The organism is Rhizobium sp. N731, assembly GCF_001664145.1.
Lineage (GTDB): Bacteria > Pseudomonadota > Alphaproteobacteria > Rhizobiales > Rhizobiaceae > Rhizobium > Rhizobium esperanzae.
Genome location: NZ_CP013601.1, coordinates 2988524 through 3043690, shown reverse-complemented (window position 1 = coordinate 3043690; position 55167 = coordinate 2988524). Strand labels below are relative to the sequence as shown.

Sequence of the window (55167 nt, the reverse complement as noted above, 5' to 3'; positions counted from 1 at the left end):
CACGACGGTCACCTTGCAGTCGAGGCCCGCAAACAGGCGCAGAATGTTGCGCTTGACGCCGTAATCGAGGCAGACGACGTGATATTTCGCATCCGCCGCGCCGAGTTCGCCGTAACCCTCGTTCCAGACCCACGGCGTCTGCGCCCAGTGTGAGGACTGGCCGGAGGAGGCGATCTTGGCAAGATCGAGACCTTCCAGGCCGCTCCAAGCCTTGGCTTCGGCCTTCAGCGCCTCGATGTCGAAGAGGCCGTTGGGGTCGTGGGCGATCACCGCGTTCGGAGCGCCGTTCTCGCGGATCCAGGCGGTCAGGGCGCGGGTGTCGATGCCGCAGAGACCGATGATGCCGCGTGCTTTCAGCCACTGGTCGAGATGTTTGGCGGCGCGGTAGTTCGACGGGTCGGTGATGTCGGCCTTGAAGATGACGCCGACCGCGCCGTGGCGGGCGGCAGGCGTCAGGTCCTCGATATCCTCGTCGTTGGTGCCGATATTGCCGATGTGGGGAAAGGTGAAGGTGACGATCTGGCCGAGATAGGAGGGGTCGGTCATGATCTCTTCATAGCCGGTCAGCGCCGTGTTGAAGACGACTTCGGCCTGGACCTTGCCGGTGGCGCCGATGCCCCTGCCTTCGATCACCGTGCCGTCGGCAAGAACGAGCAGGGCGGTCGGCTTTTCGGTTGTCCAGGGTGCTGTTGCGGTCATCTTCATCCCGTTTCCGGCGGCCGATGCGCTTAGCCGCGCTGGTCGCCATTTGATCTCGCAGACGTGTGGGCACGGCAATGCCGCGCGCTTCAGGCCTGATCACGAATTTTGGTGCAGGTGGCGGTAAATAGCCACGCAATCGCTTAGCGTCAATCTTTGTAGCCGGGATTGCGGCCGTTTTCTTGCGCTTTATCGCGACGATCGCGCAATTTATTTGATCCGTCGCATCCGCGTGGTTTATGAAGCGGCATCAAAAAAGGAGTGAACACATGCTGCGCGATCAACTCGCCACCCAGCTGAAAGAGGCGATGAAGGCCAAGGATACGGGGCGGCTGTCGACCGTCCGGCTGATTCAGGCGGCGATCAAGGACCGCGACATTGCCAATCGCGGTGCCGGCAAGGAGCAGGCGAGCGACGACGAGATCCTGCAGATTCTCGCCAAGATGGTGAAGCAGCGTGACGAATCGGCAAAGATCTATGAGGAGAATTCCCGGCCGGAGCTTGCTGCCAAGGAGCGTGCGGAAATCGCCGTCATTCAGGACTTCATGCCGAAGCAGCTTTCGGACGGCGAAGTGCGCGCCAACATCTCGGCGATCATCACCGAGACGGGTGCTGCCGGCGTCAAGGACATGGGCAAGGTGATGGCGGCGCTCAAGGAGCGTTATGCCGGGCAAATGGATTTCGCCAAGGCATCGGCAACCGTCAAGGAGCTTTTGAACGGATAAGCCTCAGATGGCCCGTCTCGCCTGCGGTTCTTGATGGACCGCAGGTCCGAGCACGGCCTCGGCGGCGGCATCGACGATGGCGAACTTCGCCGCCTGATAGTTCCAATATTCGAGGATGAAGCGGCGGGACAGCCAGAAGTCGCCCTTGCGCGAAGGTTCTGTCCAGCCGACGCTTTCCATGGTCGCGGCCTGGGTCAGAAGCCGCTTCAGGTGGGTATTGGAAATCATGAATTGTTCGCGGAGCTCCCGGAGCGACAGGGGACCGATAACGACGCGCTCGGCCGCCCGAGGAAATTGCGGAAGGCGGGAGATCAGGTAATCCATCACCAGACCGCCCGAATTCGCCCAGTTGAAGAGGTTGAAGGTGGGGCCTGGATTGCGCACGGACTCACTGCCGATGATCGCCCTTGCGATCCGCGGCTGAATCGCAGCCATTGTTGCGGAGGGGGCGGCGATGATCTGGTCGGCGCGTTCGCCGCCGTCGAGGCTGTCGAGGATCATCATATGGGTGACGAGCCATCGCGTGAAATGCTGTTCGGCAATTTCGGTCGGTTCCAGATAGCGTGTGCGCTTGTCAGGTCCGGGCACCACACGCAGGAAACGATAGGCCAGCATTTCCTGCATGAAGGCCGCGGCCGTGTTGCGGCTGGCGATGTCGTTCTTGACTGCGAAATCGACAAAGCGGCCGGAATAGAGGCCACCGCTTTGGCCGTCGTCGGGATGACCGTAATGAAGTGCGAAGCCGGCATGGGCCATCAGCCAGCGCTGCTGCGCGGCGAAAATCGATGCGATGCGCGGGCTCTCGCGATAGATCGCAAGCAGTTGATTGGCGCAATGTAGGATCGCAGCGAGAAAGCGATCGTCTGCTGCAAGATTTTCCGCGGTGAAAGCCATTGGGAAGGGTCCAGGAGTTCGGCGCATACATTTTTCATGCCCGCGCCGTCTGTCAACGGTTTTGTCGATAAGCGGTTAATTTCAAAGGGAGAGTTGGCAATAGAGCCTGAAATTTAAGAAGGCAGGAGCTGGGGGCGCTCCTGCCTTCTTGCTCTTTGCTTCCGCCGGCAACGCAGGGCTGAGGCCCAAGCCGGCGGGTATTTGCAAAGGCACCCTTGCGAAGCGGCGCCGGGGGTAGGGATGGTGCTTCGCTCGGGGATCGCTTTGTTGAGATCAAACCTATTGCGGTGCGGACGTCTGTTCAAATTACAAAAAAATAATGATTGCCGGAAACGGCGCTTTGAGGGGCTTCGAAGCGAAGTTTCGGCAGGCGCCGCGAGGATCACGACGCGCGAGTGATCGTGGCGATAAGGGGCTGTTTTGAAACGTTTTAATTCGGTTTCGTGTTACGCCGCCGCTCGTGCCGAACCCCTTGCCGTGGGCGACCCCAGGCCTTTCGACGACAATAATGTCGCACCCCTGTCGCAGGGGTGGTCACGTGTTGTTGATTGGATAACCGACGCGACCACCGTTGGATGCACTTGCCTGTGAATAGCGGGTTTTCCCGACGAGTTTCGTGGCATGGTGCGGCAAAGCGGCTTATATGGAGCTTGGCCAAGAGGGATAAATGCGCTTTTCCAACACCTTTCTCGATGAGATCCGCGACCGCGTTCCGATTTCGAACGTGATCGCGCGCCGCGTCAGCTGGGACAAGCGTAAGACCAATGTCTCGCGTGGCGACTACTGGGCCTGCTGCCCGTTCCATGGCGAGAAATCGCCGAGCTTCCACTGCGAGGACCGAAAGGGGCGGTATCACTGCTTCGGCTGTGGCGTCACCGGCGATCACTTCCGTTTCCTGACCGAGCTGGAGGGCTTGAGTTTTCCCGAGGCCGTGCAGCAGATCGCCGACATGGCCGGCGTGCCGATGCCGCTTGCCGATCCCGTGATGGAGAAACGCGAGAAAGAGCGCGGCTCGCTGATCGACGTCATGGAGATGGCGACCAGCTTCTTCCAGGACCAGCTGCAGACGGCAAATGGCGCAAAGGCGCGCGCCTATCTGCGCGATCGCGGACTGACGGGGCGTACCATCGAGACCTTCCGTCTCGGTTATGCGCCTGACAGCCGCAATGCGCTGAAGGAATTCCTGGCCGGCAAGGGCGTCTCCAAGGAGCAGATCGAGGCCTGCGGCCTGGTCGTTCATGAAAACGTGCCGGTCTCCTACGACCGTTTCCGCGACCGAATCATGTTCCCGATCCTTTCGTCGCGGGAAAAGGTGATCGCCTTCGGCGGACGCGCCATGTCATCAGATGCGCCGGCGAAATATCTGAACTCCAACGAGACTGAGCTCTTCCACAAGGGCAATGTGCTCTACAATTTCGCCCGCGCGCGCCGCGCAATCCAGGGGCCGGGCCGCGGCGATCAGCAGGACGATAATGCGAGCGGCACCATCATCGCCGTCGAAGGTTATATGGACGTGATCGCGCTCTATCAGGCCGGCATCGAAAACGCCGTTGCGCCGCTCGGCACGGCGCTCACCGAAAACCAGCTCGAGCTGCTCTGGAAGATGGTGCCGCAGCCGGTACTCTGCTTCGATGGCGACGGCGCCGGCATTCGCGCCGCCAATCGCGCCGCCGAACTGGCGCTGCCGCATCTGAAGCCCGGCCGCTCCGTCCGCTTCGCGCTTCTGCCTGACGGTAAGGACCCGGATGATCTCGTGCGTGACGAGGGGCGCGCGCCTTTCGACAAGGTGATGAGCCAGGCGAAGCCGCTTTCGGAGATGCTGTGGAGCCGGGAAATCAACACCGGCAAGTTCGATACGCCCGAGGCGCGCGCCGAGCTCGAAGCACGGCTGAAGCAGCTCGTCGCCGTCATCGCCGATGAGAATGTGCGCCGCCATTACCAGCAGGATATTCGCGACCGGCTGAACGCCTTCTTCCAGCCGCAGTTCCAGAACCGCAACAATGGCGAGCGGCGCGGTTTTAGCGGCAATTCCCGGAACGGCCGCGACAATGCGTCCAAGGCAGGACCGAAAAGCCCCAGCCTGATTTCCGACCGGCTCGCCCGCTCAGGCCCCGTGCGCGGACACCGGGACAATACGGCGCTGCGCGAAAGCGTGCTGGCGCTCACCATCGTCAATCATCCGGCCCTGATGATCGACGATTATGATGAAATCGCCGCGATCGAATATGACAGCCGCGAGCTGCAGCGGCTCTGGTCGGCGATGCTCGGCGCAGCCGCTGCCGTCGCAGGGCCGCATCTGACGCGCGAATATCTGACTGAACGATTGGAATTCGAAGGCTTCGGTCCGCTTATCAAGAGCCTCGACCAGCAGGTGCGCAATGCGAGGCTTTGGACGGCGACCGAGGAGGCGGCGATGGAGGATGCCCGTGAGGGCTATCGTCAGGCGCTCGCCTTCCACAAACGTGCGAAGGCTTTGCGCCGACAGAAGATGGAACTCGAACGCGAGATTGCGCTGGCGACCGAAGCCGGCGACGGCGAGGCGATCGTTCAGCTGATACGGGCGCAGCAGGAAGTGCATCTCGAAGGCGTACGCCTCGAGAACCAGGAGGCGATCATCGACGGCTTCGGCGTACTTTCTGGCCGTGTTAAAGGGGCGGCGAACCACTGATGCCGTTCAGCGGACGCAATGAACCAGGCTTTTCCGCTTCCGATGCGCTGTTTTCGGCCGGCCGTTCGCCGCTCGACGTCTTGAAACAGGTCTATGGTTATTCCTCCTTCCGCGGCAAACAGCAGAAGGTGGTGGAGCATATTGTTTCCGGCGGCGATGCCGTGGTGCTTTTTCCGACAGGCGCGGGCAAATCGCTGTGCTTCCAGATCCCGGCACTTTGCCGCGACGGCGTCGGCATCGTCGTCTCGCCGCTGATTGCGTTGATGCGCGATCAGGTGGAGGCGATGAAGCAGCTCGGCATCCGCGCCGCGGCATTGAATTCGTCGCTGTCGCGCGAGGAGTTCGTCCAGGTTCGTCGCGCGCTTTCGGCGGGAAAGCTCGATCTTCTCTACGTGACGCCCGAGCGCATCCTGACGGACGGTTTTCGCGAGCTGATCGCCAGTGAGAAGATCGCGCTGTTTGCGATCGACGAGGCCCACTGCGTCTCGCAATGGGGCCATGATTTCCGCCCGGAATATCGCGAGCTCGGCCGGCTCGGCGAACAGTATCCCGGCGTGCCCCGCGTGGCGCTGACGGCAACGGCCGACCCGCATACGCGTGACGATATCATCGAGCGGCTGGGGCTCGGCAATGCCGAAATCTTCACCACCAGCTTCGACAGGCCGAATATTGCCTATGAAATCGTCGAGCGCGACCAGCCGCGCCAGCAGCTTCTGCGCTTCCTGTCCGGCCACAAGGGCGACAGCGGCATCGTCTACTGCCTGTCGCGCGCCAAGGTCGAGGACACGGCCGACTGGCTGAACGGGCAGGGCATCCGCGCGCTGCCCTATCACGCCGGCATGGACCGGGCACTGCGCGACAGCAATCAGGATGCTTTCCTGAAAGAAGAGAACCTCTGCCTGGTCGCGACCGTCGCCTTCGGCATGGGCATCGACAAGCCGAATGTGCGCTATGTCGCCCATCTCGACCTGCCGGGTTCGGTGGAAGCCTATTACCAGGAGACCGGGCGCGCCGGCCGCGACGGCCTGCCGTCCGAGGTCTGGATGGCCTACGGCATGGCCGACGTCATCCAGCGCCGCCGCATGATCGATGAGGGCAACGCCGCAGACGAAATCAAGCGGGTGGAACGCGCCAAGCTCAATGCCTTGCTGGCGATCTGCGAGACCGCCTCCTGCCGCCGGCAGGCGATCCTGGCTCATTTCGGTGAAGCGCATGCCGGCCAGTGCGGCAATTGCGACACCTGCCTGAAGCCGGTCGAGACGTGGGAAGGCACGGAAGCGGCGATCAAGGCGCTCGCCGCCGTCTACCGCACCGGCGAGCGGTTCGGCGCCGGTCATGTCATCGATGTGCTGGTCGGTAACATCAACGAAAAGACCGAGCGTTTCGGCCATGTGAATATGCCGGTCTTCGGCGCCGGCAAGGACATTCCGGCGCGCACATGGCAATCCGTCTACCGCCAGCTGCTCGCCATGGGGCTGATCCGTATCGATCATGAGGCCTATGGGGCGCTGAAGCTGGAGTCGGAGGCGCGCGCCGTTTTCAAGCAGGAACGGCAGGTCTTCTTCCGCAAGGACCGGCCGGCCTCCGAACGGCGTACGAAGAAGGCCGAGCGCAGCGAGCGCAAGTCGGGCTTGTCGGGCGCCGACGGCACGCTTTTCGAGGCGCTGAGAGCCGAGCGCATGTCGATCGCCAAATCGCTCGGCGTACCGCCCTATGTCGTCTTCCCCGATACGACGCTCATTGCCTTTGCGACGGAACGGCCGCGCAGCCGTAAGGAATTGCTCGGCATATCGGGCGTCGGGCAATCGAAGCTCGAGCGTTATGGCGACGCTTTCCTGGAGATCATTCTCTCGCACGATAAGGATTGAACGGGCCCGCTGATTTTGGTGCGGCGAGAAGACAAGCAAGCAGCGATATGCTAACCCGATTGCTATAAAAAACGTCAGGAAGGGCCGCCCATGACCTCGCCATTTCTTTCCCATCTCCGGGCCGAGATTTCGGCGCTCAGGGATGCCGGCCTCTACAAGTCGGAGAGGGTCATCAGTTCCAAGCAGGCGGGCGAGATTGCGATTTCCACCGGCGAGCGGGTGCTGAATTTCTGCGCCAACAACTATCTCGGCCTTGCTGACAACGAAGAGCTGGCCGAGGCCGGCAAGAAGGCACTCGACCGCTATGGCTACGGCATGGCCTCGGTGCGTTTCATCTGCGGCACGCAGGAAGAGCACAAGCAGCTCGAGGCCCGCATTTCTGCCTTTCTCGGCATGGAGGACACGATCCTCTATTCCTCCTGCTTCGATGCCAATGGCGGTCTGTTCGAGACGCTGCTCAGCGAAGAGGATGCGATCATTTCCGACGCACTGAACCATGCCTCGATCATCGATGGCGTGCGTCTCTCCAAGGCCAAACGCTTCCGCTACGCCAACAACGACATGGCGGCGCTGGAAGAGGAGCTGAAAAAGGCCGAAGGCAGCCGCTTCAAGCTGATTGCCACCGACGGCGTCTTCTCCATGGACGGCATCATCGCCAATCTCGGCGGCGTCTGCGACCTCGCCGAGAAATACGGCGCCATGGTCATGGTCGACGACAGCCACGCCGTCGGCTTCGTCGGCAGAAATGGCCGCGGCTCGCCGGAATATTGCGGCGTCGAGGACCGCATCGACATAATCACCGGCACGCTCGGCAAGGCGCTCGGCGGCGCGTCCGGCGGTTACACTTCGGCGAGAGCCGAAGTCGTCGAATGGCTGCGGCAGCGTTCGCGGCCCTATCTGTTCTCGAACACCCTGGCGCCGGTCATCGCCGCCGCCTCGCTGAAAGTGTTCGACCTGATCGAAAACGGCGATGCCTTGCGCAAGCGCCTGTCCGACAATGCCGATCTCTTCCGAACCGAGATGACCAAGCTCGGCTTCACACTCGCCGGCGAGGGCCATCCGATCATCCCGGTCATGCTCGGCGACGCCAAGCTTGCCCAGGACATGGCGGGGCTGATGCTGAAGAAGGGCATCTATGTGATCGGCTTCTCCTTCCCGGTGGTGCCGAAGGGCCAGGCCCGTATCCGCACGCAGATGTCGGCGGCGCATTCCAGGGCGGATGTGGAGCGGGCGATTGCCGCTTTTGCGGAAGCTGGGCGGGAGCTGGGTGTGATTTGAGCGAGGCTTGCTCCCTCTTCTCCCCAGCGGGGAGACGTGGCCCGAAGGGTCGGATGAGGGGGCAGAGAAAAGCGACGTTTCGAGCGGTAAGCGAGAAACAATAAGGTTTCTATGGCGTGCCGTGTGGCCCCCTCATCCGCCCTACGGGCACCTTCTCCCCATTGGGGAGAAGAGGGAGTCGCAAGGTCCGGCACCAGAACAAGGGCGGGATATTGTCGATGTCGAACATGATGAAGGCGCTGGTCAAATCGAAGCCCGAGGTCGGGCTCTGGATGGAGAATGTGCCGGTGCCCGAGGTCGGGCCGAACGATGTGCTGATCCGGGTGAAGAAATCGGCGATCTGCGGCACCGACGTGCATATCTGGAACTGGGACCAGTGGGCGCAGAAGACCATTCCGGTGCCGATGGTCGTCGGCCATGAATTCTCCGGCGAGATTGCCGAGATCGGATCGGCGGTCACCCGCTATCATGTCGGCGAGCGGGTCTCCGGCGAGGGGCATATCGTCTGCGGCAAGTGCCGCAACTGCCGGGCGGGCAGGGGGCATCTTTGCCGCAACACGCTCGGCGTCGGCGTCAACCGGCCGGGCTCGTTCGGCGAGTTCGTCTGTATCCCCGAAAGCAATGTCGTGCCGATCCCGGACGATATAACAGACGAGATCGCCGCGATCTTCGATCCGTTCGGCAATGCCGTGCATACCGCGCTCTCCTTCGATCTCGTCGGCGAGGACGTGCTCGTCACCGGCGCCGGGCCGATCGGCATCATGGGAGCGCTCGTCGCCAAGCGTTCCGGCGCCCGCAAGGTTGTTATCACCGACATCAATCCGCACCGTCTGGACCTGGCGCGCAAGCTCGGCATCGACCATGTCGTCGATGCATCGAAGGAAAACCTCGCCGACGTGATGAAGGCGATCGGCATGACGGAGGGTTTCGACGTCGGGCTCGAAATGTCGGGCGCAGCACCCGCCTTCCGCGACATGATCGACAAGATGAACAATGGCGGCAAGATCGCCATTCTCGGCATTGCGCCGGCCGGATTCGAGATCGACTGGAACAAGGTGATTTTCAAGATGCTCAATCTCAAGGGCATCTATGGTCGCGAGATGTTCGAAACCTGGTACAAGATGATCGCCTTCGTGCAAGGCGGCCTCGACCTTTCGCCCATCATCACGCATCGCATCAAGATCGACGATTTCCGCGATGGTTTCGAGGCGATGCGGTCGGGCAATTCAGGCAAGGTCGTGATGGACTGGATGTGAGGGAGGACAACATGTTCTACGAAGGAAGCTGCCATTGAGGCAATGTTGCTTTTGCGGTCGAAGGCGAATTCACCGAGGCGCTGGACTGCAACTGTTCGCTCTGCCGCAGGCGGGGAGGGCTTCTCGCTTTCGTGCCGCGCGAGAAACTGGTGCTGAAGACACCGGAAGACGATCTTTCGACCTATACTTTCAACCGGCATGTCATCAAGCATCATTTCTGCGCCAATTGCGGCATCGCCCCCTTCGGCGAGGGCGTGGCGCCGAACGGTGCGGCGATGGCTTCGATCAATCTGCGCTGCATTCCCGCGGTCGATCTCGGCGCGCTGAAGGTGACGCCTTACGACGGCCAGGCACGTTAGCCAATATTTACCCGGAGAGGGCGAATATACCGTCGGCACAATTGCAGGAAATGGCCGGAACAACTGGGGCGGCGGGCAAAATTCCGGCCGCCCTTGTCTTTTGTTTGCTGCTTCTTAAATAAGGTTCGCAATCGCAGCCGCGGTTCAAAGCCTGTGGATAAGGCTTTTTCCGAGTTTTCGCGGGCTTTTTTGCTGGAAAAGCTTGACGAGAACAAAAAATGTGGGAATCACCGTTCGACTTGTTGAAACGGTGAACAGGGTCAAGGCGGATCGCGCAACCATGGCCGGAAATCCAAAGGCAAGAAAGCTTTGCTGTCCGGTACCGGCGATCGTGGTTAATCAGACTTTAAATGTCATCCCGTTAGGTGGGCCTAGGTGATTCAAGGGCGACGCGAGCGGCGCGTCAGGCCCTGAGACGGCCCATTCACCGTAGCGAGATTGGATAGCGTCAGGAAGGCGACGATATAAATGGCAACCAAGGTCAAAGAGAACGAAGACGCGGAAGTCGAACGCGACGGCGCAAGCGACGGCCCTCTTCTCGATCTTTCCGACGATGCGGTCAAGAAGATGATCAAGGCCGCCAAGAAGCGCGGTTATGTGACGATGGACGAGCTGAACGCCGTCCTGCCGTCCGAAGAAGTGACCTCCGAGCAGATCGAAGACACGATGTCGATGCTGTCGGACATGGGCATCAACGTCATCGAGGACGAGGAAGCCGAAGAGGCTGGTGCTTCCGGCGGTGGCGATGACGACGACGCCGGCGGTGATGAGGACAGCGAAGGCGGCGAGCTCGCGCCTTCGGCCGGCACCGCGCTTGCGACCGCCAAGAAGAAAGAGCCGACCGACCGTACCGACGATCCGGTACGCATGTATCTGCGCGAGATGGGCTCGGTGGAGCTTCTGTCGCGCGAAGGCGAAATCGCGATCGCCAAGCGCATCGAAGCCGGCCGCGAGACGATGATCGCGGGCCTCTGTGAGAGCCCGCTGACCTTCCAGGCCCTGATCATCTGGCGCGACGAACTCAACGAAGGCACGACGCTGCTGCGCGAGATCATCGATCTCGAGACGACCTATTCCGGTCCGGAAGCCAAGGCCGCGCCGCAGTTCCAGAGCCCCGAGAAGATCGAGGCCGACCGCAAGGCGGCGGAAGAGAAGGAAAAGACCCGGCGCGCCCGCTCCGGCGACGACGACATCACCGATGTCGGCGGTGAAGGCCTGCCTCCCGAAGAGGAGGAAGAGGACGAGGACGAATCCAACCTCTCTCTCGCCGCGATGGAAGCCGAGCTGCGTCCGCAGGTCATGGAAACGCTCGACATCATTGCCGAGACCTACAAGAAGCTGCGCAAGCTGCAGGACCAGCAGGTCGAGCAGCGCCTTGCCGCCACCGGCACGCTGTCGTCCGCCCAGGAGCGCCGCTACAAGGAGCTCAAGGACGAGCTGATCAAGGCGGTCAAGTCGCTGTCGCTCAACCAGAACCGCATCGATGCACTGGTCGAGCAGCTCTACGACATCAACAAGCGCCTCGTGCAGAACGAAGGCCGCCTGCTGCGCCTTGCCGAATCCTACGGCGTCAAGCGCGACTCGTTCCTGGAGCAGTATCAGGGCGCCGAGCTTGATCCGAACTGGATGAAGTCGATCGGCAATCTGGCCGCTCGCGGCTGGAAGGAATTCGCCAAGGCCGAGAATACGACGATCCGCGACATCCGCCAGGAGATCCAGAATCTCGCGACGGAAACCGGCATCTCGATCTCGGAATTCCGCCGCATCGTGCACATGGTGCAGAAGGGCGAGCGCGAAGCCCGCATCGCCAAGAAGGAAATGGTCGAAGCGAACCTTCGCCTCGTCATCTCGATCGCCAAGAAGTACACGAACCGCGGCCTGCAGTTCCTCGATCTCATCCAGGAAGGCAATATCGGTCTGATGAAGGCGGTCGACAAGTTCGAATACCGCCGCGGTTACAAGTTCTCGACCTATGCGACGTGGTGGATCCGTCAGGCGATCACCCGTTCTATCGCCGACCAGGCCCGCACGATCCGCATTCCGGTGCACATGATCGAGACGATCAACAAGATCGTCCGGACCTCGCGCCAGATGCTGCACGAGATCGGTCGCGAGCCGACGCCGGAAGAACTGGCCGAAAAGCTCGCCATGCCGCTCGAAAAGGTCCGTAAGGTCCTGAAGATCGCGAAGGAGCCGATCTCGCTCGAAACCCCGGTGGGCGACGAAGAGGATTCGCATCTCGGCGATTTCATCGAGGACAAGAACGCGCTGCTGCCGATCGACGCCGCCATCCAGGCGAACCTGCGCGAGACGACGACCCGCGTTCTCGCCTCGCTGACGCCGCGCGAGGAACGCGTGCTGCGCATGCGCTTCGGCATCGGCATGAACACCGACCACACGCTCGAAGAGGTCGGCCAGCAGTTCTCGGTCACCCGCGAACGTATCCGCCAGATCGAGGCGAAGGCGCTGCGCAAGCTCAAGCATCCGAGCCGCTCGAGAAAGCTGCGCTCCTTCCTCGACAGCTGACGCTTCGACGCCATTCCGATTGGGAAAGCCGGGCCTCGTGCCCGGCTTTTGCTTTGTGATTAACACCAATGATCAAAGCGGCTTTCTTGTCGCTGCCTGGTGACAAGGCTATAATCGCGGCCCACGGGGGAAGGGATCGATCGCGACGCGCGAGCGAGGTCGATGTGTACCTGTCGGCCAATCCTCCGTTAGGAGGTGCGACATGACCACTTACATTCTCTTGATCGATTGGACTGACCAAGGCATCCGTACTGTTCGCGACTCGACAAAACGGCTGGACGCGGCGAAAAAACTGCTCGCCGGCGTCGGCGGCTCCTTCAACCAATTCTATCTGACGATGGGCGGACACGACATGGTCGCGGTCTGCGAGGCGCCCGATGATGCGGTGATGGCGCATTTTACGCTGTCGCTCGCCATGGCGGGGAATGTCCGCACCGAGACGCTGAAGGCGTTCCCGGAGGCTGCCTATCGGGATCTCATCGGCTCGCTCGGCTGACTCTGCTCAAGCCGGTTCGGATATTAGCTAAGGCGCGGCTCTTCGGAAATCGCGTGGCAGCGATCACGCGGTTTTTTGCTTTTGTGGCTTGATGCTGCCGGCTTTAAAGGCCACATCGCTGCTGTGGCAGAAGAAGACGTCGAACCGGCAGAAGCACATGAAGCGGCAAAACAGCGGCCTGAAATCCGCTGGGGTGTCGGCGCGTCCGTGCTTCTGCACGTTCCGCTCATCGCCCTTCTTATTTTCGGCCTGCCGAAGATCGAACCGAAACCGCCCGAAGACGAGAGCGTAAAGGTGGAGCTCGTTCCGCCGCCGGAGGAGAAGAAGCCGGAAGAAAAGAAGGCCGAGGAGAAACCGAAAGAGGAACAAAAGGCCCAACAGCAGGCAAAAGCCGAGCCACCGCCTCCACCACCTTCGCCTAAATCACCTCCGCCGCTCGCCCGAGTGAAGGGGATGACACCTGTTTTCGAGTTTGGAGACAAGGATAGCGGGCCGACGAAGAACGCAAATGGCAATGCATCGGAGGGCGAAATAGACAACACCCCGGTCCCTCCGCCCCCGTCCGGGGAGATGCAGCCGGAGCGGTTGCCGGACGCCGCCAAGAGCGCCAAATCGGCAGATCAGCCTCCAGGCAATCCGATTCCCAAAGAGGTGAATCTGCCGGAGATCGCGACTGCTGCCATCCATCCGGAACGGGACGCGCCCACGTCGCCAAGTGAAGAGGCGCGGACGAGCTTCGAGACTGAGAAGCCAGCGACCAAGCCGGCGACGCGGCCGGCTCAGACGTCCAAGACGTCGTTACCGGAAGTGAAGAAGTTATTTTCCCGGTATGCGACCGACGATCCGGTGGCACGAACAGCCTTGGGCAATATGTCGCGCGGCGAACGGATGAATGAATTATGCATGACCGAGCTCACGCAACAAATCGAACATGTTTCGCCGAAATACCGAGGTCCGGAAATTCCGCGCTATCCGCCATTCACCAATCAGACAGTTATTCAGGTGCTGGAGACGGGACGTTTCAGGGTAGACGGCGATTGGTACCGCATGCAGTTCGAATGCGAGGTTGATCCCGATGCCACAAAAATTCTGTCGTTCACCTTCAAACTCGGTGAATTGATTCCTCGTAGCCAGTACGCGAAGTACAAGATACGCGAGTAGTCGATATGGAGTGCGTCTCGCAATCAGCCACACGCAAGGAACCGCATCTAGCCTCTCCCTATGGCCGTGATGGTACGGTGAAGAAGGGACAATGATATGTCGAACGAGATCGAGCGTTTTCTGGAGCGTCAAGATGAAGCTGTCAGCGCGCTGTTCCTGGAAAACAAAGGCGACGAGCTGACCGATATTCTGGTGGCGGCCCTCGAAGAGGCCCTTGAGATCCTGGTCGAAGCTGCGCCCGCCGAAACGCTGCATTGACATCTTTCGAGAGATTGCCTGGCCCGCTTGCTGCCCGTCTGTCCGGCTATCGGATGGAACGGGAGGCGCTCGGCCGGTCGGCGGCGAGCGTCTTTCGGCTCGAAGGCGAGGGCCTGCCGGCGCTTTATCTGAAGGTCGAGGCGGCGGGGCGGTTCGGCGAACTTGCCGATGAGGCGGCCCGGCTTGCCTGGCTCAAGGGTTGCCGCCTGCCATGCCCGGAGGTGATCGCCCGGGAAAGCGACGGCGAGCGTAACTGGCTGCTGGTGAGCGCGCTGCCGGGAACCGATCTCGCCAGCGCTTCGGCGCTGATGCCGCTCGCGCGCGTCGAATTGCTGGCGGAGGCACTGCTCGATCTTCATCGCCTGCCGATTGCTTCCTGTCCGTTCGACCACCGCCTGGAAATGCGCCTGCCGGTGGCCAAGGCACGTATGGAAGCGGGAATCGTCGACGAGGAGGATTTCGATCCGGCGCGGCTTGGGAAAAGGGCTGCCGAACTTTTCGCCGCGCTCGAAAGCATGAGGCCAACCAATGAGGATCTCGTCGTTACCCATGGCGACGCCTGCCTGCCGAACTTCGTCGCTTCCCGCGGCCAATTCTTCGGCTATATCGATTGCAGCCGCCTCGGCGTCGCCGACCGCTATCAGGATATTGCGCTCGCCTGCCGCAGCATCGCCTATAATTTCGGCGAGGCGCTGGTGCAGCCCTTTCTCGATCGTTACGGCCTGCCGGCGCCTGATCCGGCAAGGCTCGGTTATTATCAGCTGCTCGACGAGTTCTTCTAGACGATTGCATCATCAATGCGCGGCTGGCAGAGTTGACGGCATCGAACCTGCGGATGTGAAATGCCGAAAAACCAGTTCAGGATGCTGCGCTCGGCGCTGACAGGCGTCGAAGCGGTGGAAGCCGAAACGCCTCACAGTTTCGCCAGGCACACGCATGAGCAGTTCGGCATCGGCCTCGTTTCATCGGGGGCGCAGAAATCGCTCAGCGGGCGCGGCGTGGTGGAGGCCGAGGCCGGTGATATCATCACCGTCAATCCGAACGAGGTGCATGACGGCGCGCCGATCGGCGAGCGCCGGTCGTGGCGCATCCTCTATTTCGATCCCGAGATCGTCACCGGCCTCTCGCAAGAGATCGGCGCAAAGCGCTCGGAAATCTCCCATCCCGTCATTCGCGATGCGGCGATCGCCACCCGCTTCGAAACGCTGTTTCGCGCGGTGACCGCAAGTGCTGCCGACGGGCTGCTCTGCGAGGAACTGCTTCTGCAACTCGTCGCCCATGTCATGCGGGAAGGCGACGGCAGCGAGGAGAGGCCGCCGGTGCCGTCATCCATCCGCGCGGCGCGGGATCTGATCGACGACGATCCGCTTGCCGCCGTCTCGCTGGCCGATCTTTCCCGGGAAAGCGGCCTCAGCCGTTTCCAGCTGCTGCGCGGCTTCGCCAAGGCGACGGGACTGACGCCGCATGCCTATCTCGTCCAGGCCCGCATCCATCTCGCCCGGCGGCTGATCGCTGAGGGCACGCCGCTTGCGGAAGCCGCCTTTGCCAGCGGCTTTGCCGACCAGAGCCACATGACACGCGTCTTCGTACGCAAATACGGACTGTCGCCGCGGCTTTATGCCGGCGCTTTTCTCTGAGCGGTGGAAGGCTGATTCCGTGGTGCCGCAGCTGCGACCTCTCTCCAGCCTCATCCTGAGGCGCCCCGCAGGGGCCTCGAAGGACGGGGCTGGCCACCTTCGGTCATACGCCTGCAATTTCGTTCAAGACCCCGGCCGGTCGCTGCTGTTTCCTTGGCGTATCCAATCGGAGGCGCGGAATGTCGAGACAGGTTCAAGGCTATTTCTATCTGGCGCTGGCCATGCTGACGGTCGGCAGCACTGTCGTTGCGAGCAAGATCATCGCGTCAGGACTGCCGCCCTTCACGGCCACCGCCTTGCGCTTCGCCCTCGCTCTTCCCGTCTTTTTCCTGCTGATGCGGGCAAGCGGCGCCCGGGTACCGAAGCTCTCCAGCCACGACCGTCTCATCCTCGTCATTCAGGCCGGCGCCGGGAGTGTCGGCTATACGACGCTGCTGATATCGGGCCTCAGCCTGACTTCGGCCGCCGATGCGGGCGTCATCATCGGCACGCTACCGGTGGTCGCGGCGGCGGTTTCGATCCTGGTGCTGCGCGAACGGCCGGGGCGCGCCCTGCTTCTGGCGGTGGCGCTGGCGAGCGCCGGCGTGTTTTCGATCGCCTTCACGCCGGGGGCGACTGGCGGGTCGCTTGCCGGCAATCTGCTGATTTTCCTCGCGGTCATCTGCGAGGGCTTGTTCATTCTCTTGAACAAGCGGCTGACGGCCGACATTCCGCCGCTTGCCCAGTCGACGCTGATGACCGGCATCGGTTTCGTCGTCTCGATCGTTCCGGCCATTTTCGAGGCGCCCGTTCATGGGTTTGCCGAAAGCGCTGCCGCTGCCGTCGTCTATTACGCCCTGGTGCCGACCGTCGGTGGCTTTTTGCTCTGGTATGCGGGGGCAGAGAGGGTGAGCGGCACCGAAGCCGCGCCCTTCACCGCGCTTGCGCCGGTTTCGGCCGTCATGCTCGCCTTCGTCCTCCTCGGCGAGCCGATCGGCTTCAACCAGATCGCCGGCATCGCCTGCGTGCTGGCGGCCGTGTCCGGGCTTGCCTTTGCCGGAAGCCGCAAGAAATTCATCGAAGGGAAATGATCATGCAGTTCAGCCATTCCGACGCGATATGGCAGGCTTTTCCGGAGCTTGCCGCCGGTGCGCTTTATGCCGATGGCATTGACGCGTCGGCAGACGTCGAAGAGGCGATCGTAAGTTTCAGCGCGATCGCCGTGGCCCGCCTCGCGGAAGCCCAGGAAAGCGAGTTCCCGGAGATCCAGGCCTGGCGGCGCGGTTTTTCCCGTATGGGCTTGAAGCCGACGCAGTATCGCTCGGCCTCCGAGGCGCTGCTGCGCCGCTTCCGCCAGGAGCGCGCGCTGCCGCGCCTGCATCCGCTCGTCGATCTCTGCAATGCGGTCTCGCTCGCCTTCGCCATTCCCATTGCCGTCTTCGATGTCGAAAAGATCGCCGGTGATCTCGAGGTGCGGCATGCAACGGGGCATGAGACCTATCTGACTTTCGGCGGCGACATCGAACATCCCGAGCCGAACGAGGTGATCTTCGCCGATGGCGGGGGAAGCGCCCATGCGCGGCGCTGGACGAACCGACAGAGCGGGCTTTCGGCGGTGCGGCAAACGACGCGGTCGGTGCTGATCGTTGCCGAGGCGCTGCATGCGTCGGCCGAGGCGGATATCGCCAGGCTGATGGCAACACTCGCGGATCAGCTGGGGAAGGCCTGGCCGGCGGCGGCGAAAGTGGCGCTGCTCAGCGCAGGATCGCCGCGTTTCGAGTTCTGAAGCGGATCGCGCCCGTGAAGGGAGCGTTTACATCTTGGGCTGGCGGCATGCCCGCCCTATCTTCCCGGGATCGATCGCTTCCGGAGACGAACCGCATGTCAGATAAATCGATCAAGATCCCCGGGCCGGATCACCCGATCACCGTCGAGCACAATCCCTGCCGCGTCGTCGTCACGCTCGGCGGCAGGACAGTCGCCGACAGCCGCGACGCGCTTACGCTGCGCGAAGCCTCTTATCCGCCGGTGCAATATATTCCGAGTAAGGATGTCGACATGTCGCTGCTGCAGCGCACCGATCACCGCACGCATTGCCCCTATAAGGGCGACGCCGCTTATTACAGCATCATTCGGGGCGGCGAACGCGCTGAGAATGCCGTCTGGACCTATGAAGCGCCGAATGCCGCCGTCAGCAACATCAAAGGCCATCTCGCCTTCTATCCCGACCGCGTCGACAGCATCGAGGAAATGGCTTCTCCGGAAGCCGGCACCTTCTGAGGCGGCCGACGTCAGCCCTTATCGCAGGACGTCGAGCCATTCGTTGCTGAAGACGAGGCTGGCAACCGTGACCGGTTCGCCGTTTTCGTCGCGGACGGTGACGGCGATCGTCATGCGATCACCCGCGGGCAGTTCGTCGCGGGCCACATCCAGCAGGATGCGGGTCACCTCTTTTGGAATGTCCTCACGAGACTTGAGCTCGGTACCGTGCTCGTCGCGCGTTGGACCTTCCGCATTGTGTAGATCGAAATAGTAGCGAGCCATGTTCTTTCCTGCGCGTCAGAAGGGAAATCACCGACGAAGACAATTGTTCCGGGGCTAGCCATTGAACCTATGGAAAATACTGGCCGGATCGACATGGTTCGGCCATCCCGCTGAACCTTGGAATGATGCCTGCCGATGCATGATGCGTTGAACGCTTCGACCGCTCCCGTTAGGGTCGCGCAAAACATTGCTAGCGGGGATGCGCGTGAGGGCAAAATTCATATCTTGCATGTTGGCGGCGTTTTTCGCCTCGCTGCCGGCGGCAGCACTGGCCGAGGGATGGCAGGCAGTGGAAGAGGTGCGGCCCTATGCAATCTCGGGCACGTCGGGTGCCGCGCTCTACGAATCGATCGGCGAGCACGGGCCGAAGGCCGGAGTCACCGGCCGAGTGATCGCGCATACGACGTTCAAGCTGACCTGGACCCGCAAATACGAGCCGCAGGGCAATGCCTGCGTCATCGTCACCAACCGGCCGAAGCTCATCATCACCTACACGCTGCCGAAGCCCTCGGCCGCGCTGCCGGCTGCCGTCAAGAGCAGCTGGGATGGCTTCATTTCAGGCGTTGCCGCACATGAGCGGGTGCATGGCGAAACCATCAAGGACATGGTCAAGGAAATCGAGGCGATGAGCGTCGGCTTCACGGTTGCCGATGACCCCGATTGCCAGAAGATCAGGGTTGAGCTGACCCGGCGCCTCGGCGAGATTTCCGCGCGGCAGCGCCAGCGCGGCCGCGACTTCGACAAGGTCGAAATGGGCGACGGCGGCAACATCCAGCAGCTCATCCTCAAGCTGGTGAACGGGCCCTGATCGGGTGGCGGGCATCGATCTGCCCGTGCGACGGCCATTGACTTGGCCGTCATGGCGCGCCAACTCGCGAACAATGTCATTGCGAGACGGAGAGCGCCCGTGCCCCAGACAATCCTCACCCTGTCCACCCGCGGCCAGGGACTTTACGAATTCACCGATCAGGCGGAGGCCTTCGTCAGCGCCTCGGGACGGGAGGAGGGGCTTCTCACCGTCTTCGTGCGCCACACATCCTGTTCGCTGCTGATCCAGGAAAATGCCGATCCCGACGTGCGGACCGATCTTCTCGCCTTCTTCCGCCGGCTGGTGCCGCCGGCCTCCGATCCATCGATGGGCTGGGTCGTGCACAGGGCCGAGGGCCCGGACGACATGCCGGCGCATATCAAGGCGGCGCTGACGCAGGTGTCGATCGGCATTCCGGTCGCCAGGGGACGCTTGACGCTCGGCACCTGGCAGGGCCTCTATCTCTTCGAACACCGCGACCGGCCGCACCGGCGCGAAATCGTGCTGCATCTCGGGGGCTGAGGTCGCCGCGCGTCTTTGCCGAAGCTACGGCACATCGAACAACCCACCGGCCACAGGCACACCGATCAGCCCTCATCCTGAGACGCGTAGGCCATAGGCCGGAGCCTCGAAGGACGGGGGCGGGTGATGAGCGGTCTCCCTCGGACGAGAGATCGGGCGAATCCCGATCGAAAGAAGAGCCGTCGAAAACCGCTCATCTTCTTGTGAATGCAAACTGAATGGCCAGTTCGAACAGCATTCAGCTTGCCGCGTTTAGTGTCGAGGCAATCCCTGAAGGGAGAGCTTAAAAGACCAATCGACGGAGACACTCCATGACGCATTTCCTCACCAAGGCTTGCCTTGCCGCAGTGCTCGCGCTCTCATCCATTCCGGCCACTGTTTCCACGGCGGCAGCCGCAGGGCCGCAGACGAACTTCATCGTCGAGGCGCAATATCATCGTCCGATCCGCGGCTGCTCGCCGATGCACGCCGTGCGCAAGGCGCGCGATTTCGGCCTGCGCAGAGCCCACATTACCCGCATGTCGCCGCGTGTCGTCGTCGTCGCCGGGCGCGACCGTCGCGGCTGGGACAGGATGGTCTTCGCCAATGTCCGCGGTTGCCCGCTGATCCGGCGCTGAACACCGGAACGGCAAGCGCCGACATGCGCTTGCCGCCCCTTTTGCCTTGACGGCGACACTTTCAGCCGTCTCTTCTCTGGTTTGTATAAGTGATTCCACTGACTCTTCGGCGTGATGCGGAGAGTGGGGAGGGCGGCTCGACCGCACCGACTATAGAACGAAAGGTTTTTCGATGATGCAGTTTCTGGCAAAGGCGGGTCTTGCCGCCATGCTTGCCGCCGGTACGCTTGCCGGCACGGTGGTCCCGGCGGCCGCCCAATTCAGTATCATTATCGGCGATCAGGATCGTGATCCGCCGCGCGATTATCGCCGTCCGCCTCCGCCGCCGGGCTTCGACCGGCGCCGCCCGCGCGGCTGCGATCCGCGGCTGGCCGAAGATCTCGCCCGCGATTGGGGCTTCCGCCGTCCGCGCGTCGTCGACATCACCCCGCGCCGCGTCATCGTCCAGGGCTGGACCCGCCGAGGCCCCGACGAAATGAGCTTCGCCAACGTCCGCGGCTGCCCCGCTTTGCGCCGCTGATTTTTGCAGAATACGGGCCTCGTCTCCCCGGTGCGGCCACCAGAACCGCCTTTGCCAGTCTCCCCGATCGGCAAGGGCGGTTTTCTTTTGTGGGATTCCTTTGCGCGCAGTTTGCGGCATCTAGAGCTTTTCCGGGTTAGATTGAAGCATTCTGTTGGCTCAAACGGAGTCGGATGGTCGACCGGCCGGCGCGCGTCGTAGCCCAGCTCTACGGCCAAGCCGGCCGGTCGATCAGCCGGCCCGTTTCAGTCAACCCTCCCGCAGATTTGCCAGGCAAATCTGCAAGACTCAAAAGCGCCGGACGCACTGATCGCTTCGCCGCGGCGAAGCGGTGCGGCCGATGGGCCGGGCATGTTTCCGCCAGGATCAGAGGCGATCGGCTCGGACGTACCTGGAGGTATGCCCATCGCCAATCGCCTCTGCCCTGACGAAACCCTGCCCCGGCAGAATGCTTCAAGCTAACCCGGAAAAGCTCTAAGCCCCGCCCCCTTGTGGGGAGGGGTCTTCGGCGGCACCGGCGCAAACGCGCAGCATCAACCTGCCGCGGATCTGCTGCCTATCGCGCGCCCTCAAATAGACGCGCTGCCGCTTCCATTTACTGCTCGATGGCGAAGGTCACGGTGACGCTGACAGTGTAATTGTTCTCGCCGCCTTGGACGGGGACGGCGGCTACGTCGGCTTCCTTCATCATCGTGGCGCGATAAGCGGGCTGCGGCAGCGGGCGCGGCACATTCTCGTTGATTTCGATGATACGGCCGAGCTTGACGCCTGCGGCTTCGCTCAGCGTTTTCGCTTTCTTGACGGCCTCGGCGACGGCGTTCTTGCGCGCTTCTTCGAACGCCGCTTCCGGCTTGTCGTTGGTGAACTGGATGTCGCCGCCCTGGTTGATACCGAGCGTGACGGACTGGTCGATCACCTGGCCGAGCTTGGAAAGATCGCGCAGGCGCACGGTGACCGAGTTGATCGTCTGGTAGCCGATCAGCTGCGGCTGCTGCTGCTGGCCGTCGACCGGCTGCGGATAATTATACTGGGGCTGGATGGAGAAGCCTGATGTCTGCAGATCGCGCTCGGCGATACCGCCGTCCTTCAGCGCCTTCAGCACGTCGTTCATCGCCTTGTTGTTCTCGTCGAGCGCTTCACCGGCGGTCTTCGCCTGCTTGACGACGGCGAGATTGACGATGGCCATATCGGGCGCCACGGCCGATTCGCCGTCGCCCGTCACCGATATCACCGCCTCTCGCGGCTTTGCCTCTTGCGCCAAGGCGGGTGCGGCACTGCCGAGCGGCAGGGCCAGAAGAGCAGTCATCACAAGTGTCTTGGACAGAATCGGCGCCATGTTTCATTCCCTAGTTGTCGTTTCCCGGATGAGCTTTCTGTCGGTTGATTGTGAAGCTATTGCGGCGGAAGGGAAGGGGCGCATGCGGATCGGGAGAAAAATGTGAGGGTGCGGGAGGAGGGGGTGCTGCGCCGGCCCCGGTAGGCCCGCGGCAGAGGGCGGACACGGTAAAGCGTCCTCCTTATCCGACACTCGGCTATGTCGAGTTCGGCAGGATTGGCGGGCGGGACGAAGGCCGGCCGGTCGATCGAATCTGGTTCCGAAAAGAATTGTCCGCCGCCGCTCGATTAGGAGCCGCCGGCGGCGGCTTGCCACGCGTCAGGCGCCGAAATCATCCATGAAGGAGGGATGAATCGCGGGCTTGCGCTCTTCGCGGGCTTCGCGAATGCGCTGGGGAACCGCACCGAGACCGGCGACGAAACGGGTCAGGAGATTGCGGTTGAAAAGTTTCTGTATGCTCATGGCAGTTCACTCATTCTTTTTTTTGTTAGCCGGCGGCATATATTTTGCGCAGGCTGCCATAACAATGGGCAATTTTGCATGACAGTTATGTGACAGCGCATGGGCTTGAAAAGATGGGCGGAAAGGCGATCACTTTAGCGTTACAAGAGGCCGGCAAGAGCAGCCGATGCCATGAATCAACGCCGGTTCTCGCCGCGGCGTGGTAGATTGCCGGCTTGGGGCAAGGCCTGCCCTTCCGAAGGAGAGCCTCAGATGAACCGATTTTTCGCCTTTATCGCGACCGGAACGCTGATCAGCCTTTCAACGATCATTTCGGCCTGTACGACGGCAAGCGTCGATCAGACGTCGTCGATCAGCGGCGGTTACTATCAGGAGAGTCGCCCCCTGAATCATGCCTGCGCCGATGGGTTTAGACCTGGCGATGGGCGGTCTTGCAGTTATTAGAAGCCGCGATACTTGCCACGACCGCTTCGGCGGATATGTTCTCTACCGTATGGTTCTGCGAGTGTGTCTTTGGCGTTACAGCTATTTGTTGAGTTAGGCTGTAGCCTGCAGTTGTGTTGTAAGACATGGGGTCACGAACATGAAGCTCACGATCGCCACCACTTTTCTAGCACTTGTCGCAACGGGCGCATTTGCAGCGGATGCCGTGCAGGACGTGCCGGCCGCACCTGTTGCGGCTGCGCCAGCTTTCACCTGGTCAGGCCCCTATCTCGGCATCGATGGCGGCGCCAGTTGGCTAAACGGTGACTTCAGCGCCGGCGGCGCCAGCGATTCTCAGGACTTTAACGGCGGCGTCTTCGGTGCATTTGCGGGTTACAATTTCCAGTTCGACAACAACATCGTTGTCGGTATCGAGGGCAACCTCGAATACAACTGGAACGAAGAGGAAGCGCTGGGGGCGGATGTCGGGACTGATTGGGCCGGCGCTGTTCGTGGTCGTGTCGGCTATGCCTTTGATAGGGCGCTGCTTTATGGTGCGGCTGGTTGGACCGCCACGCGCGGATACGTAGACCTGCCGGGATCCGACAAGGAAACGGAGACCTTCAACGGTTACACGGTCGGCGCGGGCGTCGACTTTGCCATCACCAACAACATCTTCGCCCGCGGCGAGTATCGGTATAACGACTTCGGCGAGAAAGACATTCTCGGTGTCGATGTCGACCTCAACCAGCACGAACTCAAATTCGGGATCGGCGTGAAGTTCTAAGAACTGTCAAGTTGGATCAGCGATAAGAAGCCCCGCCATGAGGGGCTTTTGCGTTCCATGGCAATGTCAGCAAAATCCTCTGATTGCTCAGTAGCATCGGCCCCCGATCTCATAGCCTGATGGCAGGAGCTGGTTGAAAAGCGCTCGGTCAGACGCCACCAACGATCTAGCGCTGGTGTTTGAACCATCATTCCGCGGAAGATCAACTCATCCAATTTTCTTCCCCGCAGCGGCGCAATAAAGGTGGCGAAGGATGCTATGACCGCTTTCAGAAGACCGGGGGGATCGCGTGCGCAAGATAAAGGTGAAGCTGCACCACAAGCAAGAAATCTTCGTGCACAATAATCTCGCCAACACGGCCTTCTATTTTCGTCAGCGGATCGCGGAGCGGCTTGCGAAGGATGACCGCGAAGGCGTCGGCTTAGAGATGACCGCATGCCTCATCATAATCGCCTTCGCGATGGAGGCCCATGTGAATTTCTTCGGATGGAAGCTTGCCCCGACGAAGTGGGACGAACGGGATCAGATCAAAGCCAAGATTAAGATCGTCGCCAAGCATGTGGGCTTGAAGGTGGATTTCGGGAAACGCCCCTACAAGACAGTGAAAGACCTCAAGGCGCTACGGGATCAGCTCGCTCACGGCAAACCTGAGATCATTACGCGCAAGGAAGACGAGCTGATCACCACACACGAGGAACTGGAAGCCCTTCCTTTCCAGCAGGCATCATGGGAGAAGTATGTCACAAAGGACTTCCTCGACCAAGCTTTCGACGACATGAATGCCATCTGGAACGATATGTTGGCGGCATCCGGTCTAGAAGTCTTTGATGCCGTCACAAAGGGAGATCGGTCCATTCAGTATATCGGGGAGGGTATCTAACCCCAACCCGGCCTCACATCCGTCCTGCGGCATTGCGCGCAAGCGACAGGATAGACAGGTTCGTCCTTCCGCTTCGCCTCTTTCTTCTCCTCAGTGGTCAAAACATCGATTTCAAATCGATGCCCGCAGTTGAGGCATTGGAAGCGCTTGACCTCAGTCATATTCAATTCCTGCCTGTTTGGTGAACTCGAGCCAGAGAGCGTCTGCTACCTGCTTCGCATCGTATCGCTTCTTGTCGTTGCTGATGAATTCGTTCAATGACAGGAACATGTTGTACTCGTCAGCATCAACTTGAACGGAGCCATTCGACGTGTTGGATTCGCCATGAGATTGCCATGAGTAATTGATGTCGCCGAAGTGATGGCGGCTGCCCTTGCTGTTGTGGACAGTGATGTGTGCGTCTCGGCCGCCCTTGTAGCCGCGATTGACTACAGTGCATGTGAATGAATTATCGCCCATGTTTTCAAAACGGGCGCGGAGGTCCTCGGCCTGATCCAGTTCCTCACACGACGTCTTGAAATACTCTCGAATGACGCGGAACGCCTCGTCCGCGAAATCTCGCCGCTGGATGGTGTCGAATTCTTGTTTGATCTTCAAGCGGCGACCGCCCACTTCCGGTGTAGCGCGCTCGCCAAGAGGATTCGAAGTCTTTTTGTACGTGGATGTCGCGACGGCTCGAAGCCCTTGGATGACGTTCAGATACGCGACATTTTCGTTTGTCCACTCCGGTATCGGCTTGCCATCCGTTGGCAGCGCCATGCGCGTACTGAAGGGCGAAGATAGCCAGTCGCAGGGTTCAACGATCACGGGCACAATGTGCAGCTTTCCAGCCGCTTCGAGCTTCTGCGCCTCTTCGAATTCTCTCTCATAGCAATAGTTAGAGGCTAGATAGTCCGGGCTGACGAGTGCTATGAAGACTTGGCTTGACCGGAGGGCCGTGAAGACCTCGTTGTCGAGTTTCGACCCGGCGAGGATGGCGTGATCCGTCCACGTCTCGAAGACTTCGTCTCTGAGAAGCTGGGCCATATGCTTATGAAGCCTTTCGAGATGCTTCGAGTCGGCGTGCGAGTAGGAAATGAAGGCGGTGATAGCCAAGGTTGACCTCGCGGATATAGTTTGTCAGCGGAAGATCTAGTGTAGCGATCTGCGCGTTCGCCACCAAGTAGTCTGAAATCGATCCCACACGTTTATTTGCTAGGCGGAGGCCGCCGTGACTCGTCCAGCTTAATTCAAACGCTGCCGGGTAGTTGGCGAGATAGAATTGGTGGGCCCGGAGGGACTCGAACCCCCAACCAAGCGGTTATGAGCCGCCGGCTCTAACCATTGAGCTACAGGCCCTTGGCGCCGGTGACGGCACCTGGATGCCGGGGCAATGGTTCCCGCAGCATCGGTTCGCTCTAGCCCAAATTGCAGGGAGCCACAAGCGGGCAGGACAACATCTGTGGATGATGCGTATTTCGTGGGCAAAAGGACTGGAACCTTCGCATGGCGGAAAGACTTATTCGAATCAGATTCCGCATGAAAAGGGCGATTGCAGATGGTAGCTTCGAACAGTGCCGTGGTGCTCATCGTGGAGGATGAGCCGCTGATCCGGTTCAATATCCTCGATGTGCTGGAGGATGTCGGCCATGTGGCGCTGGAGGCGGCGAATGCGGATGAGGCGCTGGTGGTGCTGAAGGGCCGGCAGGATGTCGACATTCTGTTCACCGACGTCAACATGGCCGGCTCGATGGATGGGATCCAGCTTGCCAGGCGGGTGAGGGCGATGCGGCCGAATATCGGCATCATCATCACCTCGGGCATGGTGCGTCTCGATCCGATGGCGCTGCCCGCCAATGCCGCCTTCCTGCCGAAGCCCTATATGCACGACACGTTGATTGCGACGATCGATTCCCTGATGGCATGATGTCCCTGATGTGTTGACGACCCGAGGTGACCGGGGGCGCGCAGCCGCAAAACGGGGACAGGTTTTGCGGCCGCGCGCGAGGCGCTGCGAGGCGTGCCCCTCTTCAGGTGCGGCGGAGGGGACCGCACCCTCAGCCGAAGCTGCTCTTCAGCGCCTCATTCTCATGCTGAGCCTTCTTTTCATAGATTGTGAACAGCGCCATCGAAAGCAGATAGGAGAGGAAGGGATCCCCTATCTGCGTGGCGATGTCGCGGGATGCGAGGACATGGCGCTCCAGGGCGGAGATGTCTTTCGGTGTTGCGGTTTCAACGAGGCGTTTCATGCTGCCATCTCCAGGAATTGCGTCACGACCGAGCGGGCCGGAACATGTCTGACATAAAGGGGTTGGGTCAGGCCGAGGGCGGCGCGCATCTTGCGCAGCACGCGGTCAGACACTTCGAAGGCGCCGCAGCAGACGGGATACTTGCCGTAGCCGTCGGCGCGGCCGAGTTCTTCCACTTCGGCGCCTGCACGTTTGTAGACGCGCTTGAGATAGGGTTCGTAGTTGGAAATCATCGTATGGATGCCGTGATCGAGCGCGCATTCGCACAGCGCCAGCAACATCATCGAGAAGGCGCGGCCGGGATCGATATTGGGGAAATCCCTGGCGATCGCCTCCTCGTCGATGCACATGCGCGTGCCTTCCCAGATGCCCGGGGCGACGAGATCGGCGGCAGCCGGAAAGGTCTCACGGAAGACGTCGTAGAGAAGCGTCGGACCGGTCGTCGGCATCAGGCGCATGCCGCCATAAAGGCGCGTGCGGCTGTCGTTGCACCAAACGAGGTAGGCCGGAGAAAGCGAATCGTAGCTGTCGCGTTCGTAGGGGCCGATGACGGGTACGTCCCAGCCGAGCTGGTCGGCGAAGACCTTCTTGCGAAGGCGAAACATCTGCTCGAGTACGGCGGCGTGTTTCTGATACTCATGTGCCTGAATGATAACGAACATTTTGCCCTCCAGCGTTTGCAGTTCGTGAGGAGCAGAATGGTTCAGGCAGGCCGGATCGGAAATTCCCTCAGATGGGCCCCCTCAGATGGGGGGATTAGCCCAAAAGTATGAGGATGGGGTCGCGACAGGCGAAGACGAGGCGCAGCCGGGAAGATCGCGATCCTTCGGCTTTTGAATCGACACGTCGTATTTTCGGAAAATCGATTCCGATTCTCAGGGATTGATGATGCGCAACTGCACGGCCCGCGAGGCGGCGGCCGAAATCGTGGCGCAGCCGAGCTTAAAGCGGGCGGTTTTCAGGTAATCGCGCGTCGTGTGCTCCGATATGCCCAATATCACCGAGATATCCTTGTAGTCCTTGCCGAGCGCCGTCCAGTGCAGGCACTCGATCTCGCGCGGCGACAATGTCGGCACCGGATCATTCTCGCCATGCAGCTCATAGACGGCCTTGCGGTGGATCAGATGGGCGATCTCGATCCATTCGTTGCGGCAGCGGCGCACAAGCTCGGCCCATTCCTCGGCCGGTATGCGGGCGTTCAGCGACAAGAGCGCGCGGCGCTGCGCCTTGTCGGCGACGGGAATGGAATAGCCGTTGCCGCCGATGCCGTGCTTCTGGGCGTCGACCAGCATGGCATAGGCTTCCGGCGTCGGCTCGACTTCGCTCCAGTCGAAGGGCAGCTGGCGCTCGAAACCCTGCTTGACGATCGGATCGACCTTCACATAGCTGTTCAAGAGGTAGCGGGAGACCCAGGAATCCGGATAGGTGGTGCGCACGAAGGGGGAATCGATCTTGCTCGCGATCGTCTGGGCGAGATGGTAGGTCACGAAATCGAGGCCATATTCGGCCTGGAGAATACGGATGGCGGCATCCACATTGGTTGCAGCCTTGATCTGTTCGAAAGCGGGTTCGAACTTGTCGCTGTAGGTATTCTCGATCATTTCCATTGTCCCAGTTCCCTCAATCCTACCGCGAGGACCGTCATAAATACAAGGCATCCCCACATATGCGGGGAATGACAATCCGGCCGCCGCCTGCTAGCGCCTTCATGAGGAGACCTCATATGGACAGCAAGAGACCGTTCGAGATTGCCGAATGCCGACAGGCCGCCAAAGGCCTGAAATCCAGCTGGCAGGACATGGCAGGTTCCGAAGCGTTGATCCGCGCCCTTGTTGCCGAACGCAACGGCGACACCCCGCTGGCGCTGTTCTGGACCGAGGTCCACCGGGCGCTTTGCCAGGAAAACAACGCCTTCTGACATGGTCCGCCCCGGCGGGCAGTGTGAGGTTTTCCCCGACCTGAGAGGCTCCGGCCGGGCATCAATCAGCGCCGCGGCCGGATGGAATCACGCTTCGCGCATGCGCAGTTTTTCATCCCTGTTCCGTTTCCGATTTTGCGACGGGAGTGTCGAGCGGCAATGTCGCAGGCGGGTGAAAGAAAAACCCGTACTCCATGGATTTGTGCCAATATGCTTGATGAAGTGTTTCAAGCGGAAACAGCGGTGTTCGGGGAAAGGGTTGGACTGTGCCATTATCGACGCTCCCCTTCGACGCGCCGCTCCGTTCTGCGGTGAGGCAAACCGCGCCTCTGTCCGCAGTCGATGAGGCAAGCCGGCCCCTCTCTCCGCCATCGTCAGACAAGCCACACCTTCTCTCCGCCCTCATCCTGAGGCGCCCCGCAGGGGCCTCGAAGGACGAGGCCGCCATCGGCATCCGGGATGCAGTGCAATTGAGCGGCGCCGTGCAGAATCTCGCGGTTGGCCGTCGGATCAGCCGGCCTTGGCGGGCGGGGTGAGCCAGCCGTCGCGCGGCAGTTCCGGCCGTTGCGGCTTCGGGCGGAACTTCACTAGCACCTCGCGTCCATCGACGGAGGCCTGCGTGCGTTCCAGCGCGTCCCGCTCGGCGACTGCCTGGCGCCAATGTTCGCCGTCCCGGCCGTCAGGGCGGCCCTGTTCTTCCCAGATCGCATAGGCCCGTTTGCTGATCCACTCATGGCGTCTGTCGCTCATCTATCGATTCCCGTGAAAGGCGTTATTCGGCAATTCTGTCCGGCAGAACAGGCGCGCGGCGCTTGGCTGCCATCAGCAAATCGAGTTCGATCGAGGAGGGCCCGAAGCGGGTGAACAGGCTCTCGGCCTGGTCGCTGCGCAGGCCATATTTGGAGGCGAATTCGTCAAGGCTGTAAGGACGGCCGCGCAGGACTCTGGACCGCCGCTCCGGTTCACGGATCTGCGTCATTGGTGGTAACCCCATCTGCTGTTACGAAGTGCGCGAACAAAACAGATTACAGCCGCAAAAGTTCCGTGATTTCAGGGTTTTTTCCGCCTCCCGCGCCATTCCCACGCGGCTGGCATAGATTTTCAAGAATCCGGCTCACTGAGAAAATTTCGCCTAAAACATGCAGGAATTTCATGCATTTAGGAAAACGGGTGCCGCCTCGGTCGAGAAACGGGCTTTATTCACGGAGTGTTACTCTATAGAATCAATCGTGTTATTCGGTCCGCAGGGGCAAAAAACGCTGTGTTCCCCGCGTTCATGCCGACCGATCCAGGAGGATTTTGGCTTAATCCATCAAGAGGAGACAGACATGATGAATGCCCTGCCGCCACTTCATAACGGCCACGCGCCGTTTACCCTCCAGCAGCTGTTTCGCGAAGCACTTTACGCTTTCGAGGAATGGGACAGCGAATTGACCGAACCGATCGTGACCCATGAAGGAAGGGTCATCCCGATCAGTTTCGTTTTCGAAGCCATGCGCGAATGCACCGACATCGTGCCGATGAATATCGTCGGCGCCGTCACCGAGCGGCTGACCAAGCCGTGGGAGGGCGAAGGTCCGCTCGACCAGATGACCTTCTCGACAGCGGCACGCGTCATGCGCGTGCTGGTGCGCAAACGCCTGCTTGCCAACGGCACAGCGGACCTCGTCGCCGTCTCGGCGCATGCGGCCGAGGACCAGAGCCGCGACTGACGGGAAAAAGGATCGTGGCCAACAGATGTTGAGCTGCGATCCTTTTCCGCTTCGTCGGAACCTCCCCCAATTCCAGCCGTTTACTGCATGTTCCCAGTTCGTATCGGATTGGGAATTATTCAGTTATTCAGCGCGTTACAGCGTTCTTGCGCGTCTTGAAATACGCGACCGCTGCAATGGCGCAGTTACAGGCCCGTGAGATGACGGGCGAGGAATAGCACCATGCTGAGATCCATCGTTCATGAAATCATCGGCACACCGCGACGTGAGCCGGACCTTCCACAATCGCTCGAGCGGTTTCGAGACAGCAAACGGGTGCTGATCATCTTCGCCGATGCGCAGGACGACCGCCCAGCAATCCAGGACGAATGGTTGCGGAATGCACAGATGCGCCTCATTGAGGAAGACGTCGAAGTCTTCATCATCGCCGGCGGCGGCGCTTTTTCGCTGTTCGACGATGGCTGGGAACTTGATGCGGACGATATTCGCGAGCGGCTGCAGGGGCCGCCTTACAGCGAGTTCGGGCTGATCCTGATCGGGCGTGACGGCACGGTGAAGCTGCGCTCCAGCGAGCCGCGCACGGCGGAAGAAATTTTCGCCGCGCTGGACAAGCTGCCGAAGAAGGCGTCGTGATAGCTGCGGTCGACGTGTGCTCACCCGTTCAGAGTTCGAAGGCCTCCTTGAGGCCGAGGCTCTTGCGTTCGCGCAGGTCGAGATCGGATTCGATATGGGCGATGTGATGCAGCATCAGCTGGCAGGCGCGGTCGAGTTCGTTGTCTTCGATCGCCGATATGATGTCGCCATGTTCGGAATGGCCGCAGCTGGAAGCGGTCGACTGGCCATAGAGCGCGATGACAAGGGATGAGCGGGCGACGAGCTCCTCCATGAAGCGCTGCATGATGGCATTGCCCGAAATTTCGGCCAGCATCAGGTGGAAATCGCCGGATGCCTTGATCTCGGCGCGCCGGGCCGTCTGGCCGCGCTCGCTCATCAGGCGGCCTTCTTCCTGCAAAAGCTCTCGCAGATTCCTGATATCGTCAGCGGTGATCCGCGCCGCCGCCTCGCGCAATATGCCGGGCTCGACGAGGCGCCGGGCGGAAAAGATCTGGCGGGCCTCATCAGGGGAGGGATAGGCGACGAAGGCGCCGCGGTTCTTCTCGACGCTGACCAGGCCCTCATAGGAAAGCGCCTGCAGCGCTGCGCGGGCAAGTGTGCGGCTGACATTGAAAAGATTGCCGACATCGCTTTCGGAAAGCTTGGTGCCGGGGGAAAGCCTGCGCTCGACGATCGCCTCTCGAATGGCGTCGCGGATCTGGTGCGCGCCGGTTTCGGCGATTTCTTCGGCCTGCATGGCCTTGGCGGCGGATTTCATGAAGACTATTCCCTGATGGCGGGCAAACCATACCCGGCTTCGCGGCAAAAGTTAAACGGAATTTGTCATCGAAACAGCGGTTAAATTGTATACGATTTTCTGCGTAAATTGCAGACGATAGCCTAAATGATGTGCAGACGATGCGGTGCTCATAAAATGCGCCTGCACGGTTTCGAGTGTTAAAGTCCTTTCCTGTTAAGAGCTTAATCGAAGTTGGAGGCGATTGGCACGGCAGATGCATCATCTTTCCCGAACAGGGGAAGGCATGATGTCGAAAGCGGCAGAGATCGATATAGTATCCGTTTCGAAGGTCTACGGAGCGACGATGGCCGTGCATGGGATCAGCCTGAAGATTCCGGCCGGCTCCTATTGCTGCTTCCTCGGCCCGTCGGGCTGCGGCAAGACCTCGACGCTGCGCATGATCGCCGGTCATGAGAGCATTTCTTCAGGCGATATCCGGCTGGGCAATACGGTCGTCACCGATTTTCCGCCGGCCAAGCGCGGCACGGCGATGATGTTCCAGTCCTATGCGCTGTTTCCGCATCTCGACCTGGTCGAGAATGTCGCCTTCAGCCTGAAGATGAAGGGTGTCGACAAGGCGGAGCGGCGGGCCAAGGCGCTTGAGATGCTGAAGCTGATGCAGATGGAGCCCTACGCCAACAGGCGTCCGGCTCAGCTTTCCGGCGGCCAGCAGCAGCGTGTGGCGCTGGCCCGCGCCTTGATCACCGATCCGGAGGCGCTGCTGCTCGACGAGCCGCTGTCGGCGCTCGACCCCTTCCTGAAGATCCGTATGCGCGCAGAGCTCAAGAAGCTGCAGAAGTCGCTCGGCATCACCTTCGTCCACGTCACCCACAGCCAGGAAGAGGCGATGGCGCTCGCCGATGTCATCGTCATCATGAATGACGGCCGCATCGAGCAGGCGGCGGCACCCCGCGAGGTTTTCGAGAAGCCGGCAACCGCTTTCGTCGCCCGCTTCATGGGCGACCATAACGTTTTGTCCGGCCGGGTGACGTCGAGCGCGGACGGCATGCTGGTCATGACCGTGCCGGAGGGGCAAAGCTTTTCCGTGCGGGGCGAGGGCAGGGAAGTCGGCGAGCCGGTCGATATCGGCATCCGCACCGATCGTGTACGCCTGCAGGTGGCGACCGAGTGGACGCTCGGCTTCAACGGCATCGTCACCAACGTCGAATATCGCGGCTCCTCGGTGAAGATCACCGTTGTCGGCGCCGGCAGCGACGACTTCACCGTCATATCAGACGACAACGACTATTTCGCCCGTCCGGTCGCCGTCGGCGAGACCGTCGCGCTCAGCTGGGAACTCGATGACGCCGTGCTTCTCGGCCGCTCCTCCGCATGAACCATCATCAACCAACCTTCCGCATCAACAAAAAGGGGAACTGACATGACGACTGAAACGACATCGACGAAGACTGCGAAGGGCCTATCCCGCCGTACGCTCTTGAAGACGGGTGCTGCCGCCGTCGGCGCCATCGCCGGCTCTGGCGCCATCACTGGCTTTCCCACAATCTGGGCGAAGACCAACATCACGCTTCGCCAGTTCGGCACCGGCGTTTCGAACATCAACGCCATCGCCGAGAAGTGCAAGGCCGACCTCGGTATCACGCTTGAGATGACGGCGACCGATTCCGACGCCGCCGCTCAGCGTGCCGTCACCCAGCCCGACAGCTACGACATCGCCGACATCGAATACTGGATCGCCAAAAAGGTGTTTCCGACAGGCGTGCTGCAGCCGATGGACGTCAAGAAGCTCAAATATTACGACAAGATCGTGCCGCTCTTCATCAACGGCAAGATGAAGCCGGACAGCGTTATCGCCCAGGGCACGGCACCGCACACGGTCGGCTTCGTCGAGGCGCAGGGCGCCAAAAAATTCGCCAAGGAGCCGACGCAGTGGATGACGATGGTTCCCACCATCTACAATGCCGATACGCTCGGCATCCGTCCCGATCTCGTCGGCCGCGACATTACGAGCTGGGCCGATATCATGGACCCGAAGTTCAAGGGCAAGACCTCGATCCTCAACATTCCGTCGATCGGCATCATGGATGCGGCGATGATCATGGAAGCCTTGGGCAACATCAAATATGCCGACAAGGGCAACATGACCAAGGAAGAGATCGACAAGACGATCGAATTCCTCATCAAGGCCAAGGGCGACGGCCAGTTCCGCGCCTTCTGGAAGAGCTTCGACGAGTCGGTCAACCTGATGGCGTCGGGCGAGGTCGTCATCCAGTCGATGTGGTCGCCGGCCGTTGCGGCCGTCCGCTCCAAGGGCATCGCCTGCAAATACCAGCCGCTGAAGGAAGGCTACCGCGCCTGGGGCGGCGGCCTCGGCCTTGCCGCGCATCTCAAGGGCGCACAGCTCGATGCGGCTTACGAATATATCAACTGGTACACGTCGGGCTGGGTCGGCGGCTACCTCAACCGCCAGGGTTACTATTCCGCCTGCATGGAAACCGCCAAGAACTTCATGACGGCAGACGAGTGGGGCTACTGGATCGAAGGCAAGCCGGCGCAGGGCGACATCCTCTCTCCCGAAGGCAAGGTCATGGAAAAGGCCGGCGCAGTGCGCGACGGCGGCGCCTTCGAAGCCCGCATGGGCGCCGTCGCCTGCTGGAACTCGGTCATGGACGAGGACCGCTACATGGTCCGCCGCTGGAACGAGTTCATCGCGGCGTAAGGCCTGCCGGGAGGGCGGAGAGCCGCTATCTTTGCTATCGCTCAAGAGGTCGCTTTGCTCCGCCCCCTCATCTGCCCTTCGGGCATCTTCTCCCCGCTGGGGAGAAGCGGGAATTCGCGGTTGGGGTCGCGTGAAGAAAATCGAGGTTCGCGGTGGCCGAGGCGCCGCCGCGATTCCTCTTCTCCCCAGCGGGGAGAAGGTGCCGGCAGGCGGATGAGGGGGCTCCTTGCCCGACCTGCATAATGAGGAAACGGAGAACCGATCATGGCGACCATCGCAGCGGCAACGGAGGAAGGCAAACACGGTGCGCGAGTCCGCGCCTTCCGCCTCTCTCCCTCCACCATCTCCTACCTCCAGGCAACGCCGCTGATCGCCATCCTCGGCTTCTTCTTCCTGCTGCCGATCGCCATGATCGCGGTCGTTAGCTTCTGGGACTACGATTTCGCCGGCCTTTATCCCGATTTCCTCACCATGAACTACACCGACACGCTCGGTTCATGGGTGACGTGGAAGACCTATCTCAACACGCTGAAATTCACCGCCATCGTCTGGGCGCTGACGCTCGTCATCGGCTTCTGGGTCGCCTATTTCCTGGCCTTCCACATCCGCAAGACCTCGACGCAGATGATCCTCTTCCTCGTCTGCACCGTGCCGTTCATGACCTCGAACATCATCCGCATGATCTCCTGGATCCCGGTGCTCGGACGCAACGGCCTGGTCAATTCAGCGCTGATCAAGATGGGCATCATTCCGCAACCGATCGAATGGCTGCTCTATTCCGATTTCGCCGTCGTGCTCGCCATGGTGCATCTCTATACCTTGTTCATGGTGACGCCGATCTTCAACACGCTGATGCGCATCGACCGCTCGCTGTTCGAGGCGGCGCGCGATGCCGGCGCATCGGGCTGGCAGGTGCTGTGGAACGTGGTCATTCCGCTTGCCAAACCCGGCATGGCGATCGGCACGATCTTCGTGGTGACGCTCGTGATGGCGGACTTTTCGACGGTGCAGGTCATGTCCGGCGGCCAGAGCGCCTCGGTGGCGCTGATGATGAAGAACCAGATGTCGCTGCTGCAATATCCGGCGGCCGCCGCCAATGCGGTGGTGCTGCTTGCGGTGGTGCTCATGATGGTCGCCGCCATCCTGCGTGTCGTCGATATCCGCAAGGAGCTTTGAGATGAACCACGAAAAACGCGGCCTGGAATTCTATCTGCTGGCGATCTTCTTCATCGTCTTCGTACTGTTCCTCTACGGCCCGCTCTCGGCGATCCTGATCCTCTCCTTCCAGGGACCGGACGGCGGCCTGACCTTCCCGATGAATGGCGTTTCCACCCACTGGTTCTTCAATCTGTTCGAGAAGCAGGCGGTCGGCGATTTCGGCGCCTCGTTCCGCCGCTCCTTCACCCTCGGGCTGATGGTGATGGTGGTGACCGTCGTCGTATCACTGCTGGCCGGCCTTGCCTTCCGCCGCCGTTTCCGCGGATCGACCGCGCTTTTCTACGCCACGGTCGCCAGCCTCGTCGTACCCTCGATCATCATTTCGCTCGGCATCGGCGTTGTGTTCCAGGAGGGCGGTCTCAAGCCCGCATGGTATTCCTCGGCCTTCGGCGCACATCTGACCTGGACGCTGCCCTTCGGCGTATTGATCATGTTTGCCGTCTTCAACCGTTTCTCGCCGGCTTATGAGGAGGCGGCCCGCGACCTCGGCGCCACCTCCTGGCAGACGTTCCGGCACGTCGTGCTGCCGATGATCGCACCGAGCCTGATCGGCGTCGGGCTGTTCGGCTTCACGCTGTCCTATGACGAATTCGCACGCACATTGATGACCTCGGGCAGCTACAATACGCTGCCGCTCGAAATCTACGGTATGACCACCAACGTCACGACGCCGGTGCTCTATGCACTCGGCACGGTGACGACGCTGTTTTCCTTCACCATCATTCTAATCGCTCTCGGCATCATGACCATGCTGGGGCGGCGGCAGGCAAAGATAGACTGATATGCGCATCCTCATCGTCAATCCGAACACCACGGCCTCCATGACCGAGAAGGCTGCGGTCGCCGCGCGTGCGGTGGCGGCATCCGGCACCGAGATCATCGCCGCCACATCCAGCATGGGGCCGGTCTCCATCGAGGGACATTACGACGGGGCGCTAGCGATTCCCGGCCTGCTCTTGGAACTTAAGGAGCGGCAGGCGGCGGGTTACGACGCGGCGGTCATTGCCTGCTTCGACGATACCGGGCTCGACGCAGCGCGAAGTTTCGCCGATGTGCCGATCCTCGGGCTTTGCGAATCCGCCGTCGTGACGGCCGGTTTCCTGGCGCAGCGCTTTACTGTGGTGACGACGCTGGAGCGGTCGCGGGTGCTGATCGACAATCTGGTGCGCCGCTACGGTATGGGCGAGCGCGCCAAGGTGCGCGCCTCCGACATCCCGGTACTGGAGTTGGAAAACGCGGCTTCGGGCGCGATCGGCAAGCTGAGGGCCGAGATCGAGCGGGCGCTTACCGAAGACGGCGCCGAGGCGATCGTGCTCGGCTGTGCCGGCATGACGGATCTTGCCCGGGAATTGCAGGATATCTACGGCGTGCCCGTCATCGACGGTGTGGCGGCCGCCGTCAAACAGGCCGAGGCGCTGGTGTCGCTTGGGCTTTCCACCAGCAAGCGCGGCTCCTATGCCTCGCCGCTGGCGAAACCCTTTATGGGCGCGATGAACGGTTTCTCGCCGACCCCGAAAATCGGCTGAACCATGGCGGTCTCGTTCGACTTCAAAGAGCTTTCCGAGCGCGAGCGTTACAAGCTGATGATCGGCACGATCATTCCGCGGCCGATCGCGCTGGTGACGACGGTCGATGAACACGGCCGGATCAACGCCGCCCCCTTCAGCTTCTTCAACTGCCTGTCGGCGGATCCGCCGATTCTCGCGATCGGGGTCGAGAACAATGCCGACATGTCGTTCAAGGACACCGGCCACAATATCCGCATGACGGAGGTCTTCACGGTCAACATCGTCTCCTTTGCGATCTCCGAGGCCATGCATGTCTGCGGCGCGAAATATCCGCGGGGCGTCGATGAACTGAAGCAGGCGGGGCTGACGGCGATACCGGGCGCGAAGGTGGCGTCGCCCTTTATCGCCGAGGCGCCGGCTGCCTTCGAATGCCGGCGGCATGTGACGCTGGAGCTCGGCCGCTCGCGGCAGATTATCCTGGGCGAGATCGTCTATGCGCATTACCGCGACGGTGTTGTCGATCCGGAACGGCTGCATGTCGATCCGGCCGCCGTCGATGCCATTGCGAGACTGGGCGGCGATACCTGCACCACCATCCGCGATCGTTTCGAAATGCTGACGCCGAAGCTCTGACATCAGGGTAGGTCCAAGTTTTGCTTTACTTTTTCTCTCCTGATGAGAATGGTCTGCGGCGGATCATTGCAGGAAAGGAGCGCCTATCATGACAATCGACAACGATCTCAGTCGGATCGCCGAGCAGGAAAAGGCGCTGAGCTTCGACGCCTTCGATCTCACCACTGCCTGGCAGCTCGGCAAGCTTCTGCAGGAACTCGCCAGCGAGCGCGGCCTCGGCATTGCGATCGACGTAACGCTGCATTCGATGCCGGTCTTTTACGCCGCACTCCCGGGTGTGACACCCGACAACGTCAATTGGGTTCGCCGCAAGCGCAATATGGTGCTGCGCTATTTCCGCAGCAGCTATGCCTCTGGCCTGAAGCTCAGCAAGGACGGCAAGACCGTCGAGGACAACGGGCTTGATGGCGCCGATTATGCGCCGCATGGCGGCAGTTTTCCGATCAATGTCAAAGGCACGGGCTGCATCGGCGCCGTCACCGTCTCCGGCCTGCCGCAGCGCGACGACCACAATCTTGTGGTCGAGGCCTTAGCGCTGATGCTGGCGAAGGATCTGGATACATTGCGGCTCGCACCGCTGTGACGCGGCCGCATCTGCCGGCACAATCCGAGCGCCGGACTGCCGGCGGCCGGCCGCGGAAACAGCCGTCATAGCCTGCCGCCGGCCTCGGCGATGCCCTTCGTCAGGCTGCCCGTTGCCGGGAAGAGCGGGATGAGGCAGGCCTGCAGGGCGTGGTAAATATCGCCCTTGCCGGGGAAGAGCGAATGCGAGGGAACGAGGTCCTCCGTCAGTTCCTCGTGCCAGCCGCCGTTCTTATGGTCGATGAAGGCGCGTTCGATCACGTTCCAGATCTTGCGGTAGCATTCCTCGTGGTAGTCGCTCGGCAGGTGCTCGTTGAGGAAATGCGCGGCAGCCGCCCCCTCGCAGGCCGGCCACCAGAGCTTGTTGCGCTTGGCGGGCTTGTCGTTCCAATCGAGCGTATAGAAGAAGCCGCCCTTGTCGCTGTCCCAGCCGAGCGCCATGGATTGCTCGAAGAGGGCTTTGGCCGCATCCGGCATCCAGGCGATGCGCTTGCCGCCGAGCGCCCAGAGCTGCAGGATGAGCCGCGCCCATTCCAGCCAGTGGCCGGGCGTCGTACCGGCCGGGCGGAACATTTCGTTTGGATGATAGTATTGCTTATCGAGGTTCCATTCGGCGTCGAAATGTTCGGCGACGCGCCAGTCGACCGAACCGGCCGCCCGGCGGATGACGAGATCGGCGATGCTTTCGGCCTTAGTGAGGTAATCCCTGTCGCCGGTGGCTTCGAAGGCGGCCATCAGCGCTTCGGTCAGGTGCATGTTGGAATTCTGGCCGCGATAGGCGCCGCCGTCGAGCGGCTGCCAGTCGGCGGTGAATTCCTCGGCGATCGCGCCGTGGCGCGGTTCCCAGAACTTCTTGTTCAGGATCTCGGTGATATCGGCCAGCATGCCGTCGGCCAGCGGATGACCGATCGTCTTGGCCGAGGAGGCGGCGAGCAGGACGAAAGCGTGGCCATAGCCCTGCTTGTTGGAATCGACCGGACCGTTATTGTCGAGTGACCAGAAATAGCCGCCGTTCTTGCGGTCGCGATGGTGGTACCAGAGATAGTCCATGCCGTGGTCGACGACGTCGGAGGCGCCGGGACGGCCGAGCAGGGCGCCGATCGAGAAGCAATGGACCGCGCGCGCCGCAATATGGATGCTGCGCACCTGGCCCTCGGCATCGAGTGGCCTGCCGGTGTCGTCGAGATCGTAGAAGCCACCCTTGGGATTGATCGAATCGTGCTGGAAGAAATCGAAGAGGTCATTTGCCTGCGCCAGCAGCCAGCTGCGGTGATAGGCGCGGCTTGTCCAGTTTCCAAGCGCGGCGTTGCCGGTTGCGGGTGCCATGATACTCCTCCGATTTCGTGCACAAGCCTAGCAAAGGCCTATATAGAGCTCGGGCGAGCCTGTCATCGGGCAAGCTTTGCAAAGCACGAAATCGACAGCCATATATTGACATAAAGATATCTTTATGTGATCTGGAAGTCTGGTCTTACGACGTCAAGGAGCCCTCCCGTGTTTGATACTCTCTTTGGTCCGGAAACGGGCAAGCGTGACGGCAGTGAAGTTTTCGCAGCGCTGCGCAAAGCCGCCAGCGAGCGCATCCTCGTCCTCGACGGCGCCATGGGCACGCAGATCCAGGGCCTCGGCTATGACGAAGACCAGTTTCGCGGCACCCGCTTCATCGGCTGCGCCTGCCACCAGAAAGGCAATAACGACCTTCTGATCCTGACCCAGCCGGATGCGATCGAAGAGATCCATTACAAATACGCCAAAGCCGGCGCCGATATTCTCGAGACCAACACCTTCTCCTCGACCCGCATCGCCCAGGCCGATTACCAGATGGAAGGCGCCGTCTACGACCTCAACAAGGAAGGTGCCGAAATCGTCCGCCGCGCGGCTCTGCGCGCCGAGCGCGAGGACGGCCGCCGCCGTTTCGTCGCCGGCGCCATCGGCCCGACCAACCGCACCGCCTCGATCTCGCCCGACGTCAACAATCCCGGCTTCCGCGCCGTCACCTTCGACGATCTCAGGGAAGCCTATGGCGAGCAGATCGACGGGCTGATCGACGGCGGTGCCGACATCATCCTCATCGAGACGATCTTCGACACGCTGAACGCCAAGGCGGCGATTTTCGCCTGCGAGGAGCGTTTCGAGGCCAAGGGCGTGCGCCTGCCGGTGATGATCTCCGGCACGATTACCGACCTTTCCGGCCGTACGCTCTCCGGCCAGACGCCGTCGGCCTTCTGGAATTCGGTGCGCCACGCCAATCCCTTCACGATCGGCCTCAACTGCGCGCTCGGGGCGAACGCGATGCGCCCGCACCTGCAGGAACTGTCGGGCGTCGCCGACACCTTCATCTGCGCCTATCCGAATGCCGGCCTGCCGAACGAATTCGGCCAGTATGACGAAACGCCGGAGCTGATGGCGGCCCAGATCGACAGTTTTGCCCGTGAAGGTCTGGTCAACATCGTCGGCGGCTGCTGCGGCTCGACGCCCGAACATATCAGGGCGATCGCCGAGACCGTCGCCAAGTACAAGCCGCGGCCAATCCCGGAACATCGCCCCTTCATGTCGTTGTCTGGCCTCGAACCTTTCGAGCTGACCAAGGACATTCCCTTCGTCAATGTCGGCGAGCGCACCAACGTCACCGGCTCGGCGAAGTTCCGCAAGCTGATCACCAATGCCGACTACACGGCAGCGCTCGATGTGGCGCGCGACCAGGTCGAGAACGGCGCGCAGGTGATCGACATCAACATGGACGAGGGCCTGATCGATTCCGAGAAGGCGATGGTCGAGTTCCTCAATCTGATCGCCGCCGAGCCCGACATCGCCCGCGTGCCTGTGATGATCGACTCGTCGAAATTCTCGATCATCGAATCCGGCCTGAAGCGGGTGCAGGGCAAGCCGATCGTCAACTCGATCTCGCTGAAGGAAGGCGAGGAGAATTTCCTCACCCAGGCGAGGCTCCTGCGCAATTACGGTGCGGCCGTCGTCGTCATGGCCTTCGACGAAACGGGACAGGCCGACAGCTATGAGCGCAAGGTGGAAATCTGCGAGCGTGCCTACACGCTGCTGACCGAAAAGATCGGGTTCCCGCCCGAGGATATTATCTTCGACCCCAATATTTTCGCGGTCGCGACCGGCATCGAAGAGCACAATAATTACGGTGTCGACTTCATCGAGGCGACGCGGACGATCCGTGAGCGCATGCCGCTCGTGCATATCTCCGGCGGCGTCTCCAACCTGTCCTTCTCGTTCCGCGGCAACGAGCCGGTGCGCGAGGCGATGCACGCGGTGTTCCTCTACCACGCCATCCAGGCGGGTATGGACATGGGCATCGTCAATGCCGGCCAGCTGGCCGTCTACGACAACATCGATCCCGAGCTGCGCGAAGCCTGCGAGGACGTGGTGCTGAACCGCCGTGCCGACAGCACCGAACGGCTGCTCGAAGTGGCCGAACGTTTCCGTGGCGCCGGGGCAAAGGAGGGCCGTGTCCAGGACCTCTCCTGGCGCGAATGGAGCGTCGAGAAGCGTCTCGAGCACGCGCTGGTCAACGGCATCACCGAATATATCGAGGCCGATACGGAAGAGGCGCGCCGGCGGGCCGCCCGGCCGTTGCACGTCATCGAAGGGCCGCTGATGGCCGGCATGAACGTCGTCGGTGATCTCTTCGGCTCGGGCAAGATGTTCCTGCCGCAGGTCGTTAAATCCGCCCGCGTCATGAAGCAGGCCGTTGCCGTCCTTCTCCCCTATATGGAGGAGGAGAAGCGCCTCAATGGCGGCGACGATCGGCAGTCGGCGGGCAAGATCCTGATGGCGACGGTCAAGGGCGACGTGCACGATATCGGCAAGAACATCGTCGGCGTCGTGCTCGCCTGCAACAATTACGAGATCGTCGACCTCGGCGTCATGGTGCCGGCGACGAAGATCCTTGAAACGGCGATCGCCGAAAAGGTCGACGTCATAGGTCTTTCCGGTCTGATCACGCCGTCGCTCGACGAGATGGTGCATGTTGCGTCCGAGATGGAACGGCAGGGCTTCGAGATTCCGCTGCTGATCGGCGGCGCCACGACCAGCCGCGTGCATACGGCTGTGAAGATCCATCCCGGCTACAACAAGGGCCAGGCGGTCTATGTCACCGATGCGAGCCGCGCCGTCGGCGTCGTCTCGGCGCTGCTCTCGCCGGAGACGCGGCAGGGCTATGTCGACGATATAAGAGCCGAATACGCCAAGGTGGCGGCCGCGCATGCCCGCAGTGAAGCGGAGAAGGTGCGTTTGCCACTGTCGCGGGCTCGCGAGAACGCGCATAAGATCGACTGGTCGGCCTACAAGCCGACCAAGCCTGAGTTCTTCGGCACACGGGTGTTCGAGGATTACGATCTGGCCGAACTCGCGAGATACATCGACTGGACGCCGTTCTTCCAGACCTGGGAATTGCGCGGTCGTTTCCCCGCCATTCTCGAAGACGAGAAGCAGGGCGAGGCGGCGCGTGCGCTCTGGGCCGATGCGCAGGCCATGCTGAAGAAGATCATCGATGAGAAGTGGTTCCGCCCGCGCGCCGTCATCGGCTTCTGGCCGGCAGGCGCCGTCGGCGACGACATCCGCCTGTTCACCGACGAAAGCCGCGGCCAGGAGCTTGCCACCTTCTACACGCTTCGCCAGCAGCTGTCGAAGCGGGACGGGCGGGCGAATGTGGCGCTTTCGGACTTCGTCGCGCCAGTCACAAGCGGCGTGCAGGACTATGTCGGCGGCTTCGTGGTAACGGCCGGTATCGAGGAAATCGCCATCGCCGAACGCTTCGAGCGGTCGAACGACGACTACTCCTCGATCCTCGTCAAGGCGCTGGCCGACCGCTTTGCGGAAGCCTTTGCTGAGCGCATGCATGAGCAGGTGCGGCGCGAATATTGGGGTTATGCAAGGGATGAGCACCTCAGCAACGAGGATCTCATCGGCGAAGCCTATGCCGGCATCCGTCCGGCGCCCGGTTATCCCGCCCAGCCCGACCACACGGAAAAGGCAACGCTCTTCAAGTTGCTCGATGCAGAAAAAGCCGCCGGCGTGAAGCTGACGGAGAGCTATGCGATGTGGCCCGGCTCATCTGTATCCGGCATCTATATCGGCCATCCCGATTCCTATTATTTCGGCGTCGCCAAGGTGGAGCGGGACCAGGTGGAGGACTATGCCAAGCGCAAGGGCATGGAGGTTTCCGAGGTCGAACGCTGGCTCGGGCCGGTGCTGAACTACGTGCCGCGCAAGGCAGACGAGGAGATTGAGGACGCGGCATAGAGACGCATTCGCCGTTCTTAACGTGATGAATCAAAAAAACAATGAAGCCGGAAAGTGAGTCACCTTCCGGCTTCATACTTTTGATAGTCTTGATAATTTCGAGTGGGGCTTCGTGAATTCGATAGCGGATTTGAACGCGGAATGGTATCCTTAGCCAAGTTAGCTAATGAGGACTGCGATGCAAGTGACCATTCATGCCGCAAAGACCAATCTGTCGAAATTGATCGATGCCGCCCTTTCCGGTGAGGAGGTGGTGATCGCCAAGGGGCGCAAGCCTGTCGTGAAGATCATTCCGATTGTGCAGTCTTCCTTCAAGATCGGTTTGCTCAAAGGGCAGGTTGCTGGAGATGGGCCGGACTTTTTTGAGCCAATTGACGAAAGTGAAGTCGCGGCCTGGGAAGGGATCGAGTGAATTCGCTTCTGCTCGACACCCATGCCTGGGCATGGTCGTTGACCGGCGACAAGCGGCTCTCGGCCAAGGCGATCGCTCTGATTGAAAAGGCTGAGACCATTCTTGTCAGTCCAATATCCCTGTTTGAAATCGGGCAGAAAGTGCGTGTCGGCAAATGGCCGGAGATGCAGCCTTTCGTCGGCCGGCTGCCGGACTTACTGCAGGAGCAGGGCGCCATTGCAGCAGCATTGACCCCGGATGTCTGTCTGGCAGCAGCCATGATGGACTGGGCGCACCGTGATCCGTTCGACAGGTTTCTCGCTGCGACTGCCATGGAGAATGGGATACCGATCATTTCCGCCGACACGATTTTCGATGAACTCGCCGGAAATCAGCTTTGGATTGCCCGCTTCTGGTAGGCCTTATGTCACCCCGATCGTCAGCTCGGCCACGAAGTCATAAGCGTCGCCGCGATAGAGCGAGCGGGTGAATTCGACGGCGCGGCCGGAGCCGAGATAGGAGATGCGTTCGATTGACAGGCCGGCCGCACCCACGGAGACGCCGAGAAGCTGGGCATCGGCTTCCTTCATATTGGTCGCCGAAATGCGCTGGACGGCGCGGACCGGACGGACGTTGAGGCGTTCGAGTTCGGCGTAGAGCGAATTGGTCACGGCGGAGGGATCGGGGAGGAATTCGCCGGAGACGCTGGCGTTCTCGATCGCCAGCGGCTGGTCGTCGGCGATGCGCAGGCGCGAGAGGCGCGAAACCTTCAAGCCTGCGGCGAGGCCAAGGATCATCATCTCGTCGGGTGAGGGGGTGTGGATGCCCTTATGCAGCCATTCCGAGCGGGAGGACATGCCGCGGCGTGCCATGTCTTCGGTGAAAGAGGTGAGCTGCGACAGGCGCTGCTCCACCTTGGAGACCGGCTTGGCGACAAAGGTGCCCGAGCCGTGGCGGCGCACCAGCAGGCCGTCGGCGACGAGCTCGTCGATCGCCTTGCGCACGGTGACCCGGCTGACGGCGGCAAGTTCGGCGATGTCGCGCTCCGGCGGCAGCGCGTCGCCGTGACCAAGCGTGCCGGCGCGCACGGCCTCTTCGAGCGTGCGGCGCAGCTTGACGTAGAGCGGGCCGGTGCCGGCCGCCTGCAGGCGTTCCAGGGAGAGGATTGTTGCGAGATCGTCGGTCATGCCGCACCTCTCTGTCGCTCGTTCAGGAGCTTGACCGCAAGTTCCACCGCGCCGTGAAGGGCATCGTTTTTCGGTTTGGCAAGCAGCTGTCTGTAGCGTTGGGGAAGCCAGGGCTCATAGGCTTCCGCAAGACCGCCAAGCAGGCAGATTGACGGGCATCCGGGCCAGAGCAGCGCTTCAAGGCTTTCGCCGATCGCCGTTGCCGCGTCCGTGACGATGCCGACCGCGACCGCATCGCCGCTCGTTGCATGTTCGAAGACGACAGGTGCATAACGGGCAAAATCCGTCGGTCTTGCAGAATGCGCAAATTCGACGATGCGCTCGGGATCATCGCCATATTCCGCCAGGATCGCCTCAGTCATCGGCGATGCCGGGCGCACGCCGTCATGGGCGAGCAGCGATCGTTCCATCAGGTCGCGGCCCAGGCGAGCGCCGCTTGCCTGGTCGCCAACGACGAAGCCCCAGCCGCCGATGCCGTTCAGCCGACCATCTTTCCGGGCGTTATAGACCGAGCCGGTGCCGAAGGCGCCGACGATGCCGTCGGCATCGCCGAGCGCGCCCTGCAGGGCGATCAGCGCGTCGGTAACAACGCGGCCTTCGGCAAAGGGCAGGGCCTTTTCGATTCGCTGGCCATAATCCGTGACATTAGCGCCGGCGACGCCGACGACTGCTGCGACGGAGGAAATGGTTTCCGCGGCGAGCTCGGCATCGTGCAAAGCCAGCCGGGCGGATTCGACAATATTGAGGAGAGAGTTTTCCAGATCGGACAGAATATTAGCCGGGCCTGATTTGCCGCGGCCAATGATAGTGCCGTTTCTGTCCGCGACCGCGGCCCGGCAGCTCGTCCCGCCGCCATCTATGCCGATTGCAAGCTCTGTCATCGGACCTCCGAATACGCCGTCTCACCTGTTTTCCATACAATACCAAAAAAATACCATTTACCAAGTGGGAACGGCGGAGAAATTGTACCTTTTTATCTGATTGATTTTCCTTGATAAAAATTTTTAATGAAGCCTTGGAAGCCGAAAAGTTAAAATTCGTCTGGACAATTGGTATTTTTTTGGACTTAATTCGGTAAAAGGGAACAGCGTTTCGAAGCCCCACGAAAACCGGCAGCAAAACCAAGCCGGAACCGCTTCGAGGATGAGTGCCAGAATGCCGGCGGCCCTGTCGGGCCGAAGATGGAATTCAGGCATCCATCGGCTTTCCCATTATTTTCGGCGCGTCCGGTGCGGGTCACCGAAAAGCGCGCAGTCCGACCGCAGGCGAGCGCTTTCGGTCCATCGAGCTTTCGGGGCCGGCTTCGCTGGCGGCCCTCCAAGGGGCATTGGGTGTTTCCTCAGACACGCCAATTGCTTGTTTCAGATCGAAAACGGCGCCTTCGGCGCTAAAAACAGGAGAGGGAAATGAAAAACACTGCTCTGAAAAGCTTGCTGCTTGCCTCCAGCCTGCTGACGTCGGCCGGTCTCGTGCATGCCGCCGACGTTACGCTGACGGTCGAAAGCTGGCGCAATGACGACCTGCAGATCTGGCAGGAGAAGATCATTCCGGCCTTCGAAGCGAAGAACCCGGGCATCAAAGTCGTCTTCTCGCCGACTGCGCCGACCGAATACGACGCTGCCACCGAAGCCAAGCTCGCCGCGGGCAGCGCAGGCGACATCATCACCTGCCGTCCCTTCGATAAATCGCGCGGCCTCTTCGAGAAGGGCAATCTTGCCAGCTTGAATGATCTGCCCGGCATGGAGAACTTCTCGCCGGTCGCCAAGGCCGCCTGGACGACCGACGACGGAAAGACGACCTTCTGCGTGCCGATGGCTTCGGTTATTCACGGCTTCATCTACAACAAGGATGCCTTCGACAAGCTCGGCATCTCCGTGCCGAAGACGCAGGACGAATTCTACGCAGCGCTCGACAAGATCAAGGCGGACGGCACCTATATTCCGCTCGCCATGGGCACCAAGGATCTCTGGGAAGCCGCGACCATGGGCTACCAGAATATCGGTCCGAACTACTGGAAGGGCGAAGACGGCCGCAAGGCTCTGATCGAAGGCAAGCAGAAGCTGACGGATGCCGAGTGGGTCAAGCCCTATGAAGAGCTTGCCAAGTGGAAGCCCTATCTCGGCGACGGTTTCGAAGCCCAGACCTATTCAGACAGCCAGAACCTCTTCACGCTTGGCCGTGCCGCGATCTATCCGGCGGGTTCGTGGGAAATCTCGTTGTTCAACAGCCAGGCCCAGTTCAAGATGGGCGCCTTCCCGCCGCCAGTTCCGAAGGCAGGCGACGCGGGCTACATCTCCGACCATCCGGATATTGGCGTCGGTCTGAACACCAAGAGCCCACATGCCGAGGAGGCCAAGAAGTTCCTGAGCTGGGTCGCTTCGCCTGAATTCGCCGATATCTACGCCAATGCGCTGCCGGGGTTCTTCAGCCTGAACTCCAAGCCGGTCAAGATGTCCGATCCGCTCGCTCAGGAATTCGTCTCCTGGCGCGGCCCGTATAAGTCGACCATGCGCTCGACTTATCAGATCCTGTCGCGCGGCACGCCGAATCTCGAAAACGAGACCTGGATCGAATCAGCCAACGTGGTCAACGGCACGGATACGCCGCAGGTCGCTGCAGAGAAGCTCCAGAAGGGTCTCGACAGCTGGTACAAGCCGGCCAAGTGATGTGGCGAGGGGCGGCGTTTGCGGCCTCTCATCCGGCCTGCCGGCCACCTTCTCCCCGCTCGCGGGGAGAAGGAGACTCGCAGCGACCTCCCAGCCCGATTTCATCACGGGCGTGTTCCCTCTCCAGGTGGGTGGAGGGTTAGGGTGGGAGCATGTTTTCCATCTGCGCTGCGCCTTGCGGCCAGTGACCAGAACGGGCAATTGCCATGAGCCAAACCGACAACGCGGCCGATTTCGTCCTGATCAAGCGCCCGGTGCGCTGGCATATCTTCGTTTTCATGCTGCCTGCGGTGATCGTCTATTCCGCGGTTATGGTGCTGCCGCTCATCGAAACGCTCAGGCTTTCGCTGTACAATACGGTTGACGGGCAGCCGGCCTTCGTCGGCCTGGCTAACTACAAAGTGCTGTTTGGCGATCCTCGCTGGGCGCATGATTTCTGGAATGCGCTGGTCAACAACCTGCTCTTCTTCGCCATCCACATGTGCGTGCAGAACCCGATCGGCATTGCGCTCGCTGCCCTACTTTCGGTGCCGAAGCTGCGCGGGGTGGCCTTCTACCGCACGGCGATATTCCTGCCGACGCTGCTTTCCTTCGTCATCGTCGGCTTCATCTGGAAGCTGATCCTGTCGCCGATCTGGGGCGTGGCGCCCTGGATGCTCGATCTTATCGGCTTGAAATTCCTGTTCGCCCCTTGGCTCGGCAAGCCCGGCTCGGCGCTGATCGCCGTGTCGCTGATCTCCAACTGGCAATATATCGGCATTCCGATGATGCTGATCTATGCCGCGCTTCTGAGCATCCCCGAAGAGGTGATCGAGGCGGCCGAATGTGACGGCATCACCGGCTGGGCGCAGTTCTGGAAGATCAAGCTGCCGCTCATCCTGCCGGCGATCGGCATCATCTCGATCCTGACTTTCGTCGGCAATTTCAACGCCTTCGACCTGATCTACACGGTGCAGGGGGCGCTTGCCGGGCCTGACATGTCGACGGATATTCTCGGTACGCTGCTATACCGGACTTTCTTCGGGTTCCAGCTTCAGCTCGGCGACCGCTCGATGGGCGCGACGATCGCCACGGTGATGTTCCTCATCATCCTCGCCGGTGTCTCGTTCTATCTCTTCGTCATCCAGCGGCGCATGCGTCGCTACCAGTTCTGAGGAGCGCGCATGTCCAAGGCACGCACATCTCCGATCCGCACCGGCCTCCTGCATCTGGCGCTCTCCGCCTACACGCTGGTCGCGCTGTTTCCGGTGTTCCTGACCATCGTCAACTCGTTCAAGGATCGCGCTTCGATCTTCCGCGCGCCTTTGATGATCCCGACGCCGTCGACCTTCAGCCTCGTCGGCTATCAGACGGTGCTGGGGCAGGGCGATTTCGCCACCTATTTCCAGAACAGCTTCATCGTGACGATCGTCTCGATCCTGCTCGTGCTGCTGTTCGGCGCCATGGCGGCCTTCGCATTGTCGGAATATCGCTTCCGCGGCAATATGCTGCTCGGGCTCTATATGGCGATCGGCATCATGATCCCGATCCGTCTCGGCACAGTGGCGATCCTGCAGGGCATGGTGGCAGCCGGTCTCGTCAATACGCTGACGGCGCTGATCCTCGTCTATACCGCGCAGGGCATACCGCTGGCGATCTTCATCCTGTCGGAATTCATGCGCACGGTTTCTGACGATCTCAAGAATGCCGGGCGCATCGACGGGCTTTCCGAATACGCGATCTTCTTCCGGCTGGTACTGCCGCTGGTGCGGCCGGCCATGGCGACCGTCGCCGTCTTCACCATGATCCCGATCTGGAACGATCTCTGGTTCCCGCTGATCCTGGCGCCCGCCGAAAGCACCAAGACGGTGACGCTCGGCTCGCAGATCTTCATCGGCCAGTTCGTCACCAACTGGAATGCGGTGCTGGCGGCGCTGTCGCTGGCTATCCTGCCAATCCTCGTCCTCTACGTCATCTTCTCGCGGCAGCTGATCCGCGGCATTACGTCAGGGGCTGTCAAATGAGCCAGGAGAATCCGATCCGCGTCCTCGTTGCCGGTCTCGGCAATATGGGCCGCAGCCATGCGCTTGCCTATCACAACAATCCCGGCTTTGAGATCGTCGGTCTCGTCAATCGCTCGACGCCGGCGCTGGAGCCCGCGCTGCAGGCCTATACGGTTCATCCCGATTTCATGACGGCGCTTGCCGAGCTGAAGCCGGACCTCTGCTCGATCAACACCTATTCCGACAGCCATGCCGATTATGCCGTCGCTGCCTTCGCGGCCGGCTGCCATGTCTTCGTGGAAAAGCCGCTGGCGACGACCGTCGCCGACGCCGAGCGGGTTGTTGCTGCGGCAAGGAAGGCGGGGCGCAAGCTGGTGATCGGTTATATCCTGCGCCATCACCCGTCCTGGACGAGACTGATCGAGGAGGCGCGCAAACTCGGCCCGCCTTACGTCTTCCGCATGAACCTCAACCAGCAGTCCAGCGGCCCGACCTGGGCGACGCACAAGTCGCTGATGCAGACGACCTCGCCGATCGTCGATTGCGGCGTGCATTATATCGACGTCATGTGCCAGATCACCGATGCCAGGGCAGTCGAGGTGCGCGGCATGGGGCTGCGGCTCTCCGATGAGATCGTCGCCGGCATGTATAATTATGGCCACCTGCAGGTGCTCTTCGAAGACGGTTCGGTCGGCTGGTACGAGGCCGGCTGGGGGCCGATGATTTCGGAGACTGCCTTTTTCGTGAAGGACGTGATGTCGCCGAAGGGGGCGGTGTCGATCGTCATGGATCCGAACGCCAAGTCCGACGATATCGACACGCACACCAAAACCTCGGTGATCCGTCTGCACACGGCCGAGACCGGCCCGGACGGCAAGTTCATCCAGCCCGACCAGGATATGAGGATGACGGGCGAGCCCGGTCATCAGGCACTCTGCGACCTGGAACAGGCCTTCATGCTGAGGGCGATCCGCGAGGATCTGAACCTCGATCGCCACATGGCGGATGCGGTGGCGTCACTACGCATCTGCCTTGCCGCCGACGAGAGCGTGCGCACCGGCCAGCCGGTCAGATTGTAAGGGAAAGATAGTGGGATCGCTTCAACTCAAATCCATCCGCAAGACCTATGGCACGCATGAGGTGCTGAAAGGCATCGACCTCGAGGTCAAGGACGGCGAATTTGTCATCTTCGTCGGGCCGTCCGGCTGCGGAAAATCGACGCTCTTGCGCAGCATCGCCGGCCTCGAGGACGTCACCTCGGGCGCCGTCGTCATCAACGGCCGCGACGAGACGCTGACGCCGCCGGCCAAGCGCGGCATCGCCATGGTGTTCCAGTCCTATGCGCTCTATCCGCACCTGACGGTCAAGGACAATATGGGACTTGGGCTCAAGCAGGCAGGCACCGCCAAGGACGAGATCGACAAGCGCGTCGGCAAGGCATCCGGCATGCTGTCGCTCGCGCCTTATCTCGCACGCCGACCGGCCGAGCTTTCCGGCGGGCAACGCCAGCGCGTCGCGATCGGCCGCGCCATCGTTCGCGAACCGGAACTCTTCCTGTTCGACGAGCCGCTGTCGAACCTCGATGCGGCGCTGCGCGTCCAGACCCGGCTCGAAATCGCCCGGCTGCACCGCGGTCTGAAGGCGACGATGATCTACGTTACGCACGACCAGGTCGAGGCGATGACGCTTGCCGATAAGATCGTCGTGCTGAATGCCGGCGCGATCGAGCAGATCGGCTCGCCGATGGAGCTTTACAACCGCCCGGCAAACGTCTTCGTCGCCGGCTTTATCGGCTCGCCGCAGATGAATTTCATCCCCGGCGAAAAGGTGGGCGATCACAGCGCCAAGACGATCGGCGTGCGCCCCGAACATATGACGCTGTCGCGCGAGCAGGGGACGTGGGGTGCGAAGGTCGTGCATGTCGAGCATCTCGGCGCGGACACGATCATCTATCTGGAATCCGAGCAGTGCGGCCTGCTGACGGCGCGTCTCTTCGGCGAGCACCAGTATGAGCCCGATGAGATCGTTTACGCGACGCCAGACCAGGCGCGCGTGCATCGCTTCGATGCGGACGACAGGGCGATCCGCTGAACGATCCCATTCATCAGGACGATGCAAAAAGGCGCCGCGAAACGGCGCCTTTTTGCATCCGCGACACGCGAATATCAATCGCGGATGATGAGCAGATCAGCTGCCATGAAACGGAGCGTCACGGTTTCGCCGGCCTGCGGCGGGGTGACGCCGGGGCTGTTGAACATGTCGAAGGAGATGACGTTGCCGCCGACATTCATGCGGGTGCGGATGACCGAACCGAGGAAGTGAGCCGAGACGACCTGGCCGGTCAGTGCCGTATCGCTTCTGGCGGTGTCGGAGAGCGAGCCTGCTTCCGGGCGCAGCGCCAGCGAGATGGTCTCGCCGGTCTTGTGGGCTGCGACCGACTGCTTCAGCGTGATCTTCTGATCGCCGATCTGGATGAGGTTGGTGTCGGGATTGACGACCTTGGCCTCGATCAGATTCAGCGTGCCGACAAAGGAGGCGACGAAGCGCGTGGCCGGCTTGTTGTAGATCTCGAAGGGCGAGCCGATCTGATCGGCCTTGCCGGCGTTCATCACGACGATGCGGTCGGAGATCGACAGCGCCTCTTCCTGGTCGTGGGTGACGAAGACGGTGGTGATGCCGAGCTGCTGCTGGATCTGGCGGATTTCCTCGCGCAGCGACACGCGGATCTTGGCGTCGAGGGCGGAGAGCGGCTCGTCGAGCAGCAGCACTTGTGGCTTGACGGCGAGCGCACGGGCAAGTGCGACGCGCTGCTGCTGGCCGCCGGACAGCTGGTAGGGGTAGCGATCGGCCAGGTGATCGAGCTTGATCAGGCCGAGCATTTCCTTGACGCGGGCGTCGATCTCGGGCTTCGGCGCGCCGGCGACCTTGAGGCCGAAGGCGACGTTATCGTGCACGGACATGTTGGGGAAGAGAGCGTAGGCCTGGAAGACCATGCCAATGTTGCGCTGGTTTGGCTTGAGCGCGCTCTGGTCCTTGCCGTTGATGGTCAGCATGCCGCCGGTCGGGGTTTCGAAGCCGGCGATCATGCGCAGGACGGTGGTCTTGCCGCAGCCCGATGGCCCGAGGAAGGAGACGAATTCGCCCTTCTCGATGTTCATGTTGAAATTCTTGACGACCTGAACCTGGCCGAAGGACTTTTGAATGTTGGTCAGTGTGAGAAAAGACATGGCCGATTACCTTAAGCCTTTGCCGGGCGGGCTTTGCCGAAGCGGGAAACGAGATTGAGCAGGCCCATGCTGAGCCAGGTGATCGAGAAGGCGATAACGGCGAGCGCCGAAGGCTCATAGGCCTTGTTGGCGCCGACGAGCTGCAGGTACGGGCCGAAGGCCGGACGGTTGAGCAATGCGGCGAAGGTGAACTCGCCCATGACAATCGCAAGCGTGATGAAGGCGCCGGAGAGCACGCCGCTCATCACGTTCGGGAAGATGCAGCGGAACATGATGGTCGTCCAGCGGGCGCCGAGGCTTTCGGCCGCCTCCGTCAGAGTGCGGACGTCGATGGCGCGCATCGCGGTGTCGACGGCGCGGTACATATAGGGCAGCGACAGCGTGATATAGGAGAAGACCAGCAGGACGTTGGTGCCGGTCGTCGAACCCGTCAACGGCAAGTAGGACGACGAATTGTACATCCTGAGATAACCGAAGACGATGACGATCGCCGGGATGACGAGCGGCAGCAGCGTGATGAACTCGACGAAGGGACGCATCTGCGGCAGGCGCAGGCGCACCCAATAGGCCGTCGGCACGACGAGCAGCATGCCGAAAATGATGGTGAGCAATGCCATCAGCATGGAATAGCCGAAGGTCTCGCGGAATTGTGCATCGGAAAAGACCGACTGGTAAGCGTCGAAGCTATATTCGCCGCGGCGCATGCGCAGCGAAAACTCGATCGTGCCGATCAGTGGAATGACGAAATAGGATGCGCCCAGAATAATGGCGATCCAGGCGCCGAGGCGTTGAGCTTTCATTTCTGCCACCGTTCGGCGCGCATGCGCAGCATGAGGTAAAGGACGTTGGAGACGCCTGTTATGACGATCATGCCGAGCGCGATGGCGTAACCGAGATTGGCATTGTGCAGCACGTCGCCGCGAATCTGGGCATAGAGCAGGATCGGTACGATGTTCAGCGAGCTGCCGGTCAGTGCAAAGGCGGTGGCGATGGCGCCGAAGGCGTTGGCGAAGAGCAGCAGCGTCGTGCCGAGCAGGCTCGGCCACAGGATCGGCAGGGCAACCATCGTCCAGTATTGGCGGTTGGTGGCGCCCAGGATCTCAGAGGCCTCGCGCCATTCCTTCTTCATGCCGTCCAGCGCCGGAGTGAGGATCAGCACCATCAGCGGGATCTGGAAATACATATAGGTGATGGTGAGGCCGAAGAAGGACAGCAGATTAAAGCCGGTGCTGTAAAGGTTGAAGTCGAACCATTCGCGCAGGAAAACCGTCACGAGGCCGGTGCGGCCGAGCGTTGCGAGGAAGGCGAAGGCGAGGGGCACGCCGGCAAAATTCGAGGCGACGCCGGAGAAGGTCAGAAGCGTCGAGCGCACCGAATTCGGCAGGCCGCCGAGCACCACGGCCCAGGCGAGGAAAAAGCCGATCAGCGCGCCGCCGAGAGCCGACGCTACGGAGACGCGAATACTGATCCAGTAAGCGCTCATGATCGACGGGGTAAAGAGATCGCCGATATTCTTCAGCGTGAAGTTACCCTCGGGCGTCAGAAACGCGCCCGCCACCAGATAAAGCGTGGGGATGATCAGGAACAGCAGCGAAAAGATAATGAAAGGTGCAATGCCCAGCCAGTCGATCACGCGGTCTCTGTTGATCAAGGGGGCGCTGCTCACCATAGGCGTTGAAACCGTGCTCATGAAAAGCTCATCCTGGGGCATCGGAGTGAGAAAAAAACCTCCCCGCCCTGAGGCGGGGAGGCAGGATCGGAGATTACTTGACGGCTGCGCCGACGACGGAATCCCAGTTCTTGGTGATGGTTTCCTTGCCGGCGGCCTGCTCTTCGAGCGTCGGGAAGACAGCCTTTTCATAGGCTGCTGC

At 61.2% G+C, this 55167-nt stretch carries 59 protein-coding genes, 1 tRNA gene and 1 pseudogene (2 of these 61 only partly in view); 41 read left to right on the top strand and 20 right to left on the bottom strand.

The window, feature by feature from the left end:
* A protein-coding gene (carA, locus tag AMK02_RS14995) for a glutamine-hydrolyzing carbamoyl-phosphate synthase small subunit (protein ID WP_064806255.1) crosses the window boundary here: on the bottom strand, positions 1-699 show its 5' portion. It extends 507 nt beyond the left edge of the window; only the first 699 of its 1206 coding nucleotides appear in the window; its start codon is at positions 697-699; its stop codon lies off the left edge, out of view.
* 269 nt (positions 700-968) lie between these two features.
* On the opposite strand from carA, the gene AMK02_RS14990 reads away from it, so the two are divergent.
* Positions 969-1424, top strand: a complete 456-nt coding sequence (locus AMK02_RS14990; protein ID WP_064803968.1) for a GatB/YqeY domain-containing protein — start codon at positions 969-971, stop codon at positions 1422-1424.
* Positions 1425-1427: 3 nt separating this feature from the next.
* Here AMK02_RS14990 and AMK02_RS14985 read toward each other — a convergent pair whose 3' ends face one another.
* Positions 1428-2318 carry a hypothetical protein gene (locus AMK02_RS14985; protein WP_064803966.1) on the bottom strand — a complete coding sequence of 297 codons (891 nt, stop codon included), beginning with the start codon at positions 2316-2318 and terminating at the stop codon, positions 1428-1430.
* 667 nt (positions 2319-2985) lie between these two features.
* Between AMK02_RS14985 and dnaG the strand changes: the two genes are divergently transcribed.
* The 14 genes and pseudogenes from dnaG (at position 2986) to AMK02_RS14920 (ending at position 18084) form a co-directional block, all read left to right on the top strand.
* Positions 2986-4986 (top strand): DNA primase, encoded by a 2001-nt coding sequence (gene dnaG / locus AMK02_RS14980; protein ID WP_064803964.1) that lies wholly within the window; start codon positions 2986-2988, stop codon positions 4984-4986.
* The gene (gene recQ, locus AMK02_RS14975) at positions 4986-6854 is read left to right on the top strand and encodes a DNA helicase RecQ (RefSeq protein ID WP_064803963.1); all 1869 of its coding nucleotides are present in this window, start codon (positions 4986-4988) and stop codon (positions 6852-6854) included. The genes dnaG and recQ overlap by 1 nt, the downstream gene beginning before the upstream one ends.
* A 90-nt stretch (positions 6855-6944) precedes the next feature.
* The gene (locus AMK02_RS14970; protein WP_064803961.1) at positions 6945-8132 is read left to right on the top strand and encodes a glycine C-acetyltransferase; all 1188 of its coding nucleotides are present in this window, start codon (positions 6945-6947) and stop codon (positions 8130-8132) included.
* Positions 8133-8350: 218 nt separating this feature from the next.
* Positions 8351-9388 carry an L-threonine 3-dehydrogenase gene (tdh, locus tag AMK02_RS14965; RefSeq protein ID WP_064803959.1) on the top strand — a complete coding sequence of 346 codons (1038 nt, stop codon included), beginning with the start codon at positions 8351-8353 and terminating at the stop codon, positions 9386-9388.
* Between the two features lie 11 nt (positions 9389-9399).
* Positions 9400-9747, top strand: a pseudogene (locus tag AMK02_RS14960) (GFA family protein).
* Positions 9748-10215: 468 nt separating this feature from the next.
* Complete coding sequence (gene rpoD, locus AMK02_RS14955) at positions 10216-12273, top strand: RNA polymerase sigma factor RpoD (protein ID WP_011426193.1); 2058 nt, start codon at positions 10216-10218, stop codon at positions 12271-12273.
* Positions 12274-12475: 202 nt separating this feature from the next.
* On the top strand, positions 12476-12769 hold the full coding sequence (locus tag AMK02_RS14950) for a GYD domain-containing protein (RefSeq protein WP_004677701.1): 294 nt from the start codon (positions 12476-12478) through the stop codon (positions 12767-12769).
* 75 nt (positions 12770-12844) lie between these two features.
* A complete protein-coding gene (locus AMK02_RS14945) occupies positions 12845-13930 on the top strand; it encodes a DUF930 domain-containing protein (protein ID WP_335726321.1) in 1086 nt (361 codons plus the stop codon).
* 96 nt (positions 13931-14026) lie between these two features.
* On the top strand, positions 14027-14188 hold the full coding sequence (locus AMK02_RS31755; RefSeq protein WP_176536208.1) for a hypothetical protein: 162 nt from the start codon (positions 14027-14029) through the stop codon (positions 14186-14188).
* Positions 14189-14241: 53 nt separating this feature from the next.
* Positions 14242-14970, top strand: a complete 729-nt coding sequence (locus AMK02_RS14940) for an APH(3') family aminoglycoside O-phosphotransferase (RefSeq protein ID WP_237350477.1) — start codon at positions 14242-14244, stop codon at positions 14968-14970.
* 60 nt (positions 14971-15030) lie between these two features.
* Positions 15031-15825 carry an AraC family transcriptional regulator gene (locus AMK02_RS14935; protein WP_064803953.1) on the top strand — a complete coding sequence of 265 codons (795 nt, stop codon included), beginning with the start codon at positions 15031-15033 and terminating at the stop codon, positions 15823-15825.
* A gap of 179 nt (positions 15826-16004) precedes the next feature.
* Positions 16005-16895, top strand: a complete 891-nt coding sequence (locus AMK02_RS14930; protein ID WP_064803951.1) for a DMT family transporter — start codon at positions 16005-16007, stop codon at positions 16893-16895.
* Between the two features lie 2 nt (positions 16896-16897).
* Entirely contained in the window at positions 16898-17590 is a 693-nt protein-coding gene (locus AMK02_RS14925; RefSeq protein ID WP_064803949.1) for a B3/B4 domain-containing protein, read from the top strand.
* Between the two features lie 95 nt (positions 17591-17685).
* On the top strand, positions 17686-18084 hold the full coding sequence (locus AMK02_RS14920) for a DUF427 domain-containing protein (protein ID WP_064803947.1): 399 nt from the start codon (positions 17686-17688) through the stop codon (positions 18082-18084).
* An 18-nt stretch (positions 18085-18102) separates the two neighbouring features.
* Here the strand turns inward: AMK02_RS14920 and AMK02_RS14915 are convergent, their stop codons facing one another.
* Entirely contained in the window at positions 18103-18348 is a 246-nt protein-coding gene (locus tag AMK02_RS14915; protein WP_064803946.1) for a DUF6894 family protein, read from the bottom strand.
* Between the two features lie 199 nt (positions 18349-18547).
* Between AMK02_RS14915 and AMK02_RS14910 the strand changes: the two genes are divergently transcribed.
* The 4 genes from AMK02_RS14910 to AMK02_RS14895 all read left to right on the top strand — a co-directional run bounded on the left by AMK02_RS14910 (position 18548) and on the right by AMK02_RS14895 (position 20815).
* On the top strand, positions 18548-19156 hold the full coding sequence (locus AMK02_RS14910; RefSeq protein ID WP_189636972.1) for a DUF922 domain-containing Zn-dependent protease: 609 nt from the start codon (positions 18548-18550) through the stop codon (positions 19154-19156).
* A gap of 99 nt (positions 19157-19255) precedes the next feature.
* Positions 19256-19678, top strand: coding sequence for a secondary thiamine-phosphate synthase enzyme YjbQ (locus tag AMK02_RS14905; RefSeq protein WP_064803944.1), 423 nt, complete (start codon positions 19256-19258; stop codon positions 19676-19678).
* A 311-nt stretch (positions 19679-19989) separates the two neighbouring features.
* On the top strand, positions 19990-20295 hold the full coding sequence (locus tag AMK02_RS14900; RefSeq protein ID WP_064803942.1) for a hypothetical protein: 306 nt from the start codon (positions 19990-19992) through the stop codon (positions 20293-20295).
* 172 nt (positions 20296-20467) lie between these two features.
* Positions 20468-20815 (top strand): hypothetical protein, encoded by a 348-nt coding sequence (locus tag AMK02_RS14895; protein WP_064803940.1) that lies wholly within the window; start codon positions 20468-20470, stop codon positions 20813-20815.
* A gap of 595 nt (positions 20816-21410) precedes the next feature.
* On the opposite strand, the gene AMK02_RS14890 is transcribed toward AMK02_RS14895, so the two are convergent.
* Both AMK02_RS14890 and AMK02_RS31750 read right to left on the bottom strand, forming a co-directional pair.
* Positions 21411-22151 carry an SIMPL domain-containing protein gene (locus AMK02_RS14890; RefSeq protein WP_064803938.1) on the bottom strand — a complete coding sequence of 247 codons (741 nt, stop codon included), beginning with the start codon at positions 22149-22151 and terminating at the stop codon, positions 21411-21413.
* Between the two features lie 318 nt (positions 22152-22469).
* Complete coding sequence (locus AMK02_RS31750; protein WP_164517803.1) at positions 22470-22613, bottom strand: hypothetical protein; 144 nt, start codon at positions 22611-22613, stop codon at positions 22470-22472.
* 252 nt (positions 22614-22865) lie between these two features.
* Here AMK02_RS31750 and AMK02_RS14885 point away from each other — a divergent pair, with 252 nt between their 5' ends.
* From AMK02_RS14885 to AMK02_RS14875, 3 genes are all read left to right on the top strand, one after another.
* Positions 22866-23057, top strand: a complete 192-nt coding sequence (locus AMK02_RS14885; protein ID WP_064803936.1) for a hypothetical protein — start codon at positions 22866-22868, stop codon at positions 23055-23057.
* 139 nt (positions 23058-23196) lie between these two features.
* Complete coding sequence (locus tag AMK02_RS14880; RefSeq protein ID WP_064803934.1) at positions 23197-23823, top strand: outer membrane protein; 627 nt, start codon at positions 23197-23199, stop codon at positions 23821-23823.
* Between the two features lie 289 nt (positions 23824-24112).
* Complete coding sequence (locus AMK02_RS14875) at positions 24113-24703, top strand: hypothetical protein (protein WP_064803932.1); 591 nt, start codon at positions 24113-24115, stop codon at positions 24701-24703.
* A 153-nt stretch (positions 24704-24856) separates the two neighbouring features.
* Here the strand turns inward: AMK02_RS14875 and AMK02_RS14870 are convergent, their stop codons facing one another.
* Both AMK02_RS14870 and AMK02_RS14865 read right to left on the bottom strand, forming a co-directional pair.
* Entirely contained in the window at positions 24857-25798 is a 942-nt protein-coding gene (locus AMK02_RS14870) for a toll/interleukin-1 receptor domain-containing protein (protein ID WP_064803930.1), read from the bottom strand.
* Between the two features lie 167 nt (positions 25799-25965).
* A tRNA-Ile gene (locus tag AMK02_RS14865) sits at positions 25966-26041 on the bottom strand.
* Between the two features lie 199 nt (positions 26042-26240).
* On the opposite strand from AMK02_RS14865, the gene AMK02_RS14860 reads away from it, so the two are divergent.
* Entirely contained in the window at positions 26241-26609 is a 369-nt protein-coding gene (locus tag AMK02_RS14860) for a response regulator (RefSeq protein WP_064803928.1), read from the top strand.
* Between the two features lie 130 nt (positions 26610-26739).
* Here AMK02_RS14860 and AMK02_RS14855 read toward each other — a convergent pair whose 3' ends face one another.
* From AMK02_RS14855 to AMK02_RS14845, 3 genes are all read right to left on the bottom strand, one after another.
* Entirely contained in the window at positions 26740-26931 is a 192-nt protein-coding gene (locus tag AMK02_RS14855) for a hypothetical protein (RefSeq protein ID WP_020921840.1), read from the bottom strand.
* Complete coding sequence (locus AMK02_RS14850) at positions 26928-27593, bottom strand: acyl-homoserine-lactone synthase (protein ID WP_064803923.1); 666 nt, start codon at positions 27591-27593, stop codon at positions 26928-26930. The genes AMK02_RS14855 and AMK02_RS14850 overlap by 4 nt, the downstream gene beginning before the upstream one ends.
* 213 nt (positions 27594-27806) lie before the next feature.
* Positions 27807-28532: a LuxR family transcriptional regulator gene (locus tag AMK02_RS14845; RefSeq protein WP_064806251.1), complete on the bottom strand. Its 726-nt coding sequence runs from the start codon at positions 28530-28532 to the stop codon at positions 27807-27809.
* A gap of 122 nt (positions 28533-28654) precedes the next feature.
* Here AMK02_RS14845 and AMK02_RS14840 point away from each other — a divergent pair, with 122 nt between their 5' ends.
* Positions 28655-28849 (top strand): hypothetical protein, encoded by a 195-nt coding sequence (locus AMK02_RS14840; protein ID WP_020921837.1) that lies wholly within the window; start codon positions 28655-28657, stop codon positions 28847-28849.
* A 510-nt stretch (positions 28850-29359) separates the two neighbouring features.
* Here AMK02_RS14840 and AMK02_RS14835 read toward each other — a convergent pair.
* Complete coding sequence (locus AMK02_RS14835; protein WP_011426157.1) at positions 29360-29599, bottom strand: DUF2934 domain-containing protein; 240 nt, start codon at positions 29597-29599, stop codon at positions 29360-29362.
* Between the two features lie 22 nt (positions 29600-29621).
* Positions 29622-29828, bottom strand: coding sequence for a hypothetical protein (locus AMK02_RS14830; protein WP_064694756.1), 207 nt, complete (start codon positions 29826-29828; stop codon positions 29622-29624).
* Between the two features lie 349 nt (positions 29829-30177).
* On the opposite strand from AMK02_RS14830, the gene AMK02_RS14825 reads away from it, so the two are divergent.
* Together AMK02_RS14825 and AMK02_RS14820 are read left to right on the top strand one after the other, a co-directional pair.
* Complete coding sequence (locus AMK02_RS14825) at positions 30178-30561, top strand: hypothetical protein (protein ID WP_038690240.1); 384 nt, start codon at positions 30178-30180, stop codon at positions 30559-30561.
* A 222-nt stretch (positions 30562-30783) separates the two neighbouring features.
* Entirely contained in the window at positions 30784-31194 is a 411-nt protein-coding gene (locus tag AMK02_RS14820) for a DUF4174 domain-containing protein (protein WP_064803921.1), read from the top strand.
* A 28-nt stretch (positions 31195-31222) separates the two neighbouring features.
* On the opposite strand, the gene AMK02_RS14815 is transcribed toward AMK02_RS14820, so the two are convergent.
* Positions 31223-31933, bottom strand: coding sequence for a GntR family transcriptional regulator (locus AMK02_RS14815; protein ID WP_064803919.1), 711 nt, complete (start codon positions 31931-31933; stop codon positions 31223-31225).
* 268 nt (positions 31934-32201) lie between these two features.
* Between AMK02_RS14815 and AMK02_RS14810 the strand changes: the two genes are divergently transcribed.
* The 7 genes from AMK02_RS14810 to AMK02_RS14780 all read left to right on the top strand — a co-directional run bounded on the left by AMK02_RS14810 (position 32202) and on the right by AMK02_RS14780 (position 38576).
* Positions 32202-33290 carry an ABC transporter ATP-binding protein gene (locus AMK02_RS14810; RefSeq protein ID WP_064803917.1) on the top strand — a complete coding sequence of 363 codons (1089 nt, stop codon included), beginning with the start codon at positions 32202-32204 and terminating at the stop codon, positions 33288-33290.
* A 45-nt stretch (positions 33291-33335) separates the two neighbouring features.
* Entirely contained in the window at positions 33336-34634 is a 1299-nt protein-coding gene (locus tag AMK02_RS14805; RefSeq protein ID WP_064803915.1) for an ABC transporter substrate-binding protein, read from the top strand.
* 264 nt (positions 34635-34898) lie between these two features.
* On the top strand, positions 34899-35810 hold the full coding sequence (locus tag AMK02_RS14800; RefSeq protein WP_064803913.1) for an ABC transporter permease: 912 nt from the start codon (positions 34899-34901) through the stop codon (positions 35808-35810).
* 1 nt (position 35811) lies between these two features.
* Positions 35812-36633 (top strand): ABC transporter permease, encoded by an 822-nt coding sequence (locus AMK02_RS14795; RefSeq protein WP_064803911.1) that lies wholly within the window; start codon positions 35812-35814, stop codon positions 36631-36633.
* 1 nt (position 36634) lies between these two features.
* Positions 36635-37378, top strand: coding sequence for an aspartate/glutamate racemase family protein (locus tag AMK02_RS14790; protein WP_064803910.1), 744 nt, complete (start codon positions 36635-36637; stop codon positions 37376-37378).
* A 3-nt stretch (positions 37379-37381) separates the two neighbouring features.
* Positions 37382-37993 carry a flavin reductase family protein gene (locus AMK02_RS14785; protein ID WP_064803908.1) on the top strand — a complete coding sequence of 204 codons (612 nt, stop codon included), beginning with the start codon at positions 37382-37384 and terminating at the stop codon, positions 37991-37993.
* Between the two features lie 88 nt (positions 37994-38081).
* Entirely contained in the window at positions 38082-38576 is a 495-nt protein-coding gene (locus AMK02_RS14780; protein ID WP_064803906.1) for a heme-degrading domain-containing protein, read from the top strand.
* A 65-nt stretch (positions 38577-38641) separates the two neighbouring features.
* On the opposite strand, the gene AMK02_RS14775 is transcribed toward AMK02_RS14780, so the two are convergent.
* The gene (locus AMK02_RS14775; protein ID WP_064803904.1) at positions 38642-39901 is read right to left on the bottom strand and encodes an AGE family epimerase/isomerase; all 1260 of its coding nucleotides are present in this window, start codon (positions 39899-39901) and stop codon (positions 38642-38644) included.
* A 168-nt stretch (positions 39902-40069) separates the two neighbouring features.
* Here AMK02_RS14775 and metH point away from each other — a divergent pair, with 168 nt between their 5' ends.
* The 3 genes from metH (at position 40070) to AMK02_RS14760 (ending at position 44653) form a co-directional block, all read left to right on the top strand.
* Positions 40070-43843 (top strand): methionine synthase, encoded by a 3774-nt coding sequence (gene metH / locus AMK02_RS14770; protein WP_064803902.1) that lies wholly within the window; start codon positions 40070-40072, stop codon positions 43841-43843.
* Between the two features lie 178 nt (positions 43844-44021).
* Complete coding sequence (locus AMK02_RS14765) at positions 44022-44255, top strand: type II toxin-antitoxin system Phd/YefM family antitoxin (protein WP_064803900.1); 234 nt, start codon at positions 44022-44024, stop codon at positions 44253-44255.
* A complete protein-coding gene (locus AMK02_RS14760; RefSeq protein WP_064803898.1) occupies positions 44252-44653 on the top strand; it encodes a type II toxin-antitoxin system VapC family toxin in 402 nt (133 codons plus the stop codon). The genes AMK02_RS14765 and AMK02_RS14760 overlap by 4 nt, the downstream gene beginning before the upstream one ends.
* A 3-nt stretch (positions 44654-44656) precedes the next feature.
* Here the strand turns inward: AMK02_RS14760 and AMK02_RS14755 are convergent, their stop codons facing one another.
* Both AMK02_RS14755 and AMK02_RS14750 read right to left on the bottom strand, forming a co-directional pair.
* The gene (locus tag AMK02_RS14755; RefSeq protein ID WP_064803896.1) at positions 44657-45421 is read right to left on the bottom strand and encodes a GntR family transcriptional regulator; all 765 of its coding nucleotides are present in this window, start codon (positions 45419-45421) and stop codon (positions 44657-44659) included.
* Positions 45418-46302: an N-acetylglucosamine kinase gene (locus tag AMK02_RS14750; RefSeq protein WP_064803895.1), complete on the bottom strand. Its 885-nt coding sequence runs from the start codon at positions 46300-46302 to the stop codon at positions 45418-45420. Before AMK02_RS14750 ends, AMK02_RS14755 begins: the two co-directional genes overlap by 4 nt.
* A gap of 525 nt (positions 46303-46827) precedes the next feature.
* Here AMK02_RS14750 and AMK02_RS14745 point away from each other — a divergent pair.
* From AMK02_RS14745 to AMK02_RS14725, 5 genes are all read left to right on the top strand, one after another.
* Positions 46828-48087 (top strand): ABC transporter substrate-binding protein, encoded by a 1260-nt coding sequence (locus AMK02_RS14745; protein ID WP_064803893.1) that lies wholly within the window; start codon positions 46828-46830, stop codon positions 48085-48087.
* 206 nt (positions 48088-48293) lie between these two features.
* Positions 48294-49241, top strand: a complete 948-nt coding sequence (locus AMK02_RS14740) for a carbohydrate ABC transporter permease (protein ID WP_064803891.1) — start codon at positions 48294-48296, stop codon at positions 49239-49241.
* A gap of 9 nt (positions 49242-49250) precedes the next feature.
* The gene (locus tag AMK02_RS14735; RefSeq protein WP_064803889.1) at positions 49251-50090 is read left to right on the top strand and encodes a carbohydrate ABC transporter permease; all 840 of its coding nucleotides are present in this window, start codon (positions 49251-49253) and stop codon (positions 50088-50090) included.
* Positions 50087-51148, top strand: a complete 1062-nt coding sequence (locus tag AMK02_RS14730; RefSeq protein WP_064803887.1) for a Gfo/Idh/MocA family protein — start codon at positions 50087-50089, stop codon at positions 51146-51148. Before AMK02_RS14735 ends, AMK02_RS14730 begins: the two co-directional genes overlap by 4 nt.
* Positions 51149-51158: 10 nt before the next feature.
* Entirely contained in the window at positions 51159-52160 is a 1002-nt protein-coding gene (locus tag AMK02_RS14725) for an ABC transporter ATP-binding protein (protein WP_064803885.1), read from the top strand.
* Positions 52161-52234: 74 nt separating this feature from the next.
* Here AMK02_RS14725 and AMK02_RS14720 read toward each other — a convergent pair whose 3' ends face one another.
* The 4 genes from AMK02_RS14720 to AMK02_RS14705 form a co-directional block, all read right to left on the bottom strand.
* Positions 52235-53296: an ABC transporter ATP-binding protein gene (locus tag AMK02_RS14720; protein ID WP_064803883.1), complete on the bottom strand. Its 1062-nt coding sequence runs from the start codon at positions 53294-53296 to the stop codon at positions 52235-52237.
* An 11-nt stretch (positions 53297-53307) separates the two neighbouring features.
* Entirely contained in the window at positions 53308-54096 is a 789-nt protein-coding gene (locus AMK02_RS14715) for an ABC transporter permease (RefSeq protein WP_064803881.1), read from the bottom strand.
* On the bottom strand, positions 54093-54986 hold the full coding sequence (locus AMK02_RS14710) for an ABC transporter permease (RefSeq protein WP_004668498.1): 894 nt from the start codon (positions 54984-54986) through the stop codon (positions 54093-54095). Before AMK02_RS14710 ends, AMK02_RS14715 begins: the two co-directional genes overlap by 4 nt.
* A gap of 73 nt (positions 54987-55059) precedes the next feature.
* Positions 55060-55167, bottom strand: partial view of an ABC transporter substrate-binding protein gene (locus AMK02_RS14705; protein WP_064803879.1) — the end only. The gene runs 996 nt beyond the window's last position; the window shows 108 of its 1104 coding nt (coding positions 997-1104); its start codon lies off the right edge, out of view; the stop codon is at positions 55060-55062.

Excerpts from the sequence above, each read along its gene's own strand:
- AMK02_RS14990 (WP_064803968.1), top strand. The coding sequence starts at position 969 with ATGCTGCGCGATCAACTCGCCACCCAGCTGAAAGAGGCGATGAAGGCC.
- AMK02_RS14985 (WP_064803966.1), bottom strand. The coding sequence starts at position 2,318 with ATGGCTTTCACCGCGGAAAATCTTGCAGCAGACGATCGCTTTCTCGCT.
- dnaG (WP_064803964.1), top strand. The coding sequence starts at position 2,986 with ATGCGCTTTTCCAACACCTTTCTCGATGAGATCCGCGACCGCGTTCCG.
- recQ (WP_064803963.1), top strand. The coding sequence starts at position 4,986 with ATGCCGTTCAGCGGACGCAATGAACCAGGCTTTTCCGCTTCCGATGCG.
- AMK02_RS14970 (WP_064803961.1), top strand. The coding sequence starts at position 6,945 with ATGACCTCGCCATTTCTTTCCCATCTCCGGGCCGAGATTTCGGCGCTC.
- tdh (WP_064803959.1), top strand. The coding sequence starts at position 8,351 with ATGTCGAACATGATGAAGGCGCTGGTCAAATCGAAGCCCGAGGTCGGG.
- rpoD (WP_011426193.1), top strand. The coding sequence starts at position 10,216 with ATGGCAACCAAGGTCAAAGAGAACGAAGACGCGGAAGTCGAACGCGAC.
- AMK02_RS14950 (WP_004677701.1), top strand. The coding sequence starts at position 12,476 with ATGACCACTTACATTCTCTTGATCGATTGGACTGACCAAGGCATCCGT.
- AMK02_RS31755 (WP_176536208.1), top strand. The coding sequence starts at position 14,027 with ATGTCGAACGAGATCGAGCGTTTTCTGGAGCGTCAAGATGAAGCTGTC.
- AMK02_RS14940 (WP_237350477.1), top strand. The coding sequence starts at position 14,242 with ATGGAACGGGAGGCGCTCGGCCGGTCGGCGGCGAGCGTCTTTCGGCTC.
- AMK02_RS14935 (WP_064803953.1), top strand. The coding sequence starts at position 15,031 with ATGCCGAAAAACCAGTTCAGGATGCTGCGCTCGGCGCTGACAGGCGTC.
- AMK02_RS14930 (WP_064803951.1), top strand. The coding sequence starts at position 16,005 with ATGTCGAGACAGGTTCAAGGCTATTTCTATCTGGCGCTGGCCATGCTG.
- AMK02_RS14925 (WP_064803949.1), top strand. The coding sequence starts at position 16,898 with ATGCAGTTCAGCCATTCCGACGCGATATGGCAGGCTTTTCCGGAGCTT.
- AMK02_RS14920 (WP_064803947.1), top strand. The coding sequence starts at position 17,686 with ATGTCAGATAAATCGATCAAGATCCCCGGGCCGGATCACCCGATCACC.
- AMK02_RS14915 (WP_064803946.1), bottom strand. The coding sequence starts at position 18,348 with ATGGCTCGCTACTATTTCGATCTACACAATGCGGAAGGTCCAACGCGC.
- AMK02_RS14910 (WP_189636972.1), top strand. The coding sequence starts at position 18,548 with ATGCGCGTGAGGGCAAAATTCATATCTTGCATGTTGGCGGCGTTTTTC.
- AMK02_RS14900 (WP_064803942.1), top strand. The coding sequence starts at position 19,990 with ATGACGCATTTCCTCACCAAGGCTTGCCTTGCCGCAGTGCTCGCGCTC.
- AMK02_RS14895 (WP_064803940.1), top strand. The coding sequence starts at position 20,468 with ATGATGCAGTTTCTGGCAAAGGCGGGTCTTGCCGCCATGCTTGCCGCC.
- AMK02_RS14890 (WP_064803938.1), bottom strand. The coding sequence starts at position 22,151 with ATGGCGCCGATTCTGTCCAAGACACTTGTGATGACTGCTCTTCTGGCC.
- AMK02_RS31750 (WP_164517803.1), bottom strand. The coding sequence starts at position 22,613 with ATGAGCATACAGAAACTTTTCAACCGCAATCTCCTGACCCGTTTCGTC.
- AMK02_RS14885 (WP_064803936.1), top strand. The coding sequence starts at position 22,866 with ATGAACCGATTTTTCGCCTTTATCGCGACCGGAACGCTGATCAGCCTT.
- AMK02_RS14880 (WP_064803934.1), top strand. The coding sequence starts at position 23,197 with ATGAAGCTCACGATCGCCACCACTTTTCTAGCACTTGTCGCAACGGGC.
- AMK02_RS14860 (WP_064803928.1), top strand. The coding sequence starts at position 26,241 with ATGGTAGCTTCGAACAGTGCCGTGGTGCTCATCGTGGAGGATGAGCCG.
- AMK02_RS14855 (WP_020921840.1), bottom strand. The coding sequence starts at position 26,931 with ATGAAACGCCTCGTTGAAACCGCAACACCGAAAGACATCTCCGCCCTG.
- AMK02_RS14850 (WP_064803923.1), bottom strand. The coding sequence starts at position 27,593 with ATGTTCGTTATCATTCAGGCACATGAGTATCAGAAACACGCCGCCGTA.
- AMK02_RS14845 (WP_064806251.1), bottom strand. The coding sequence starts at position 28,532 with ATGATCGAGAATACCTACAGCGACAAGTTCGAACCCGCTTTCGAACAG.
- AMK02_RS14840 (WP_020921837.1), top strand. The coding sequence starts at position 28,655 with ATGGACAGCAAGAGACCGTTCGAGATTGCCGAATGCCGACAGGCCGCC.
- AMK02_RS14835 (WP_011426157.1), bottom strand. The coding sequence starts at position 29,599 with ATGAGCGACAGACGCCATGAGTGGATCAGCAAACGGGCCTATGCGATC.
- AMK02_RS14830 (WP_064694756.1), bottom strand. The coding sequence starts at position 29,828 with ATGACGCAGATCCGTGAACCGGAGCGGCGGTCCAGAGTCCTGCGCGGC.
- AMK02_RS14825 (WP_038690240.1), top strand. The coding sequence starts at position 30,178 with ATGATGAATGCCCTGCCGCCACTTCATAACGGCCACGCGCCGTTTACC.
- AMK02_RS14820 (WP_064803921.1), top strand. The coding sequence starts at position 30,784 with ATGCTGAGATCCATCGTTCATGAAATCATCGGCACACCGCGACGTGAG.
- AMK02_RS14815 (WP_064803919.1), bottom strand. The coding sequence starts at position 31,933 with ATGAAATCCGCCGCCAAGGCCATGCAGGCCGAAGAAATCGCCGAAACC.
- AMK02_RS14810 (WP_064803917.1), top strand. The coding sequence starts at position 32,202 with ATGTCGAAAGCGGCAGAGATCGATATAGTATCCGTTTCGAAGGTCTAC.
- AMK02_RS14805 (WP_064803915.1), top strand. The coding sequence starts at position 33,336 with ATGACGACTGAAACGACATCGACGAAGACTGCGAAGGGCCTATCCCGC.
- AMK02_RS14800 (WP_064803913.1), top strand. The coding sequence starts at position 34,899 with ATGGCGACCATCGCAGCGGCAACGGAGGAAGGCAAACACGGTGCGCGA.
- AMK02_RS14795 (WP_064803911.1), top strand. The coding sequence starts at position 35,812 with ATGAACCACGAAAAACGCGGCCTGGAATTCTATCTGCTGGCGATCTTC.
- AMK02_RS14790 (WP_064803910.1), top strand. The coding sequence starts at position 36,635 with ATGCGCATCCTCATCGTCAATCCGAACACCACGGCCTCCATGACCGAG.
- AMK02_RS14785 (WP_064803908.1), top strand. The coding sequence starts at position 37,382 with ATGGCGGTCTCGTTCGACTTCAAAGAGCTTTCCGAGCGCGAGCGTTAC.
- AMK02_RS14780 (WP_064803906.1), top strand. The coding sequence starts at position 38,082 with ATGACAATCGACAACGATCTCAGTCGGATCGCCGAGCAGGAAAAGGCG.
- AMK02_RS14775 (WP_064803904.1), bottom strand. The coding sequence starts at position 39,901 with ATGGCACCCGCAACCGGCAACGCCGCGCTTGGAAACTGGACAAGCCGC.
- AMK02_RS14765 (WP_064803900.1), top strand. The coding sequence starts at position 44,022 with ATGCAAGTGACCATTCATGCCGCAAAGACCAATCTGTCGAAATTGATC.
- AMK02_RS14755 (WP_064803896.1), bottom strand. The coding sequence starts at position 45,421 with ATGACCGACGATCTCGCAACAATCCTCTCCCTGGAACGCCTGCAGGCG.
- AMK02_RS14750 (WP_064803895.1), bottom strand. The coding sequence starts at position 46,302 with ATGACAGAGCTTGCAATCGGCATAGATGGCGGCGGGACGAGCTGCCGG.
- AMK02_RS14745 (WP_064803893.1), top strand. The coding sequence starts at position 46,828 with ATGAAAAACACTGCTCTGAAAAGCTTGCTGCTTGCCTCCAGCCTGCTG.
- AMK02_RS14740 (WP_064803891.1), top strand. The coding sequence starts at position 48,294 with ATGAGCCAAACCGACAACGCGGCCGATTTCGTCCTGATCAAGCGCCCG.
- AMK02_RS14735 (WP_064803889.1), top strand. The coding sequence starts at position 49,251 with ATGTCCAAGGCACGCACATCTCCGATCCGCACCGGCCTCCTGCATCTG.
- AMK02_RS14730 (WP_064803887.1), top strand. The coding sequence starts at position 50,087 with ATGAGCCAGGAGAATCCGATCCGCGTCCTCGTTGCCGGTCTCGGCAAT.
- AMK02_RS14720 (WP_064803883.1), bottom strand. The coding sequence starts at position 53,296 with ATGTCTTTTCTCACACTGACCAACATTCAAAAGTCCTTCGGCCAGGTT.
- AMK02_RS14715 (WP_064803881.1), bottom strand. The coding sequence starts at position 54,096 with ATGAAAGCTCAACGCCTCGGCGCCTGGATCGCCATTATTCTGGGCGCA.
- AMK02_RS14710 (WP_004668498.1), bottom strand. The coding sequence starts at position 54,986 with ATGAGCACGGTTTCAACGCCTATGGTGAGCAGCGCCCCCTTGATCAAC.